General features: G+C 47.3%; 51 protein-coding genes, 1 tRNA gene and 1 pseudogene. 28 read left to right on the forward strand and 25 right to left on the reverse strand.

Features of this window, described 5'->3' with window-relative positions; all coding sequences use genetic code 11:
• Positions 1–179: 179 nt before the first annotated feature.
• The 4 genes from AC4IE7_RS01625 to AC4IE7_RS01640 are packed head-to-tail and all read right to left on the reverse strand — an operon-like array spanning position 180 to position 3,019.
• Positions 180–1,202, reverse strand: a complete 1,023-nt coding sequence (locus tag AC4IE7_RS01625) for a peptidylprolyl isomerase (RefSeq protein WP_490775055.1) — start codon at positions 1,200–1,202, stop codon at positions 180–182.
• Between the two features lie 47 nt (positions 1,203–1,249).
• Positions 1,250–1,549 (reverse strand): YciI family protein, encoded by a 300-nt coding sequence (locus AC4IE7_RS01630; RefSeq protein WP_490775056.1) that lies wholly within the window; start codon positions 1,547–1,549, stop codon positions 1,250–1,252.
• Positions 1,550–2,215 carry a septation protein A gene (locus AC4IE7_RS01635; protein ID WP_490775057.1) on the reverse strand — a complete coding sequence of 222 codons (666 nt, stop codon included), beginning with the start codon at positions 2,213–2,215 and terminating at the stop codon, positions 1,550–1,552.
• A gap of 60 nt (positions 2,216–2,275) precedes the next feature.
• A complete protein-coding gene (locus AC4IE7_RS01640; protein WP_490775058.1) occupies positions 2,276–3,019 on the reverse strand; it encodes a hypothetical protein in 744 nt (247 codons plus the stop codon).
• Positions 3,020–3,181: 162 nt separating this feature from the next.
• On the opposite strand from AC4IE7_RS01640, the gene AC4IE7_RS01645 reads away from it, so the two are divergent.
• From AC4IE7_RS01645 to AC4IE7_RS01680, 8 genes and pseudogenes are all read left to right on the forward strand, one after another.
• Positions 3,182–4,051: a PHP domain-containing protein gene (locus AC4IE7_RS01645; protein ID WP_490775059.1), complete on the forward strand. Its 870-nt coding sequence runs from the start codon at positions 3,182–3,184 to the stop codon at positions 4,049–4,051.
• A gap of 13 nt (positions 4,052–4,064) precedes the next feature.
• Positions 4,065–4,688 (forward strand): L-threonylcarbamoyladenylate synthase, encoded by a 624-nt coding sequence (locus AC4IE7_RS01650; protein WP_490775060.1) that lies wholly within the window; start codon positions 4,065–4,067, stop codon positions 4,686–4,688.
• A gap of 7 nt (positions 4,689–4,695) precedes the next feature.
• Entirely contained in the window at positions 4,696–5,388 is a 693-nt protein-coding gene (locus tag AC4IE7_RS01655) for a site-2 protease family protein (RefSeq protein WP_490775061.1), read from the forward strand.
• Positions 5,389–5,390: 2 nt separating this feature from the next.
• A complete protein-coding gene (locus AC4IE7_RS01660; protein ID WP_490775062.1) occupies positions 5,391–6,608 on the forward strand; it encodes a tryptophan--tRNA ligase in 1,218 nt (405 codons plus the stop codon).
• 43 nt (positions 6,609–6,651) lie between these two features.
• On the forward strand, positions 6,652–7,464 hold the full coding sequence (locus AC4IE7_RS01665) for a segregation and condensation protein A (RefSeq protein ID WP_490775063.1): 813 nt from the start codon (positions 6,652–6,654) through the stop codon (positions 7,462–7,464).
• A 274-nt stretch (positions 7,465–7,738) separates the two neighbouring features.
• Positions 7,739–8,692 carry an SMC-Scp complex subunit ScpB gene (gene scpB, locus AC4IE7_RS01670; RefSeq protein ID WP_490775064.1) on the forward strand — a complete coding sequence of 318 codons (954 nt, stop codon included), beginning with the start codon at positions 7,739–7,741 and terminating at the stop codon, positions 8,690–8,692.
• A complete protein-coding gene (gene rluB, locus AC4IE7_RS01675) occupies positions 8,685–9,629 on the forward strand; it encodes a 23S rRNA pseudouridine(2605) synthase RluB (protein WP_490775065.1) in 945 nt (314 codons plus the stop codon). The genes scpB and rluB overlap by 8 nt, the downstream gene beginning before the upstream one ends.
• A 23-nt stretch (positions 9,630–9,652) precedes the next feature.
• Positions 9,653–9,802: pseudogene (locus AC4IE7_RS01680) on the forward strand (endonuclease); the annotation flags it as partial.
• Positions 9,803–9,960: 158 nt separating this feature from the next.
• On the opposite strand, the gene AC4IE7_RS01685 reads toward AC4IE7_RS01680, so the two are convergent.
• On the reverse strand, positions 9,961–10,878 hold the full coding sequence (locus AC4IE7_RS01685) for a GGDEF domain-containing protein (RefSeq protein WP_490775066.1): 918 nt from the start codon (positions 10,876–10,878) through the stop codon (positions 9,961–9,963).
• 310 nt (positions 10,879–11,188) lie between these two features.
• Here AC4IE7_RS01685 and AC4IE7_RS01690 point away from each other — a divergent pair, with 310 nt between their 5' ends.
• A complete protein-coding gene (locus AC4IE7_RS01690; RefSeq protein ID WP_490775067.1) occupies positions 11,189–12,226 on the forward strand; it encodes a thioredoxin family protein in 1,038 nt (345 codons plus the stop codon).
• 86 nt (positions 12,227–12,312) lie between these two features.
• Positions 12,313–12,388, forward strand: a tRNA-Lys gene (locus AC4IE7_RS01695).
• A 122-nt stretch (positions 12,389–12,510) separates the two neighbouring features.
• Here the strand turns inward: AC4IE7_RS01695 and AC4IE7_RS01700 are convergent.
• The 3 genes from AC4IE7_RS01700 to AC4IE7_RS01710 all read right to left on the reverse strand — a co-directional run bounded on the left by AC4IE7_RS01700 (position 12,511) and on the right by AC4IE7_RS01710 (position 17,058).
• Entirely contained in the window at positions 12,511–12,918 is a 408-nt protein-coding gene (locus AC4IE7_RS01700; protein ID WP_490775068.1) for a response regulator, read from the reverse strand.
• A gap of 223 nt (positions 12,919–13,141) precedes the next feature.
• On the reverse strand, positions 13,142–15,202 hold the full coding sequence (locus tag AC4IE7_RS01705) for an ATP-binding protein (protein ID WP_490775069.1): 2,061 nt from the start codon (positions 15,200–15,202) through the stop codon (positions 13,142–13,144).
• Positions 15,203–15,399: 197 nt separating this feature from the next.
• Positions 15,400–17,058, reverse strand: coding sequence for a hypothetical protein (locus AC4IE7_RS01710; protein ID WP_490775070.1), 1,659 nt, complete (start codon positions 17,056–17,058; stop codon positions 15,400–15,402).
• Positions 17,059–17,499: 441 nt separating this feature from the next.
• Between AC4IE7_RS01710 and AC4IE7_RS01715 the strand changes: the two genes are divergently transcribed.
• The gene (locus AC4IE7_RS01715) at positions 17,500–17,760 is read left to right on the forward strand and encodes a hypothetical protein (RefSeq protein WP_490775071.1); all 261 of its coding nucleotides are present in this window, start codon (positions 17,500–17,502) and stop codon (positions 17,758–17,760) included.
• A gap of 190 nt (positions 17,761–17,950) precedes the next feature.
• A complete protein-coding gene (gene mtgA / locus AC4IE7_RS01720; RefSeq protein WP_490775072.1) occupies positions 17,951–18,679 on the forward strand; it encodes a monofunctional biosynthetic peptidoglycan transglycosylase in 729 nt (242 codons plus the stop codon).
• A gap of 6 nt (positions 18,680–18,685) precedes the next feature.
• On the opposite strand, the gene AC4IE7_RS01725 is transcribed toward mtgA, so the two are convergent.
• Positions 18,686–19,108 (reverse strand): DUF3617 domain-containing protein, encoded by a 423-nt coding sequence (locus AC4IE7_RS01725; RefSeq protein WP_490775073.1) that lies wholly within the window; start codon positions 19,106–19,108, stop codon positions 18,686–18,688.
• 348 nt (positions 19,109–19,456) lie between these two features.
• Between AC4IE7_RS01725 and AC4IE7_RS01730 the strand changes: the two genes are divergently transcribed.
• Together AC4IE7_RS01730 and AC4IE7_RS01735 are read left to right on the forward strand one after the other, a co-directional pair.
• Entirely contained in the window at positions 19,457–20,263 is an 807-nt protein-coding gene (locus AC4IE7_RS01730) for a motility protein A (RefSeq protein ID WP_490775074.1), read from the forward strand.
• A gap of 11 nt (positions 20,264–20,274) precedes the next feature.
• Positions 20,275–20,991 carry an OmpA/MotB family protein gene (locus AC4IE7_RS01735; RefSeq protein WP_490775075.1) on the forward strand — a complete coding sequence of 239 codons (717 nt, stop codon included), beginning with the start codon at positions 20,275–20,277 and terminating at the stop codon, positions 20,989–20,991.
• A 75-nt stretch (positions 20,992–21,066) separates the two neighbouring features.
• On the opposite strand, the gene AC4IE7_RS01740 is transcribed toward AC4IE7_RS01735, so the two are convergent.
• Entirely contained in the window at positions 21,067–22,842 is a 1,776-nt protein-coding gene (locus AC4IE7_RS01740; RefSeq protein ID WP_490775076.1) for a DEAD/DEAH box helicase, read from the reverse strand.
• Between the two features lie 155 nt (positions 22,843–22,997).
• Here AC4IE7_RS01740 and AC4IE7_RS01745 point away from each other — a divergent pair, with 155 nt between their 5' ends.
• Positions 22,998–23,453 carry a YaiI/YqxD family protein gene (locus tag AC4IE7_RS01745; RefSeq protein WP_490775077.1) on the forward strand — a complete coding sequence of 152 codons (456 nt, stop codon included), beginning with the start codon at positions 22,998–23,000 and terminating at the stop codon, positions 23,451–23,453.
• Here AC4IE7_RS01745 and AC4IE7_RS01750 read toward each other — a convergent pair.
• The 3 genes from AC4IE7_RS01750 to AC4IE7_RS01760 are packed head-to-tail and all read right to left on the reverse strand — an operon-like array spanning position 23,443 to position 25,422.
• Positions 23,443–23,742 carry a hypothetical protein gene (locus tag AC4IE7_RS01750; RefSeq protein WP_490775078.1) on the reverse strand — a complete coding sequence of 100 codons (300 nt, stop codon included), beginning with the start codon at positions 23,740–23,742 and terminating at the stop codon, positions 23,443–23,445. The genes AC4IE7_RS01745 and AC4IE7_RS01750 overlap by 11 nt on opposite strands.
• Positions 23,743–23,745: 3 nt before the next feature.
• Complete coding sequence (locus tag AC4IE7_RS01755; RefSeq protein ID WP_490775079.1) at positions 23,746–24,411, reverse strand: SCO family protein; 666 nt, start codon at positions 24,409–24,411, stop codon at positions 23,746–23,748.
• A 3-nt stretch (positions 24,412–24,414) separates the two neighbouring features.
• Positions 24,415–25,422, reverse strand: a complete 1,008-nt coding sequence (locus tag AC4IE7_RS01760; protein ID WP_490775080.1) for a COX15/CtaA family protein — start codon at positions 25,420–25,422, stop codon at positions 24,415–24,417.
• A gap of 228 nt (positions 25,423–25,650) precedes the next feature.
• Here AC4IE7_RS01760 and AC4IE7_RS01765 point away from each other — a divergent pair, with 228 nt between their 5' ends.
• Positions 25,651–27,054, forward strand: coding sequence for a cbb3-type cytochrome c oxidase subunit I (locus tag AC4IE7_RS01765; RefSeq protein ID WP_490775081.1), 1,404 nt, complete (start codon positions 25,651–25,653; stop codon positions 27,052–27,054).
• Positions 27,055–27,071: 17 nt separating this feature from the next.
• On the opposite strand, the gene AC4IE7_RS01770 is transcribed toward AC4IE7_RS01765, so the two are convergent.
• Positions 27,072–27,482, reverse strand: a complete 411-nt coding sequence (locus AC4IE7_RS01770) for a hypothetical protein (protein WP_490775082.1) — start codon at positions 27,480–27,482, stop codon at positions 27,072–27,074.
• 245 nt (positions 27,483–27,727) lie between these two features.
• On the opposite strand from AC4IE7_RS01770, the gene AC4IE7_RS01775 reads away from it, so the two are divergent.
• On the forward strand, positions 27,728–27,919 hold the full coding sequence (locus AC4IE7_RS01775) for a type II toxin-antitoxin system RelE/ParE family toxin (protein ID WP_490775105.1): 192 nt from the start codon (positions 27,728–27,730) through the stop codon (positions 27,917–27,919).
• Positions 27,919–28,221 (forward strand): HigA family addiction module antitoxin, encoded by a 303-nt coding sequence (locus tag AC4IE7_RS01780; RefSeq protein WP_490775083.1) that lies wholly within the window; start codon positions 27,919–27,921, stop codon positions 28,219–28,221. The genes AC4IE7_RS01775 and AC4IE7_RS01780 overlap by 1 nt, the downstream gene beginning before the upstream one ends.
• A 359-nt stretch (positions 28,222–28,580) precedes the next feature.
• On the opposite strand, the gene AC4IE7_RS01785 is transcribed toward AC4IE7_RS01780, so the two are convergent.
• The 9 genes from AC4IE7_RS01785 to AC4IE7_RS01825 form a co-directional block, all read right to left on the reverse strand.
• Positions 28,581–30,785 (reverse strand): hypothetical protein, encoded by a 2,205-nt coding sequence (locus AC4IE7_RS01785; protein ID WP_490775084.1) that lies wholly within the window; start codon positions 30,783–30,785, stop codon positions 28,581–28,583.
• Positions 30,786–31,086: 301 nt separating this feature from the next.
• On the reverse strand, positions 31,087–32,016 hold the full coding sequence (locus AC4IE7_RS01790) for a prenyltransferase (RefSeq protein WP_490775085.1): 930 nt from the start codon (positions 32,014–32,016) through the stop codon (positions 31,087–31,089).
• 103 nt (positions 32,017–32,119) lie between these two features.
• Positions 32,120–32,809 carry a TonB family protein gene (locus AC4IE7_RS01795; protein WP_490775086.1) on the reverse strand — a complete coding sequence of 230 codons (690 nt, stop codon included), beginning with the start codon at positions 32,807–32,809 and terminating at the stop codon, positions 32,120–32,122.
• Positions 32,806–33,207: an ExbD/TolR family protein gene (locus tag AC4IE7_RS01800; RefSeq protein ID WP_490775087.1), complete on the reverse strand. Its 402-nt coding sequence runs from the start codon at positions 33,205–33,207 to the stop codon at positions 32,806–32,808. The genes AC4IE7_RS01795 and AC4IE7_RS01800 overlap by 4 nt, the downstream gene beginning before the upstream one ends.
• Positions 33,197–33,856: a MotA/TolQ/ExbB proton channel family protein gene (locus tag AC4IE7_RS01805; RefSeq protein WP_490775088.1), complete on the reverse strand. Its 660-nt coding sequence runs from the start codon at positions 33,854–33,856 to the stop codon at positions 33,197–33,199. Before AC4IE7_RS01805 ends, AC4IE7_RS01800 begins: the two co-directional genes overlap by 11 nt.
• Positions 33,853–34,563 (reverse strand): sulfite exporter TauE/SafE family protein, encoded by a 711-nt coding sequence (locus tag AC4IE7_RS01810; protein ID WP_490775089.1) that lies wholly within the window; start codon positions 34,561–34,563, stop codon positions 33,853–33,855. The genes AC4IE7_RS01805 and AC4IE7_RS01810 overlap by 4 nt, the downstream gene beginning before the upstream one ends.
• Positions 34,560–35,612 (reverse strand): 4Fe-4S binding protein, encoded by a 1,053-nt coding sequence (locus AC4IE7_RS01815; RefSeq protein ID WP_490775090.1) that lies wholly within the window; start codon positions 35,610–35,612, stop codon positions 34,560–34,562. Before AC4IE7_RS01815 ends, AC4IE7_RS01810 begins: the two co-directional genes overlap by 4 nt.
• The gene (locus tag AC4IE7_RS01820; protein WP_490775091.1) at positions 35,609–36,403 is read right to left on the reverse strand and encodes a hypothetical protein; all 795 of its coding nucleotides are present in this window, start codon (positions 36,401–36,403) and stop codon (positions 35,609–35,611) included. Before AC4IE7_RS01820 ends, AC4IE7_RS01815 begins: the two co-directional genes overlap by 4 nt.
• A 12-nt stretch (positions 36,404–36,415) precedes the next feature.
• Positions 36,416–38,581, reverse strand: a complete 2,166-nt coding sequence (locus tag AC4IE7_RS01825) for a TonB-dependent receptor (protein ID WP_490775092.1) — start codon at positions 38,579–38,581, stop codon at positions 36,416–36,418.
• A gap of 591 nt (positions 38,582–39,172) precedes the next feature.
• Here AC4IE7_RS01825 and AC4IE7_RS01830 point away from each other — a divergent pair.
• The 10 genes from AC4IE7_RS01830 to AC4IE7_RS01875 all read left to right on the forward strand — a co-directional run bounded on the left by AC4IE7_RS01830 (position 39,173) and on the right by AC4IE7_RS01875 (position 52,228).
• Positions 39,173–41,992, forward strand: coding sequence for a hypothetical protein (locus tag AC4IE7_RS01830; protein WP_490775093.1), 2,820 nt, complete (start codon positions 39,173–39,175; stop codon positions 41,990–41,992).
• 18 nt (positions 41,993–42,010) lie between these two features.
• Complete coding sequence (locus AC4IE7_RS01835) at positions 42,011–42,229, forward strand: hypothetical protein (RefSeq protein WP_490775094.1); 219 nt, start codon at positions 42,011–42,013, stop codon at positions 42,227–42,229.
• Positions 42,222–43,478, forward strand: coding sequence for a hypothetical protein (locus AC4IE7_RS01840; RefSeq protein ID WP_490775095.1), 1,257 nt, complete (start codon positions 42,222–42,224; stop codon positions 43,476–43,478). Before AC4IE7_RS01835 ends, AC4IE7_RS01840 begins: the two co-directional genes overlap by 8 nt.
• Positions 43,475–44,077, forward strand: a complete 603-nt coding sequence (locus AC4IE7_RS01845) for a hypothetical protein (protein ID WP_490775096.1) — start codon at positions 43,475–43,477, stop codon at positions 44,075–44,077. The genes AC4IE7_RS01840 and AC4IE7_RS01845 overlap by 4 nt, the downstream gene beginning before the upstream one ends.
• A complete protein-coding gene (locus tag AC4IE7_RS01850; protein ID WP_490775097.1) occupies positions 44,074–45,057 on the forward strand; it encodes a hypothetical protein in 984 nt (327 codons plus the stop codon). Before AC4IE7_RS01845 ends, AC4IE7_RS01850 begins: the two co-directional genes overlap by 4 nt.
• Positions 45,054–45,941 (forward strand): hypothetical protein, encoded by an 888-nt coding sequence (locus AC4IE7_RS01855; RefSeq protein ID WP_490775098.1) that lies wholly within the window; start codon positions 45,054–45,056, stop codon positions 45,939–45,941. The genes AC4IE7_RS01850 and AC4IE7_RS01855 overlap by 4 nt, the downstream gene beginning before the upstream one ends.
• Before the next feature lie 2 nt (positions 45,942–45,943).
• A complete protein-coding gene (locus tag AC4IE7_RS01860; protein WP_490775099.1) occupies positions 45,944–48,214 on the forward strand; it encodes a 4Fe-4S binding protein in 2,271 nt (756 codons plus the stop codon).
• Positions 48,215–48,247: 33 nt separating this feature from the next.
• Complete coding sequence (locus tag AC4IE7_RS01865) at positions 48,248–48,982, forward strand: hypothetical protein (RefSeq protein ID WP_490775100.1); 735 nt, start codon at positions 48,248–48,250, stop codon at positions 48,980–48,982.
• Positions 48,979–51,363 (forward strand): NHL repeat-containing protein, encoded by a 2,385-nt coding sequence (locus AC4IE7_RS01870; RefSeq protein WP_490775101.1) that lies wholly within the window; start codon positions 48,979–48,981, stop codon positions 51,361–51,363. The genes AC4IE7_RS01865 and AC4IE7_RS01870 overlap by 4 nt, the downstream gene beginning before the upstream one ends.
• Before the next feature lie 259 nt (positions 51,364–51,622).
• Entirely contained in the window at positions 51,623–52,228 is a 606-nt protein-coding gene (locus AC4IE7_RS01875) for an NUDIX domain-containing protein (protein WP_490775102.1), read from the forward strand.
• Positions 52,229–52,427: 199 nt separating this feature from the next.
• On the opposite strand, the gene AC4IE7_RS01880 is transcribed toward AC4IE7_RS01875, so the two are convergent.
• Both AC4IE7_RS01880 and AC4IE7_RS01885 read right to left on the reverse strand, forming a co-directional pair.
• Positions 52,428–53,381, reverse strand: a complete 954-nt coding sequence (locus AC4IE7_RS01880; protein ID WP_490775103.1) for a GNAT family N-acetyltransferase — start codon at positions 53,379–53,381, stop codon at positions 52,428–52,430.
• Positions 53,374–54,546 carry a JmjC domain-containing protein gene (locus AC4IE7_RS01885; RefSeq protein WP_490775104.1) on the reverse strand — a complete coding sequence of 391 codons (1,173 nt, stop codon included), beginning with the start codon at positions 54,544–54,546 and terminating at the stop codon, positions 53,374–53,376. The genes AC4IE7_RS01880 and AC4IE7_RS01885 overlap by 8 nt, the downstream gene beginning before the upstream one ends.
• Positions 54,547–54,771 lie beyond the last annotated feature (225 nt).

Genomic DNA, 54,771 nt, shown 5'->3' on the forward strand with positions numbered 1-54,771 from the left:
TACAGAGTCATCCAAACCACTAAACCGGACTGCAGCAAAAACAGGATAACCTGCATCTTTCCCCGGATTCCGCTACGCTTCATCCAGGCTACAGTAATGCGCTCAAAACCTATCTGCGAATTTTCGCGACTTGCTTTTACAGCACCCTCTTTGAGCAGGAGTGAGACCTGACATCAAAATTACTCACCGCCTTCCTTTTTCTCTTCAGTATCAGCACTAGCAGGCTCAGCAGCTGGCGCATCTGCCGCTGACTCAGCAGCCTGTTCTTCTACTGCAGGCTCGCCCTTGCTGGCTTCAGGGGCAGGCTGCGCATTTTTCTCATTGAATACCAATTCACTGGAATCACGCAGTCCCTGCATATAGTCGGTGAGGGATTTTTGCTGTAGTGCAGTCGTAATTTTACCGCGTACACTCTCCAGGGTAGGTGCTTCACTCTGACGGCTATCCTCCAACAGAATTACATGCCAGCCAAAATCGGTCTTAACCGGGGCTTCTGAATATTTACCCTTCTCCATGGAGGCCAGCGCATCGCCAAATGGCTTAACCATCTGTCCCGCATCAAACCATCCCAGATCGCCACCGTTTTTACCAGTAGGGCCTGTGGAGTGCTCTTTGGCCAACTCGGCGAAATCACCGCCTCCATCCAACTTCTTAATCAGTGATTTTGCCTCATCTTCCTCTTTTACCAGGATGTGTCTGGCTTTGTATTCAGTATTGGATTGGTTGGCAAAGTCAGCATCATAGACTTTCTGAATCTCTTCATCGGATGGTTTTTTATTATTGGCATGCTCCTGTATGGCAACCTGTGTCAGCAGTTTCGCTTTCAGAAGTTCGAGAGAAGCGGCGACATCTTCACGCTCCAGCAAACCGGACTTTTCAGCCTCTTGTGACACGATCAGGATATTGGCTAACTCATTGAGTACGCCCATTTGCATCTCAGGTGAGGTCTTCGCATCGGGAACACCACGCATCCTGTCCTGGAAGTAGAGGCTGTACATGGCTCTGGTCACAGGCTTACCGTTCACCGTCAGCAGGGTGTTTAGATCCATATCGGCAGAACCGGCTTCTGTTTTCGCTGGCAGCGTGGCAGAACGTTGTGATTCCGCTGCAGCGACTGCAGTCGGCTCAGTCTCAGAAGGTTGGTTACAACCTACAACCAGTCCAGCGCTGCAGAGTGCAGCCAGAATTATCTGTTTTTTCATCTTTGATCTTACCTTGTGGTGATTATTAACTATTTATTCCGTAACGTTTACGGCAGTACTTTTTTGAAGGGTTTAACTATGACCCGTGCATAGACACCCGCTTTTATATAAGGATCCTCATCGGCCCACATTTTAGCGCTTTCGAGGGTGTCAAACTCCGCCACGATCAGGCTGCCTGAAAAACCTGCAGGACCGGGATCTTCTGCATCAATCGCCGGGTGGGGACCGGCCAGAAGGAGTCTCCCCTCGCTTTGTAGCAGCTGTAGCCGCTGCACATGATCCGGACGTATTTTCAGGCGTTGCTCAAGACTGTCTTCACGATCTTCAGCGATGATGGCGTACAGCACTCACTTCTCCTCAGCTTTTAGTTCAGGTTCGCGCAGATGGCGGGCAAGATAGAAGGCCTGCAGAATAACAAAGCCCAGCGTCAGCCCCATCATGCCAAACAGTTTGAAATTGACCCAGCTCTCTTCCAAGGCGTGGGCAGTATGACACATCTCCAGTTCATTCCCCTGAAACTGAGTGTGACAATTATCGAAGTCGATTTGTTGCAAGCCGGTGGTATCGATGAGTAACTGCTCAGCGGCGAAGAAGTCACTTGCCACGTAGAGATTCAGGAATCCCAAGATGATGAAAAAGAGTCCCCAGAATAGATTGAGCCGTTTCCAGATGGGTGTGGGTACATCGATAGCACTCTCCATCATGCGCTGAACTATAGGTTTTTTACCAATAAACAGACTGCCCAGGAAGACAAGTCCAAATAGCCAGTTGATCACTGACGGCTTCCACATGATAAAGGTGCGATCCTGCAATAGGATGGTTAATCCTCCGAACACCACCAATATAGCGAGGGTGATCAGATGCATTTTCTCAACATGGCCCTTACGAAACCAACCATAGCCGACCTGGATTACCGACGAGGCGATAGCGACCCCTGTGGCGATATAGATGCCATACAGCTTATAGGCAATAAAAAACAGGATGACGGGAAAGAAGTCTACGAGAAATTTCATATTGGAATCTGTGGTTAAACCTAATGTGTGAGCAGCTTTGATGCGATCTCAAATTGATTATTAATGCAATGTTCTGGGTAAGCGCCAGAGATTGTAATACTTTTCAACGACTTCTCGTACCTGTTGCGGGTAATTAAGGGCATCCATCTGGGTCATTCCTTCCTTAAAAAAATTGGGTGCCTCATCAGGTATGTATCTTGTGAGTGTTTCATAGGCGCTATCGATCAGTCCTGGTTGGTGGCTGCGGGTGGCAATAATTGCCTGGTTAATCAATAAAATACGCCATGGTTCTGATGAGGTACTTCCGCTTTTGCCGGTTTTAAGTTCAGGGGCTATGGCCTGCAGAAGTTCTTGCGCCACCTCATAGAGCTGCTCAAGTTCGGCTGTTTCGCTATAGGTGTTGGCAAGCCGTGCCAATGCATTGACTATTGGTTCGATTGTCCTGATCTGTCCCAGATGGCGTCCCAGCCAAAGTGCCAGGGGTAGGGAGAGATCCTCAAATTCATGACTCACTTCGGTTAGTTTGAGATCAGTTGCCAGGGCAGAAAAGTCCATCAGCAGATTGATGCCATAATCCCCTAGTTCATTCAATTCATCACTTGAGAGGGGGTCGTTATCACCACTTTTCGATTGTTTATCGACAAGTTGCAGGATTTCAACCAGGCGATGCATGGCATCCCGAAGTGCTGCAGGAGAACGTTCCGGATCGACAGGGATACTGGTTCGGCCACTGTTGATAACAGTGGCTGCAATCTCTTCGAAACGGCTGTTGATTGTATCAAGAGTAAGGTTGTGAAATAGCATGGCGCCAATTGTATCAGGCTGTTCTAAGAGCGTCTGTCAGTTGTTGTGATCAATATCTGCAATTTGAATTTTTTCTTACCCATAGCATCAGGAAATAAGAGAAGGTTACAGATTAATGATTTCTCTATCCGTGAGGCAGGACAATGGGTACAATCCGCCCCCATGTTCTGCTTATACGACCTACATAGCCACTCCACAGCTTCGGACGGGACACTTCCGCCCCGAGAGCTGGTGCTGCGTGCAGCGGAGGCTGGGGTCAAAGTATTGGCATTGACCGATCATGATACCACTGCAGGCATAGATGAGGCCCACCGGACTGCTCAGACCTGTGGCTTGATACTGATTCCAGGCGTGGAAGTCTCAGTCACCTGGAATCAACAAACTGTACATGTGGTAGGGCTGAATGTAGATCCAGAGAGTCCTCTGCTGAGTGAAGGGCTTGGCCGCCTGAGAGCATTTCGGGAGTGGCGGGCCAGAGAGATTGCAGAGAAGCTTGAAAAGGCGGGTATCCATGGGGCTTATGAAGGTGCCTCTGGATTTGCTGAAGGTAATTTAATTGGCCGTACACATTTTGCACGTTTTCTGGTTAAAAGTGGTGTGGTGGATGACGAGCGAAAGGTTTTTAAACGCTATCTGGTGAATGGAAAACCTGGTCATGTGAGCGGGGATTGGGCCTCTTTGGAAGAGGCTGTCAATTGGATACACTCGGCAGGTGGCGAGGCGGTGATCGCTCATCCCGCACGCTACAGAATGACCCGCTCTAAATTACGCAGACTATTCAGGGACTTCGTGGAGTTAAAAGGAGACGCTCTTGAAGTCGTGTCTGGCAGCCATAGCCGGGATGATTACTTCACCATGGCTAAACACGCCAAAGATTTTGGTTTGAAGGCTTCTGCCGGATCAGATTTCCACTCTCCGGAGACGCCCTGGCTGGAGCTGGGTCGTTTGCCAAAGCTGCCCGATAGTTGTCAGCCCATCTGGAGTCACTGGAATCTGCCTCAACAGACTGATCGTCAATGCGAGTTGGCTTAGGCTGGATCTTAGTATGGCGCAGTTTTTTCAGATACATCCGGATAATCCCCAGTCCCGTTTGATTAAACAATCGGTGGCTATCATTCGTGATGGCGGCCTGGTGATCTATCCTACCGATTCGAGTTATGCCCTCGGTTGCCATATCGGTGACAAAAGCGCTATGGAGCGTATTCGGCGTATTCGTAAAGTCGACGATTCACACAACTTTACCCTGGTATGCCGGGATCTGACCGAAATTTCCAACTATGCCAAGATCGATAACCAGGATTACCGACTGCTGAAGAACCTTACCCCTGGCCCTTATACCTTCATCCATAAGGCAACCAAACAGGTACCTAGACGTCTAATGCATCCTAAACGCAAGACGATCGGTATACGTGTTCCCGACAATGAGATCGTCAGTGCATTGCTGCAGGAGCTAGGGGAACCGATCATGAGTACTACCCTGATCATGCCGGGAGATGAGATGCCCCTCACCGATCCCTATGAGATGCGGGGCCTATTGGATCATCATGTGGATCTGATCATCGATGGGGGCTATTGTGGTTTAGAGCCTACCACGGTGGTGGTTATGACAGACCATCAGCCTGAGGTCGTCCGTGCAGGAAAAGGCGACACTTCTCTGTTCGAGGTATAATTTTCCGATGGAAGGTCTCAGTCTCATTCAAAAGCTGGCAATTTTTGTATTGCCGATGATATTCGCAATCACTGTGCATGAAGCAGCTCATGGGTGGATGGCCAAACGTCTGGGGGATAAAACCGCTGAGATGTTGGGAAGGGTGACCCTCAATCCAATAAAACACATCGATCTCGTGGGCACTATTTTGGTTCCTCTTGGCGCCTATCTGCTTACCGGTTTTATGTTCGGCTGGGCCAAGCCGGTTCCTGTCAACTGGAATAATCTCAATAATCCAAAGCGGGATATGGGGCTGGTGGCTCTGGCAGGACCAGCTGCGAATCTGTTGATGGCAGTGATCTGGGCAATATTGGTCTACGCCGGTGCCCTGTCTCTACAGCATTTCGAGTGGTTGGGCGTGCCTCTGGTATTGATGGCAGTGGCTGGGGTCTTGATCAATGCCGTATTGATGGTGCTGAATCTGATGCCAATTCCCCCTCTGGATGGAGGACGGGTACTATTCTCTCTACTACCGGCAAAACAGGCCCAGATCTTTTCTCGTCTCGAGTCTTATGGGCTTGTCATCGTATTGGTATTACTTGTCACCGGCATTCTTGGGTTTGTACTCTGGCCATTGGTCGGTTTGACGATCAAGATTCTGCCTGCAAGTGACATTGTTAATCAGCTTATTCCTGTCATTCTCAGTCCCGTAAGGAGCTAGTTTTGAATCAGCCACTAAGTGCAAACCGAGTGCTATCTGGTATGCGTCCAACCGGGCGCCTGCATCTTGGACATTATCATGGGGTTCTTAAGAACTGGCTGGCATTGCAAGATCAATATGAGTGCTATTTTTTCGTCGCTGACTGGCATGCATTGACAACCCACTACGATGACCCGAGTGTAATTCCGGGCAGTATTTGGGATATGGTGATCGACTGGCTGGCAGCCGGGGTGGACAGTGAGTCTGCAACCCTTTTTATTCAGTCCATGGTGCCAGAGCATGCGGAATTGCACCTGTTACTCTCAATGATCACCCCCCTGGGCTGGCTTGAGCGGGTACCCAGCTACAAAGATCAGCAGGAGAAGTTGAAAGAGAAGGATCTGGCCACCTACGGCTTTCTCGGCTACCCCTTGCTGCAATCTGCGGACATCCTTATCTATCGTGCTTCTCAGGTGCCGGTCGGAGAGGATCAGGTGGCCCATGTTGAGCTTACGCGAGAAGTTGCTCGACGCTTCAACCATATCTATGGTCGTGGCCCTGATTTCGAAGCCCAGGCTGAAGCTGCGCGCAAGAAGATGGGCAAGAAGGCGGCAAAACAGTTCGACCAGTTAAAGAGAGCCTATCAAGAGCAGGGGGATGGTGAGGCACTGCTGAAAGGGCAGGAACTGCTGGCTGCTCAGCAGAACATCAATGCAGAAGAACGAGAACGCCTGATGGGCTATCTTGAGGGGAGCGGACGGGTGATTCTGGCTGAACCTCAGCCTCTTTTGACCAAGGCCTCAAAGATGCCCGGGCTGGATGGACAGAAGATGTCGAAATCCTATGCCAACACCCTGGCGCTGCGTGATGATCCAGCTGAAGTTGAAAATAGACTGAAACGTATGCCTACAGATACCCAACGGGTACGCCGCACAGATCCTGGAGATCCGGAAAAGTGCCCGGTGTGGCAGTTTCATCTGGTCTATTCTGATGAGGGGACCCGTCAGTGGGTTCAGCAGGGTTGTACGACTGCAGGCATTGGTTGTCTTGAGTGTAAGGCACCTGTTATCGAATCGGTTTTGGATGAACTTAAACCAATTCAGGCACGGGCGGCAGAATTTGAGGCCCAACCTGAGCTGGTGAAGGGTATTATTGAACAAGGCTCCGAAAAGGCCAGGTCAGTGGCCCAGGAGACGATGCGGGAAGTTCGACAGGTCATGTCATTGCAGAGTCTGAGATAGCAGGCTCGGATTTAGAGGAATCAAAAACATATAATGCCCCGCCATGGAACCTACTGAAAACCATCCTCATCACCACCCTGAGCAGGAGGAGATGCCTTTTGCTGTGGTGATGGGTGAGCCTTTGGCGACACCGCCAACTGATCTCTATATCCCTCCCGATGCACTTGAGGTTTTTCTTGATGCTTTTGAGGGGCCTCTGGATCTGTTGCTCTATCTGATCAGACGTCAGAATCTCGATATTCTCGATATACCGATTCTGGAAATCACCCAACAATACGTCAGTTACATCGAAATGATGAATGAGCTACGGCTTGAATTGGCTGCGGAGTATCTGGTGATGGCCGCTATGTTGGCCGAGATCAAATCCCGCATGTTGTTGCCGCGAACGGTGAGTGAAGAGGAGGATGTTGAAGATCCCAGAGCAGAACTGATCCGGCGACTACAGGAGTATGAGCGCTATAAGCAGGCTGCAGAGGATCTGGATGGATTGGAACACATGACCAGGGACACCTTTCAAGCGCATGCTGAATTGGTTGATCGTCATGTTGAGGCCCAGGAGCCTGATGTCTCCTTGCGTGAGATAATGTCTGCACTGTCGGATGTTCTGCATCGCGCTGATATGTTCACCAGTCACCGGGTTGAGAAGGAGCCGCTTTCTGTTCGCGAGAAGATGTCTCATGTGTTAGAGCGGATCGATGGCGAGCAGTTTGTCAGCTTCACCGAATTGTTTGATATTGTGGAGGGCCGCTTGGGAGTAGTGGTTACCTTCCTGGCAGTTTTGGAATTGATTAAAGCATCGCTCATCGAATTGGTGCAGGCAGAGGCCTTTGCCGCCATTCATGTTAGGGCCTGTTAACACTAATTCAATCGACGCTGTTGCGTCTGAAAAAGCGCCAATCTAGGCGTGAGGAGCACAGTTTGGTTATTCCAAATAAGCGACGAACAACAACGAGTGGCGCTTTTTCAGGCGTAACCCGAAGGGCTGGGGCTATTTTTCCGCCCAGCGGCGTTATCATTCGCTCATGTAGAATGACTACACTGCGCTCATTCTGCCTTGCTGGACGAAAAAATAGCCCCAGCAGCGTCGATTGAATTAGTGTTAACAGGCCCTAAAGCGAAGGTTTCTTGAAATGACCGATAACAACAAATTGAAACAGATTGTTGAGGCAGCGCTTCTGGCCGCCGGCAAACCCTTGAGCCTGGATGAGATTATCTCCCTGTTTCCTGAGCATGAGCAACCGGAAAAGAAGCAGCTGCGCGAGATCATGGCTGAGTTGGAGGAGGAGTACCAAGGTCGGGGTATCGAAGTTACGGAGGTGGGAAGTGGCTTCCGAATACAGGTTCGTTCTGAATTTTCTTCCTGGGTATCCAAACTTTGGGTTGAACGGCCACCTAAATATTCCCGAGCCCTGTTGGAAACCCTGGCATTGATTGCCTATCGCCAACCAATAACACGGGGTGAGATTGAGGATATCAGAGGGGTTTCTGTCAGTACCAATATCATTAAGACACTCACAGAAAGAGAGTGGGTACGTGTGGTTGGTCACCGGGATGTGCCTGGAAAACCGGCGCTCTACGCCAGCACCAAAGAGTTTCTCGACTATTTCAATTTAAAAAGTCTCAATGAGTTACCGACTCTGGCTGAAATTCGTGATCTCGACTCAATCAACCGGGAACTGGAATTGCAGGATCCGGATAAGTTGGATGAAGCGCAGTCAGCTCAATCCCAACAGGACGCAGATAACAGTGAGATGGATGACGATTCTGAACAGTCAGAACAGAGCGTTCATCCTGTGGAAGATGGTCACTCCGAGGATTCTCCGCAGGATCAAGAGACGGAACGAGTGGCTGAAGCCGATATCGAGAGTGAGCTGAAAGAGAGTACAGATAGTGCCTTAGAAGACGAAGACCCAGAGGTTTCCCCTCTATTGGATGAAGAGACCATTCCTCAAGAGGAGGAACTGCAACAATCTACCACGATGTCTGAGGAAATGATTTCCGAAGAGATACCGGAGACAGAAGCCGAAATGGTGGAAGCATCCGATACCGGGGTATCCACATTGAAGTCTGAAATTGATGAATAAAGGTAGAGAGCCTGTAGGTGTACGACTGCAAAAAGTATTGGCTAATGCAGGTATGGGTTCCCGTCGGCAGATTGAGGGGTGGATCGTTGAGGGGCGTGTTGAGGTTAATGGTGAGATCGCCACACTCGGCGTCAGGGTACTACCTGAAGATAGCATCCGGGTTGATGGCAAACCGGTCGCCAAACGCAGACTTGAGACCCCCCAAAGAGAGGTGTTGGTCTATAACAAACCTGAAGGGGAACTGGTGACCCGGAATGATCCTGAGGGACGCCGCACAGTCTTCGAGCGACTGCCGAGACTGGAGCATGGTCGCTGGATTCCAGTTGGCCGGTTGGATATCAATACCTCAGGGTTGCTGCTGCTGACCACCGACGGGGAACTTGCCAATCAGTTGATGCATCCGAGCCGGCAGGTTGAGCGTGAGTATGCCGTCAGGGTGATGGGGGAAGTCACAGAAGAGCAACTCTATCAATTGACCCACGGTGTCGAGCTGGATGATGGTCCTGCCCGGTTTGAAGAGATCGTTGAATCCGGTGGGGAGGGGATCAATCGCTGGTTTCACGTTGTCATCATGGAGGGACGGCAGCGAGAGGTGAGGCGAATGTGGGAAGCGGTTGGCTGTCGTGTAAACCGTCTGAAGCGGGTTCGCTATGGCAGCGTAATACTTGAGAGCGCTTTGAGCATTGGGCGCTGGCGCAATCTGAATCCTTCTGAGATCAAAGAGTTAGTCCTTATTTCGGGGCTGACACCGAGCCGGAGAAAAGTTGCGGACAAAGGCGCACCTGCTAAGCATCGCTCATCCCGCCCGAAAACAGCACGGCAGAAGGCACCACGAGAAAAACTTTCAAGAGAGAAAAAGAGCCACTCTGGCCCAGCAGGTAAGTCTGATTCAAGTCCCTGGAAGGGTAAGCGTTCCAAACCCCGCGGTGGTCGTTAGAAGTGAACTCACTCAAGGCTTCTTTGGAGGCTTTGTTTCAACAACTGTTGGCTGAATATGGGCCTCAACACTGGTGGCCTGCAGATAGTGATTTTGAAGTGATGGTTGGAGCGGTTCTTACCCAGAATACGGCATGGAATAATGTCGAAAAGGCCATTCAAAACCTAAAATCAACCTGCGAGCTCAATTGTGATGAAGGGTTTTTTAACGAGTTCCATGCGTTGATTGTGATTCACGCAAAATCGATTTGTCAGACCAGGCCCAAGTGTGATGTATGTACACTTAGATCAATCTGTGACTATGGCGCAAATAGTGACTGAGTCATTAGTGTTCAGTTTGTCATAATCACTTGGTTACGGCCCTGATTTTTGGCTTGGTAGAGCGCACTATCTGCACGTTTGAACAGGGACTCAGTGGTATCACCACTACTCATCATGGTGACGCCCAAACTCAGGGTGACTTGTAGCTTTTTCAGAGATTCGATTCTTAAGTTCTCAATGTTTTCCCTGATCCTTTCCGCAAGAAGATTGGCGCCAAGCTGGTCAGTTCCATTGAGTACAACCACAAATTCTTCACCACCATAGCGATAGAGAGCGTCACTGCTTCTAATGCTCTCTTCGATAGTTTTTGCTACCTGTTTCAGAACCAGGTCGCCAACAGCATGACCATATTGGTCATTGATACGTTTGAAAAAGTCGATATCCATAACGATCACTGACAGACCTGAATCTTTACGTCGGTTGAGTTCGATTTCACGGCTGAAATTTGAATCAAAAGCGGTTCGATTCTTGACCCCGGTGAGGGAGTCTAGAAAGGCGCTTTCAATAGCTGCTTGATAAAGCAGAGCATTTCGCAATGGATAGAGTAGAGCGGCAAGTAGGTTCTCGACCTGGCTGATTTCGCCCTTCTCATATCTCTTTTTGCGACTGACATTGACCACACCAAGATCGGTATCCAGTACCTTAAGGTTATAACTGAGTTTATTGCGCTGTTCAGTTATGCCTGTTTGAAGTTCGAATTCACCTTTAGGGCTGCAGTAGTGCAGACTGTCGTAGAGTGACTGGTCACTCAGAACTTGTGCGAACAACTCAATAAGGGTGTCCACCTCGAGGGTGGTCTGCAGTTTACCGCTGAGCTCCATGATCAGACCAAGTGTGCCGTCATCATTGACGACATCGGCCAAGCGACCCAGGATCGGACCATTTACCGGAGTTAAGCTGTCTTGATGTATGCTGTAGATACCAGTCATTTTTATTGCTCACTTAAACTTCTGAAACTCACGGATACTAATGCGATTTGTGTGCCAATATATAAAAAGCAAGTAAAAACAAAAAGATAGGATGTCTGAGTTGCTATGGTGTCAAAATGGTGTCGCTATTTTAGCCGGGTGGTTTTTTCCAGGTCAGTCAAAGAGACAAAAAAATGTCACTGGTTAAGCTACTGAATATGAATAAAATTCCTCCTCAAGCCAGGAGATAGTGCAGCGAGTGATAGAGATGGTTTTGAAGTTTGCTACTATTTTAATATCCCAATCTTCAATATTTCTCTGAGTGTCAAACATGCCAAGAACAGTACTACTGATATCCCTGTTATTGATGGTATTGCCCTCGCATGGGGCCGATGAATCATCTGGACTGGATAAGGGGTTGGTCAACCCCGGTTTCCATGAAAAGCCAGCATGGTTCAAAAACTCTTTTCTCGATCTTGGTGAAGATATCGAAGAGGCGGCAGAGGTGGGTAAAAGGGTAATCCTCTATTTCCACCAGGATGGCTGCCCATATTGTGCCAAACTGCTGAATGAGAACTTCTCTATTAAAGAGATTGTAGATAAGACCAGGGAGGGCTTTCAACTGGTTGCCATCAACATGTGGGGTGACCGTGATGTCACTGGCATCAATGGAAATGAGACCACAGAAAAAGCCTTGGCTGAAAAACTGAAGGTGAGATACACCCCAACACTGATTTTTCTCGATGAGCAGGGTAGAAGTATATTGCGGCTAAACGGTTACTATCCTCCCCACAAATTCATGACAGCCCTCGACTACGTCTCCGGCAGGGAGGAGCGAAAGCAATCATACAGAGACTATGCAAAGGCTCATCAGCCAACTGTAGCCAGTGGCAAGCTGCATCGAGAACCCGATTATCTGAAGATGCCACTTGATCTGCGTCAGAGCGCCAGAGCAAATGAGAAGCCCTTACTGGTACTGATGGAGATGAAGCAGTGCCCCCCCTGTGATGAGCTCCATCAGGAGGTTCTCAGCAAACCGGAATTGAGCAGAACCATGCAAGGCTTTGATGTTGCAGTGGTGGACATCTGGTCCTCGGAACCGGTGGTTACGCCAGCTGGAGAGGAGCTTAAGTCAACAGATTGGGCAGCAAGCCTGGGTATTCAATATGCGCCCAGTCTACTGTTCTTCGATCAACAAGGGCAGGAGGTGTTTCGCTCCGAAGCCTATTTAAGGACCTTCCACACCCATGCAGCAATGACGTATGTGCTGAGCGGTAGCTATTTAGAGCAACCCAATTTTCAACGCTATGTACAGGCCAGAGCCGAGGAAATGAGGGCTAGAGGAGTGCTGGTCGATTTGATGGAATAGGAGGTTTATGAATAAAGTCGATTTTGTTATGCAATTGGGCTTCACTCGAAGGGGATTCTAGGGTAGTATTGCGCGTTCGAAATTTCGGGTTGTTAGCTCAGTCGGTAGAGCATCTGACTTTTAATCAGGTGGTCGCAGGTTCGATCCCTGCACAACCCACCATCTTATTGCTCCCGCGTTCCTGCGCGGGGAAAAAGCAACAATCTCTCTTCATCTCAATAGATCGTTATCTGGTAGCTTCCTGCGCGCTTTTATCTCGCCAATTATCCTATAAATTGCGGAAACTAATCCCAAAGTGAGAGCACAGTGGCAATTGCTCGGGCAAATTCACTGAAAGAGTGGGGCTTTACGATATAGTCATCAACATCATATTCAAATGCCGCGTCCCTATCTTTAGGCTCGTTGGAAGAGGTCAGGACGATTATCCGTTGTGTCTTAAGACCTGAGTCGTTACGTAGCTTATGTAAAAATTCGATGCCGCTCATTTTTGGCAGATTCAGGTCGAGGAGAATAAGTGCGGGTGCGATTTTTGTTTGGCCAGCTTCACCGCGGAGCATATCCAGTGCTTCTCGACCGGTACGAGCGATATGCAAAGGATTTGAGACTCTGTTTTTCTGTAGGACGCGTTGTACCGTCATGATATCAACCCGGTCATCTTCAACTAATAAAATTGAATCGTTGTTGTTCAACATAGCTTGCTACTCTAAGTAGTATTAACCCGGCGACCAGATAGTTTACGTTCAGCCACAGTGAGCCTGCCTTTATAATAATCAAATTGTTAGGGGCTTCAAGCATACCCTTGCCCGGTGTTGCGGCCGAGGGTTACCGAATTTACCGAGTGGCCCACCTGAAGGGCGTAACCATTCTCTATGAGCTACGCCTTGACCAAGATATGTTTCAAGCCCTGAATGTATACTATTCGCTTGACGCTTTAATAGATATGGCATCACCTGATTTACGACGGATATTGGGTTTGATTTCTGTTCCCTTGAAAGGCCAAGTGAATGTGAAACTGGCCCCTTCATTAATGGCGGACTCTACGCGTATGGAACCTCCATGCTCAACAACTATTTTTTTCACCAGTGCTAAGCCAATACCGGTGCTGGTACCAAAATCTCTAGACTCCAATGTCTGAAACATTTTGAAAATTTTATCGTGATACTCTGGGGCTATGCCTTGACCGTTGTCTCGCACAGTAAATTCATAGAAATCACCAATCTTTTCGCTGCTGATGTGAATTTTACCCTTTTTACCACCATGGTACTTCAGGCTGTTGCTGATCAAATTGGAGAAGACTTGCCCCAGCTGCAGACGGTCTGCAACAAGAACCGGCATATCGCCTTTGATTTTAATTGTGAATCCTTTTTCTGGTGAAAGTGAGTCTGTTATCTCCATGATCAGTTCACGGGTGTCAATCGGGGCCACATTATCTGAGGTTTTGCCTACTCTTGAATATTCCAATAAGCCCTCTATGAGATCATGCATTCTTCTGACTCGGTCACGAAGCAGGGCCAGTTGCTCTCTAGATGAAGAGTCCAGTTTATCCTCGAGATCCTCTTCGATCCATTCAGCAAGATTACTCACAGCTCTCAAAGGTGCCTTCAGATCATGAGAGGTTACATAGGCGAATTGTTCCAGATACTCGGCTCTGCGTTCAGCTTCAGCAGTGCGGGAGGCGATATGATATTCAAGGGTCTCGTTCAGGGTTTGTAACTCTGTCTCAGCATATTTTCTTTCCATCACTTCAAGGTTCAGCTCTTCGACGAGTGAACGTAACTGAGCAGTTCTCTCCGCTACTTTGAGGCTTATCTGGTTAGTACGACCTACCAGGTTGGCGGTGTAGATCGTGAGAAGGGCTGTAAAAGCCAAACCACCAAAGAAGATAACCCAACTGATCGGGTTCTCTATCTCAAAACGGTTCGATGCCGGTTCACAGAGGATGGTCCAAGTCATGTTTTCGACTTCTATTTTCTGTGAATAGGAGATTCCCGGATTTTCATAAGCACTCACATCAGACTGTTCCTGGTTTCTGATGCGAGAAAAATGGGTATAGAGATGAGTCCCCTCAGACCCTTTATTACCTCGGTATAGATGTATATCAACTGATCCGGGCCTTAAGCTATCCAATGCTCTTTCGACGATGTCACCAAGAAAAAAAATTCCCAGGGCAAAGCCTCGCGGGATTTTCATTTCACTGCTTATTTGTGTCGAATCACTATCTAAAAAAACCGGTACAACAATTGTAATACCCGTAGCTGATTTTTGAGGCTTGTAGATTTTTTTTGTGTCAATCTGTGTTTTATTCTCACTGATCGAGCGTTGAAAAAGGGATTGTACTTGTGTGTCAGAATCAATATTCAAACCCAGCATCTGTTTGTTTTCTTGATAAGGCTGCACATAGAGGATGGGATAATAGACTTCCCGTTGTGGATGATCAGCAGTTAAAAGGCCGACAGCATCATATTCTCTGATTTGAAAGGGGGGGAAGCTTTTCTGAGCAAAGCTGAGAAATTGGTTATAGTATTTGGCATCTATCCTGGGCGCCCATACCAGTGCCTTGATACCGGCATGGTTCGTTAGCGCTGGCCCAACGAACTTTCTGAACTCTCTGCGACCTACGGACTCCGATGCCTCGATAAAACTGGCAATATCCCGAACAATACCTAATGAAAACTTGATTTCCCGCTGTATCAGTAATATTCGGTCTTGAGCGGCCTCCTTGAAAGCAACCTCAACCTGCTGCTTTTCCCAATTTATTGACTGGATAAACAGGCCGTATGATATCAGGGCACCAATTACTGTCACCAAGGCAACAGGAATATACCCTGCAAGCAGTGAATTTGTGCCAGTGGTGGCATCCTCTGCTCGTCCAGAGACCCATCTGTTCTGAAATGGTTTAGAAAACCATTGCCATCGTTTTGAATCCAACTTAAGGATAGGCTTCGCTATATTTCTGATCAGTCTGCTTATAGACATATTAGAATGATGTCAGCTTTCCACTGAGAATTACCGAATTTACCTTACGGCCCACTAGGGCCTGTTGACACTAATCCCTTAATTGGTCGTAACGCTGCTGTCTCTATCAAAGGCATCGTGTCAGATGCCTAAGAGAAAAAGTCTAGCACTATTCGATGATTATGTGTCATTGAATAGGATAACATCAATCTTACTCATCAGTGGTCTGACTGTTCACCAAATATGGGAAAGCCCTTATTCTTTATCTGTCTCTTCATCGTCTGATCCAGAAATATCACCGGCACGTCAAGTACAACCTGCTTGCAATGTCTGGCCATAACTCTGATCGCTTCCTGTTGGGAGTATCTTGGGCGGGTAGAAAATTCGCCTCGAGTGTCTGTAACAAACCATTTATTCATCTCTCGGCTGATATGCAAACGGGGCTCTTTGGTCGATATTTGGCAGGTTTCAATAACTCCCCCCCAAGGCCTGCATAAACGCTCAAGGTAGCGGGGTATCTCATCATCGTAGAGGCGCATGATGGGCTTCATCTGCTTTGAGTAATGAGACTCCTGAATATCACTACTAGTCCATGCAATACCATCAACTTCGCTTGTGGCAGCCTCTTGCAGTAGTAGCTTCAGTGATAGACCAATCCACTCTTTTCTAAATGGAGCAGGTGGAATAGAACCGGGCCAGCGGTTTTGATATCCATGCATTGCACCTGACTGATGCCAGTCGCTTTGAATCTCCTCGATGAACAGGAGTTTTCTGCCCTGGGTATCGGTACGTTTTTTAGTTCGAAAATGTAGTAGCACATTACGTGCATTGTAGTGACTGGTGAAGTGTGAAATAGGGTAGTCGGGTAGGGTCACCAGCCACTCACGATAATCCTCTCCGCCGCAGAGCGTCTTGTGTTCATATCGCTGACAGGGTGAGTACTCAACGGGTACTCCGACATGCTGAAGGGCGTGTCGACTTGCGGCCTCAAAGGCTTCCAGTTTTGATTGGAAACGCGGTCTATTTGATACGCTATTGTTGACAGGATTTCCAATAGTATCGAGTACAAACCATTGATCCTTGATGCTCTCGTTTCGGTTAAGCTTGAGCTTTTTTATGAAACCAACTTTATAGTAGTGCATAAGCTCTACATAACGAATGACACAAATTTCATCTGCCTGTGCAATCTTTTGTTCAGAATGAAATGAATTATGAATGCGAGATTGAGGGACTTCGAAAAAGTCGAGTTTGTTACTCTTCTCAGTAGCTAATTCATTGGTTAGAGAGAGACGAATTGCTGAGAAATTGATTGCCGCCAGTAGTTCCCGCCTGGTAGCCGAAGTTCTTTGCTGTTCTTCACATTTAGATAAATAGGCAAGTAACCCAGACCATTTGATCTCCTCTTCACGAATGCCCTGCTTTTTCATATTCAGAAGCGTGTTACGCCATTGCGCAATTGAAGCTCGCCCCATGGGTAGGGCTTCTAGTCTTCTTTTGAGTAAACTGTAGAGGTTGTCAGGATGGTTGAAATGTTGCTCGATCAGAGGTAACTCTTCACTGAAAATACGATGTCTGGTCTGTTCAATGAGTTGCACCTGATTATCTTGAGATAGCCACTCCTTGAAGGTATGTCTGTCGTCAACAGACCAGGATCTTATATTGGATAACTCAGAAAGGGTGTGGCCGGTAAATCGAATTCTAGGATGATAGTGGTAGGGTAGATCCTCAGTCTCTACAGGGTTTGCCACAATATCAACCAGGTCATAAAGCTCATGATGTGCAGTGGAATTATCTATATATCGGTTGAGACGCAAGGCATGATAACGAGCCCTGATATTTGAAATACCAACAATTTGTCCGCTCGGTAGAGGAATCATTTTCTTTTTACCGCTGTTAACAAAAACCCAATATTTTCTTTATAGCAGTGTCACGGAAACTCTTTAACGGAAGGGGTGTAGGGAAATAGAATATTGTTCTTATTATCAATGAGATATTGAAAATCTCTGTAGAGGATATTATGTAGTTCCAGATTCTAATGGCACAATTTCCTCTCTATATTCTGGGTTATTTGTATGAATCACTAAATTGGCATCCTGCGAAGGCGTGTTTCAACAAGGGCAGTCGTATTGTGCGGATTAAAGGCGTGGCAAGCGTGGAATTGCACTAAAGCGAAATTTATAATGCAAAGTGGAATATTTAGGGAAGTGAGGAGCCGGTCTGTGGCTTGTTCATAGGTTTCCGCTGCAAGTAAGTAGTAGAATCAATTGTCTAAAAGTAACCTCTGTGACAGTTTTCAGAGTGCTTCACGGAATTGGATAATGAGATTAGAAAAAGATACCTCACTACTGGATCGCTTAGCATTAGGTTTTTTGAACGCTATACTTGGTTTTCTTACTGGCTTAATCCTCTGGTTGGGTATTAACGGATTGTTTTCTCAAGGTGATTATTGGCTACCTTTTGAATCTGTAATCTGGTTTACGCTGATCATGGCCTTGCTGGGTATGTTTGTGCACGATGCGCTTTTATCAACTTTTTATGCAAGAGTCTGGCATTTTCTGTTTACCTTGTTCAAAAACTAGTGATCAATTCACAGGGAGAATAGAATGACTGAGCACTACCAGGGTAGCTGCCATTGCGGTGCGGTTCGTTTCACCTATCAGGGCGAGAAAATCGAGCGGGGATTGCGCTGCAACTGCTCTATTTGATGGAAAGCACCTGCTTTGAAAAGCCTGACTCGCTGAATATTTATCTAAAAGCCAGAAAACGACATTGGTAGCCAGAAAAAAACAAAAACGTGGTGTTTTCAATACTGCCCTCTATTTGATGTTTCAACTCCTGTTTGGATTGGTGCTATTAATGGTGTGCGTAATTCTCTTATTACGCTTTTTTGATCCGCCTATCTGGTCGTGGAAATTACAAAGAGATTTAAACCCTCCCTCAGCATACCCAGCGCAAATTCACCATCGATGGTTGAACCTGAGTCAAATTGCTCCCACTGTTCAACTTGCGGTTATAGCTTCAGAAGATCAGCGCTTTCCATATCATCATGGGCTCGATATGGAAGCGATTGTCGATGCTTTGGAGGAGGCCGACAGGGGTAAGCGTCTGCGTGGTGCCAGCACGCTCACACAGCAGACAGTTAAAAATCTGTTTCTTTGGCCACAAAGAGATTGGATTAGGAAAGCCCTGGAGGTCGCTCTTGCTCTAATGTTGGAACTGTTATGGGACAAGCAGAGAATTCTAGAGGTCTATCTGAATATTGTGGAGTTTGGGCCTGGGGTGTTTGGTATTGGAGCGGCCAGTGAATATTGGTTTCAGACCACCGCAGATCGGCTGACTGCACAACAAGCAGCAAGACTGGCAGCAGTATTGCCTAATCCATGGCGCTACCAGGCTAACCCACCAACCCCATATGTTGCCGAGCGTTCCCACTGGGTTGAGAGTCAAATGAAGCAGTTGGGATACGCTTGGTTGACTCCAATAACGATAGAGGAGTGATAGCGGTTATTCCTGTTTCTTGCAAGGCCCAACTCTTTTTCCGGTGGTCTTTGATCTCATTTGCATGCCTTGGGAGTTGATATTGATGGTGCCCTCAGCCTGGTCACCAGAATAGGTGATTTGCCCTTGGCTGTTGGTATTCATTCCATCTTGAGAGCAGGTGATATTCCAGGAGACTGTGTCCCCCTCAGTCTTCAGATCAATGGTTTCACATTTTTGTCCCAGCTCACTGTCCTTGGGAACAAAATCTGCTTGAGAGATGCAAGTTGTATAGGTGGCGGGTGGCAGTTGCATCGGCATACCAGGCATATCCATGACAGCAGTCCATTGCCATAGACCTGGATTCATATTGACATCTGATGCTGAACAGAGCGTCGTTAAGCTACTGCTTAATATCGATGAGATAATTACGACTGTTTTTATCTTCATTAGGTTATCCCAAAAAAGTTATGTTCATAGATTCCATTTCTGATTCTGACACCCAGGTGATAGCCCTGGAAATAGATCGAAAGCAGCCACTCTATCCATGAAGTGTTTGGAGGATACTAACCTCAGTAAGGGTCAAAGTGAATTAACAGTTGATTCAGTCGCGTTGTGATTCACATCGGATAGTTGGATTCGATCACACTAATCTCTCTATGCTGGTGGCCTGAGGTGGCTCTGGATTGCTCATCAGTAGAGGGCTTGGCCTATATTTTGCAATGTTTAGGTCATGAATATCTGCCTATAAGTGGCAGATGTTTTCAGATGACCTAAACAATTACCGGGAGAGCTGCATTGGCTGCTTATATCTGGATCGTACTGCTTTCAATTTCTGTTGTTTTATCGGTGACTATTCAGCTGATGGCTCCTGGTTCAGGGATTATTGCCATTATATCCGGGCTGATTCTCGTAGTTGGAGGGACGTTGCTGACTACTGTCATGAGTCACTCGCTCAAGGCTGTTATCGCCATGTGGCAACTGGTCAGCGATTTTAAAAAGCCCAGTGTCGACCAGAATGATGAGGAAGATGAGGCCTTCAGGAGCTTTTTACGGGCGGCAAACTTTTTCCGCCGCGGAGAAATTCGGCCGGCTGAAGCGGTAACTCAAGAGATTTCAGCACCTTTGTTGCGTAGAGGAACTCAGCTGGTTCTGGATGGATTTCCAAGGGATCAAGTCAGTTTGGCTTTGCAGAGACAGATTGCAGAAGATCGGGATCATCTGCGCCGTCCAGCGGATATATTGCGTGCAATGAGTGGTTATGCCCCGGCATTCGGAATGCTTGGTACTTTGCTTGGATTGGTGCAGATGTTGTTCGGTCTCGGTTCAGGTGATCTGTCATCAATAGGTGCAGCGATGGGCTTTGCCATGTTGACCACCGTTTATGGTCTGGTGCTGGCGAATCTGGTGTTCAAACCGATGGCAAGTAAGTTTGAGCAACGTGGCCGGCAACTGATCAGTCGTCGTGTGGCACATCTCCAGGCCGTGATGATGCTGTGTGACAAACAACACTCTGAGCTGATCAGGGAGATGATGGATGAGGCCAGTGCCAATCAGGATATCGAGCAGGCAGCGGTTCAGTTGAAACTGGTTGCTTCGCAATAGGGAGGTGTCTCATGGTCTCCCAAAACAGTGATGGTCCTTTGAACAGTATTTCCTGGTACACCTGGGAGGATGATAATAATGATCCAAGCTGGTTATTGACCTATGTCGATGTGCTGAGTGTGATTCTGGCCATGCTGGTTGTTCTGCTTGGTCAAATGGCGGTAAGACAACTGCAACCCATTGAGGAAGAGAATCGAATTGCTGCACCATCTTCGCAAGTCATACCACAAGTAGTACCTCCGCAAACTCAGGTTATACCACCTGAGGATCTGACAGAGAGCATGGCCGACAACTCAGCGGTTTCAAGACTTACCGCTGCAGTAGAGAGTCGATTCGATGATGAAGTGAAGGTGGTACAGAGAGAGTTGGGTGTCTCTTTGGAAATTGCAGACGTTATTCTGTTCCATTCCGGAAAAGCGGAACTGCTCCCTGAGGCACAGCCTGTACTGGGCAAACTCGCCATGATATTGCAGGAGATTGGTGAAGCAGATATCGCCGTTGAGGGACACACGGATGATCGGCCAATCCTGGGCGGGCCATTTCAATCCAATTGGGAGTTGGCCGCTGCCAGAGCCAATGCAGTAACCCGGTTTTTACTGGAGCAGGGGTTCTCTCCAAAGCATCTGCGTTCTGTGAGCTATGCAGATTCTCAACCCGTCGCTGACAATGCAAATGCTGATGGTCGAGCAGAAAATCGACGGGTTAACCTACGTGTCGACTTTTTATAGCTCCTAGGGTCTGTTAACACTAATCCAGTGAATAAGTCTGGAGCTACCAACTTTGGTTGCTAGCTCCAGCTGACTTTACTCTTTCGCTTTAGGTTTGCCTGCTCTGGCAGTATGCTTTTTAGGCTTCCTTTTTTTAGGTTTATCTTTGGTCGCCTTTACATTCCTTTTTTCAGTTTGCTCAAGTCGGGAGATGTTGAGACGCTGGCCACAGACCCATGCCTTCTTAAGATCAGAGAAAATTTCTTCAGGCATGCCGGTAGGCAGATCAACCAGACTGAAACTATCTTGTATGTCGATATGGCCGATATGCTCAGCGTCCAGACCCGCTTCGTTTGCGATTGCACCAACGATATTTCCCGGTTTTACATCGTGGTCATGCCCCACCTCTATGCGAAACCGCTCCAGACCTTTGGGCGCACGGGGCTCTCGCGGGGATCTGGGATTCGCTTGCCTGCTTCTCTCCCGGGGCTTATCTGATCGTGACTGTTCTTCTCTTCTCTCGCGGCTGACAGGACGCTCCTTTTCAGGCTTCAGTAACAGGGGTTGGTTACCGAGTGACATCTTTGCAAGTGCTGCAGCAATATCCAGTGCAGGAACGTCGTGTTCCTGTTGAAACTGCTCCAAAATTCCCTGCATGAAGTCGAGTTCCTCCGCGGCCAGGGTGTCACTGATACGCTGTTTGAAGTCGGCAATGCGTTTATTGTTGACAGTCTCAGTACTGGGTAAGGTCAACTGGTCGATCTTCTGCCGGGTCGCCTTTTCTATCGCGCCAAGCATGCGTCTCTCTCTCGGGGCCACGAAAAGAATGGCATCACCGGTGCGACCTGCACGTCCTGTTCTGCCTATGCGATGTACATAGGATTCTGTGTCATATGGAATGTCGAAGTTGATGACATGACTGATACGTTCAACATCCAATCCCCGTGCTGCAACATCCGTGGCTACCAGAATGTCCAATGCACCACGTTTTAAACGCTCTACCATCTGCTCTCGCTGCTTTTGAACCATATCACCATTCAATGCGGCTGCACTGTAACCGCGGGCTTCCAGTCGTTGAGCCAGCTCTGCAGTGGCGGTCTTGGTTCGAACGAAGATGATTATGGCATCAAACGGCTCAACTTCGAGTATTCGGGTCAGTGCATCCAGTTTATGCAGTCCCTTGACCAGCCAATAGCGCTGTTTGATGGTATCAGCAGTAGCAGTACGGCTCTTAATTGCGATCTCTTTGGGGTTATTCAAATGCTGTCGGGCGATATGACGCACTTCTTTCGGCATGGTGGCCGAGAAGAGGGCGATTTGTCGTTCGGGAGGTGTTTGACCCAGTATCCACTCCACATCATCGATGAAGCCCATGCGTAACATCTCATCTGCTTCATCGAGTACCAGTGTCTGAATAGAGTCGAGCTTGAGCGTTCCCTTACGCATATGGTCCATGACCCGGCCAGGTGTGCCAACCACGACATGTACGCCTCGTTTCAGCTGACGGATCTGTCCAGAGTAGTCTTGTCCGCCATAAATAGGCAAAACGTGAAAACCTTTCATTTCAGAGGCGTAGCGCTGGAACGCCTCTGCAACCTGGATGGCAAGCTCCCTTGTGGGAGTAAGTACCATAACTTGTACACCTCGCTGTTTGAGGTCCAGACGCGCCAAAAGGGGGAGCGCGAAGGCAGCGGTTTTGCCTGTGCCTGTGGGTGCATGGCCCAGCAGATCATCTCCCTGCAGCAGATACGGAATGGTTTGAGCTTGAATCGGGGAGGGGGTTTCATAACCCACCTTATCCAGTGCAGTCAACAGCTGGTTGGGTAAATCAAAGTCTTTGAAGCTGCTTGCAGCGGGAAGGTCTTGTGGCATTAAAGGTTCCTGGTGGGAGGGAGCGAAACGGCCATAGGCATGTCCGGACGGTGCAGTATAATGGTCTCTCTATTGATTACAATAGCCGATAATGATAGCGAGCGGCCCACTAGGTGGGTTAATTTAGGGTGATCTGGTGCAATTTTGGAGTAAATATGACACTAAACAGAATATGGGTTGATGCGGATGCCTGTCCGAAGCCCATCAAGGAGATTCTGTTTCGCGCTGCGGATAGAGCTGGTGTATCCCTTGTTTTGGTCGCCAATCAGGCACTACCAGTGCCACCATCAGAGATGATCCGATCGGTACAGGTTTCTGCAGGGTTCGATGTGGCGGATGACTACATCGTGCAACAGGCAGATGCAGGTGACCTGGTGATAACCGCAGATATTCCACTGGCTGCAGAAGTGATTGAAAAAGATTGTCTGGTGCTGACTCCTCGCGGCGAACGCTATACGGTCGAGAATATTCGTCAGCGTCTAACAATGCGTGATTTTCTCGATACCATGCGCGGGAATGGTGTGGATACCGGGGGGCCGCCAGCGTTCAGTCACGCAGATAGACAAGCCTTCGCTAATCAATTGGATCGGTTGCTGGCAGCTAAATCTTGAATAGATCCTCAGCAGCCTGGCGCAAAGTGTCGTCAGACCTGTCTGTATCATCTGACAGCGGGGTAGGCGTGGGCTCGAACAGCTCACAGAAGTTTGGCTTCTCTTTCTCCAGAACTCTTTCTACTGCCGGTTCTTCGCATTGATTGGGCCTGCTGGGGGCATACCAGCGGCAGTTACGGCAGACTCGAGTCGGTTTTCCGCAACTGCTACAGTTGGTCTCCCGGCCAAAATCGGCACTCTGTAACGCCTGATCACAGTGCCAGCATTTTCCCATGATCAGATCGTTCATTGCTTACTCACCTCTGTTCGCATGATCACTGATGGCGAGGAAGTCAGTTGCCATCATCTCGGCATCATGAGGGGGTGTGAAATAGGCGTGAAGTCTTCCCTGGGGACCTACCAGAATAATCGAAGCAGAGTGATCCATAACATAGCCCATTGCACTATCTTCGGTCTCCACCCGCTCGTAAAGTATGCCGAGGGGTTTGGTTAACTTTTGTAGTGAGGGTTCCGGTCCGGTGGCGCCAAGAAACTCAGGGTTGAAGTAAGTTACATACTCCGATAGTCGCTCCAGGCTATCCCTTTCAGGGTCAACGGAAACAAATGTAATTTGGTGAGGGGCCGGGGCTTCATTGCTTTTTATCAGATCATTCATCTCACTGAAGAGTGACATGGTGGTTGGGCAGATATCTGGACAATAGGTGTAGCCAAAGCTCATAAATGTCCAGTGCCCCAACAGACTCTGATTATCGAATTTTTTGCCGTTATGATCTGTCAGGGAAAAAGGGTTCAGCGATTTCAATTCAGGAAGTAAAGTTGCCTGCTTGGTCTCTACCATGAGAGGCGAACTGATTGGTTCCGCTCTGTTTAGATATACCCACGCCATAACGCCACCGACCAGAGCGATTACAGCGATCAGGGCGGTAAACCCTAGACGGGGTGGTGATTGTTCAGGCATGTTCTATTCCCGTTGTCTTGATATCCAGATCAGAGTCACCAAAATCAATAACAGAATCGCGGCACCACCATTGTGGGCAACAGCAACGGATAGGGGGAGGTGTCCTAACACATTTGTGATCCCGAGAGCGATCTGTATGGTGAGGATTAATGTAAGCAGATATCCAACGCTTTGCAATCCACGTTCAGCCTTATTTCTTGATAACCAAAGCGCTAAAGTACCCAGGATAATTAAGGTTAATAGGGCGCCAAGACGATGAGTGACATGAATTGCCGTTCTTGCTTCGGATTCGAGAACGCCAAATTCATAGTTGATCCCCAGGCCCCGCCAGATGACAAAAGCCTCTTTAAAATCCATCTCAGGCCACCATTGATTAGCGTAGCAGGTTGGAAAGTCTATACAGCCCAAGGCGGCGTAATTGCTGCTCGTCCAACCACCCAGCATGATTTGAATCACCAGGATAACGAGTGAGAAGTGTATCCAGCGTCGGAGCGGGATTGATGTTGAAACAGTGTGCAGATAATCCACTGGCCTTAACCTGAGCGTCAATAACCATAACAGGGCCAAGGTAGCAAATCCGCCAAGCAGGTGGGCGGTAACTATGGCTGGCTTTACCATCATTGTGACAGTCCACATGCCGAGCAATGCCTGGAACACCACCAGTAATAACAGTATGCCCGGCAGTATTATTGGCTGTCTTGCCATCTGCCGGTTCGACCAGGCGAGCAGGGCGAGAAGTAGGATAAAGAGTCCTAAGCTGCCTGCCATGTAGCGGTGAATCATCTCTTTCCAGGCTTTTTCCTGATCTAAAGGTCTTATGGTTGAGTCCACTTCTGAGGCGTCACTGGGTACCACCATCTGTCCATAGCAACCTGGCCAGTCAGGACAGCCGAGTCCGGCGTCTGAGAGTCTGACAAAAGCTCCGAGCAGCACAACACAAAAAGCCAGCAGGCAAGTCAAAAAGGCGAGACGGTATTGAATTCTAAACAGGGAAGAGGGATCTTTAGGCATAGTTCTCTCAAGGCAATGGGTGATGCTGCCACTTCCGTCCCGAATTGTCTGAAAAACTGATGGATACCGGGTTAATAACAGCAGCGGTCAGCTCATTCCGCCAGTAGCTCGATGCATTAGGAATCAGCCTAATATGAGTTTCAATCAAGAGTCAAACAGTATCTGTTACTATTCAGGATGATGGCTTTCGGCGTAGCGAGCGTCCGGAACCGTATCTGATACTGTTCAATGTCAACAATGTTCGACGGGGGTAATACTGTTTTGATTCATGCTGAGAGTGAGTCCATTGTTATCAATGTCAGCGATGAGCGGCAACGCATACTGGCATTGCGATGGCTGCAGTTGGGGGTACTTGCCTTAGCTTTGGCTGGGCTTTTTGCACTGTTACTTGTTGCTTCCCGAGCGCCAGGCAGTGAACGCTTTTTTCCCTGGATCGATTTTTTTCGAACAGCACTGGTGGTGCATGTGGATCAGTCTGTGCTGATCTGGTTCTTGGCGATGAGCGGGGTTGCATGGTGTTTGACCTCAGTTGCTGAAACCTGGCGACTGGTTCTACAACGTATTGCCTTCTATACGGCCTTGGGAGGCGCTCTGGGTATTGCGCTGTCTGCATTTACTGGTGACGGTGCGCCATTGATGAATAACTACGTGCCAGTCTTACAACGTCCAGAATTCTTTATTGCGCTGGGCCTGTTTGGTTTTGGTATTGCTTTACAGGCTTTTACCCGTCTGACTGCAGTAGGATCGATTGCTATTCAGAGGGCAAATATACACCTTCCAAGCCTGGTGACCTGGACCCTCTCTCTTACCATCATAATATCGATCATAGCGCTACTATTGGCCTGGCTACAGATGCCTGCCGAAGTGGATGGTCAGGCTTACTATGAGTATCTCTTTTGGGGGGCAGGGCATACACTCCAGTTTGCCTATACCCAATTGGTCATTCTTGCCTGGTTGTTGCTGGCTGTTAACAGTGGTGCAACATTGCCTGGTAATGCCCGCTGGTATGCCGCTATTCTGATATTAGGGGTTGTTCCAGTATTGTCTACACCACTCATCTATCTGTTGTATGAGAGTGTCAGTCTCGCAGCAAAGGATGCATTCACAGCACAAATGAAATATGGCGGTGGCTTGGCTGTGATTCCTGCAGGTATTCTAGTTATCCTGGGACTGTTGCGCAGCAGAGAGGTTGCTACTGTATCAAAACCTTTGCGAGCCTCGCTTTGGATGTCACTCCTGCTATTTTTCTCTGGTGGTGCTATAGCGCTATTCATATCTGGGGTGAATACCATTATCCCAGCCCACTACCATGGTTCGATTGTGGGAGTGACAATCGGATTGATGGGAATGGCCTATCTTGTTCTAACCAAGCTCGGATATCCCGCACCTCAAGGTCGACTGGTGGAGATACAGCCCTGGATATACGGAATAGGGCAGTTGCTCCATATTCTTGGATTGGCAGCCTCTGGCGCCATGGGGATCCAGCGTAAGACAGCTGGTGCTGCTCAGGGGCTGGATAGCCTGTGGGCAAAGGTTGCGATGGGCGTAATGGGGATTGGTGGCCTGTTGGCTGTCATTGGCGGTATTATATTTGTATGGGTAATGATTCGAGCCTTTATGCGAGCCAAGTAAAGCACCCAACTGAATAGCTATCTATTTCTCATCTCCACTTTAACTATCGGGAACTTACTCTCTCCAAAATTTATGGTCATCGTTTTATGTTCTTTTCCATAGAACGTATATTCGGCATATTTCGGGTATCTTTTTTCACCATTGGCGAAAAGAGCGACTATATGTTCTCTGTCGAGGAGCCTTTGAGAAGAAGATCGATTTTGAATAGTTAAAACAGCCCAACGCTCACCGAGTTGGTTGCTCATGAGCAGGCTATTGGAAATCAGAAAATCTCCAAATTTTGGTTGTAAATCATCTGCATCAGTAAACTCAATATCCATTGATCCAGGTATCGGTTCATCAATGGTGAGCACCTCATTTTCAGGAATCTCATCCGCATGGGCTGTTAATGTAATAGAGAGTAAAAGTAATAGAGTAACGATAGTCATGTGTATCTCCATATAGGTTTGACAGATAATCTAATATAGAGATGAGACAAAAATAATAAACCAAACTCTCATATAATATTGAGCTATATGAAGTTGATCACATATCTCTATCGACTTTGAGAGTGAAGTGGTTTTAGAGTTTGTTGGAATTAAACAGTAAATGACTATAAGCGGATACCATCTCTTATCAGAAATTCTTTTCGACGGGCAGCACAGCAGGTATTCGACCTGCTCATGCAACCAAGATCAGGGATAGGTTGATGTTTCTGCACACCGCCACTTGTATCGAAGACATGGATATCCCTGGATTCCGTCTTCACCCCCTTACCGGGAGGCTTGAGGGTCATTGGGCAATAGACGTTAACCGGAACTGGCGCATTGTTTTCAGGTTCGAAGATGGTGACGCTTATGTAGTGAATTACGAGGATTACCACTGATGACAATTCGACCACACAATCCACCACATCCGGGTGAGCTGATTCTGCGAACCTACATTGAACCGTTCGAAGGTGTCTCTATCGCCAGCGTGGCCAGGGAGCTTGGCGTGGACAAGAGCACCTTTAATCGTTTGGTGAACTGCAAGGCAGACATTTCTCCTGAAATGGCAGTGCGCCTATCTGCTGTCCTGGGGCGTACTGCTGAAAGCTGGCTTGCCTTGCAGGATCACTATGATTTATGGGAAGCCCGTAAGACAGTAAATACGGAAGAATTGCACCGATTGGAATACGAAGTAGCCTAACTGAACCAAATTAAGGGAGTCGGCACATTAGTACAGGAAGCGACCACTATGAACAGAGTCAGCTTTCCTACCTAGAAGAGAAACAAGATGTCTGCTTGGAAGTTCTAGGTTTCTCATACCATATATATCAATCTTTCGCTATTAGCCGGTTTGGGGCATTGATAAAACTAACTCCAGATGTCTACTTTCATTAATCATCTATCTCTACGCTCGAGCATCGGTAATGTCCGCAAAGACCGCTCACTGGTAGTGAACTCATCAGCACACAAATGTTATTTTCTGTGGGATATATCTATACCCCCCTCCTATCAAAGGAGAGGGGGTGTACGCCTGGTTTCAGGCAGCAGTCAGATCTATCCTTACGCGGCTTGTTTAAGAATGTTAGTGATCACAACCTGCTCATCCATGCGCTCTTTGATTGCTTCAATGACCTCATCTGCGGCGCCGTTTTTAATCAGTTCTCCCAGTTGTTGCGCATCTTCAGCATAAGTCTGGATATCTGTTAGTAGTTTACGACTCTCATCATCAATTGGTGAGTTCAAAAGGTCACCTGCAGTCATGATGCTTTCAGCATAGCGTCCATCTTTAATTGCAGTTACAGCGTTATTCAATTGATCGACTTTTTGACTGGCCTCAATAAGTCGCTGTTTAGATTCAGGGGTGCTGCTATGATTTTCAGCTGTTTGCAGTAGCAACTGAGCTGCATCAGCATAGTCATGGGATTTTATAAGCTGATTTGCTTGATGTACATTTTGCAATGCTTGTGTGACCTGATTTATCTTCTTCCTCTCATCGCTACTGAGATTCAGGTTGTCACCATACTGCTCTGTTAACATTGATACAGCACCGCTGTAGTCTCCGTTGTTTACTGCGTGATCAATATTGCGTAAGACATCTGCGTTTTGACCAATTGTTTGCAGAATCTTATCACCACTTTCAGCTGTGAAATCCTGCAGCAGGGATGATCCTACACCGACAGCACCCAGGTAGTCGCCACTCTTAACGGCGTTGTAGGTCTGATTGACTCTCCCCACCTGCTCAATTGTGGAAGTTATATTTGCGTTGCCGTCAAAGTAGTTTGCGGCAAGATTCGCAGCAGCTAGAAAATCACCCTCAGCAATGGCTTTGTAAGTCATCGAGGCATTTCCTACATGCTTGGCAATATTTGCTGCTTTATCAATAAATCCAGCAGAGGCGCCAAATGCTTTACCAATATCGGATAGACCATTGGCAGCGCCAGCTACACCACCGAGCACCATACCCCAGCTTTTATGTTTTACGCCTTGATATACATTGTATGCTGACATGGCAAGATTGATACCTTTAGCGACCATCGAAACAACGGGGATGGGTACAAATTGCGCAATAGTTACCAAGCCTTGGAAAATTTTACTCTGGGCAATTTTCTGAAAGGTGTTTTTGATCCCTCGACCAATACTCTTGATTCCCTTCTTTACTGCCCGGCCGATACTCTTGAAGCCTTTCTTGATGCCACGACCAATGCCTTTGATACCCTTCTTGATACCACGGCCAATGCCTTTGATACCCTTCTTGATACCGCGGCCAATGCCTTTGATGCCCTTCTTGATGCCACGGCCAATACTTTTGAAACCCTTCTTGATACTACTAAAGAGTCCATATTCCACTTCGATCTTCTGGCCATCAATTTCAATTACACCACTATCATTTTCCTGCTTTAGCTCGTTCAAAGTTTCAGTGGAGATTGATTCGCCATGAATCTGTCTGGAGAAGATATCTCCCTCGTCACCCTGGGCATCTTTGACATTAACTCTTGTGTCAATCGCATGCCCAACCTCTTCGGTAAGTATCTTTTCAGCTTGGGCTGCATCTGTTTGTAGAAGTTCTCTACTCAGGTAGACGGTATCGTTACTTTCACTATATGCGCCAAACGCTTTTCCATCTGTTTGGGTGCCGGATAGATCCTGAAGTTGATTTTCGTTAACGAGTTTTATGTCAGGCATCCAGCTAAAGTCACCTTTTAATGTCTGCTGGCGAATTGTCTCGGCCTTATCTTGGTTGTATTGATCTCCAAAAGTCTTTTTCATGATGTCATGAAATAGAGTGCTCTCTTCGGCACTATTTTGGAAACGTTGTTGGAATTGCTGTGTGACTTGTGCCAGTGAGTCCTGTTCGCTGGGTTGAGAGGACGATCCAGATTGTGACTGATTAGCCTGACTGTTCTGTTCTGTTGAAGATCTATCTCTGGACTCAGTGCCAGGTTGGTTACTTGCTTGAGCGTATTTGCTGTAGTCAATTATTTTATATTGATTTAGTGTTAATCCAGAGGGGGGTTGCTGAACGTTGGTGTTACTGGCTGAGGCATTGAAAGGTTCGCTATTTCCCGCTTCCATACTGTTTGCGTTTTCCATTAACGTACGCCGCTCTTGAGGGTTTGAAAGATCCCATAGCAGGGGATTGACTTTCTTAGGTGCACCCATGTCCATGATCTGCTCATCACTGATAGCCGAAGAACTGCTATTCGCATTAGCACTGTTTTTCGAGTGAATAGAACTCTGATGGAATCTTGCACTGAAGTTAATCATGGTTACTCCTCACTCGAATTGAATTTCCTTTTAGTATCATTACAGGAAGTTTTGAATAATATAAGCTGGGGATTACCCTAGTGGGCTGCTCGGTAAATTCGGTAACCCTCAGCCGCACCAAAAACGCCTGCCGTCGCTATTTCAAGCATGGGGCTCTGAGCGTTACAAAATGAGCACATGGACTACTCGCCAAGCAGAGCTTCGCGGTATTCGGTCACACTTTTTTTGTTTTGTGGATGATCGAGAAAATCTTCAGGAGAAGCGTAAGATGGTTAGTAATTCTATGTAACTGGGTTTATCGCTACGCAATATCAATTAATATGCCGAGAAATACCAGAACAGGGGTGATGAGCGTCAGTAAAACATTTTTTCCCAGACTGGGTATCAGAAGATCTGTGGCACCTTCATGATCCCTGATCGCACTATAGATTTGATAAGCGAGCAGGGCTGTAATAAGACTGATCAGCGATGCTGATGGTATTAATCCGAGTAGAACACCGACAATGATTGAAACATAGGCAGCTGCGCAAAAGCTCAAAAACAGCAGAGCTCTCTTTTTAGATTTCAAGGCTATTGCATAGTTATCACGACCAACACTTTTGTCTGGCTCTATATCTGGTATCTGATTGAGCAGTAGTAGATTATTGACAAAGAAAAAAGGTACTAACGAGAGCAAAAGTGCTGTGCTACTGAATTGTCCAGTCAACGAAAAATGTGTTCCTACTACCATCAGTGGTCCAAAACAGAAACCTGACGCGATCAATACCAGAAAACGACTTCGGTTGATCCAGCTGGTATAGGTGATGATGATCAATATACCCAGCAGTCCGATGGGAATCAGCCCCCAGCCAATTACCTGGATCAGATAGAGGCCACAACCCAGGGTTATCAGTAGTGATACCACCCCGACTCTTAAGGCATAGGGGGCCAGGTTGGGTTGAAGCACTAATGTGCCACTGCCACCGCTGAAGGGTGTTCGTTCAGTTTTTGCGTCCAAACCAGAATGAAAATCTGTATATTCATTGAGGGCATTGACACTGATATGGGCCATCAGAGCACCCAAAATCACTATTGCAAGCAGATGCCATGAAACCGGGTGTCCAGACAATAGAACGCTTCCTACTCCCAAGGAGACACATACCGGAGTGAGTATCAGAAAGTTCGGTCGTGTAACGCCAATGACTGGAAAAGGTATCATCAGGAATTCTGCCAGATTGTTGTGGTTATTCACTACAGACTACTGCAAAAGCGACCTACAATAAAACACCAATGGCCTAAATATTCCAGTAGAGAAAATGGTGTCATTCCTGACTCGCTAAATCAATTACGCTTAATCATTGATCCAGTGTGTATGCCATGGCATAGGTTATAGGTAGAGGACAACTGAGTTCAGCTGGGATCTCCGGGAAGGGATGTGCGGCTTTGATCGCTTTGTTGGCAGCTTTGCGCAACAGACTGTGGGAACCGTTGATATCCAGGTCGGAGATTTGACCATCGCAGGTGAGCATGAAATGAACCTGGACTCTCCCCTCTATGTTTTTACGTCTGGCAAGGGCGGGGTAGCGCTTCTTTTTTTCGATGCTCGCTAGTAGCTCAGCCATATACTGCTCAAGTATATTCGCCTTTGGTTCTGCTTTGGGTGGAGAGGGTTGACTTACAACTACATGCTCAGGTTCCTCAACAACCTGAGGAGTTGTTTCAGCAGGGACAGTTTTTTTCTCCACTGGTTTGGTTTTAGTCGGGATTTTCTTCTCTACAATTTGCTTGGGCTTGGGCTTGGGCTTGGGCTTGGGCTTTGGTTTGGTGGGAGTTTCACTCTCCTTTTTAACAATTGGCGCTTGCTGCTGAACAACTTTGGGCCTGGTCTGGTTTAAGTTTAATTGAACAAATAGTGGGTCAGCTTTCGGCTGATCCAATTTTGCTTGATTGATCCTGGCGTCAGACCAGGAGGTAAAAATAACAAGATGCAGTATGAGGGAGATAGATATCGCCAGAATATGACGTCCCGAGAAATAGTGAATCATGGCTTCTCAGTTACTATATCCAGGGATTCTGCACCAGCACTGCGTGCCGCATCAATGATCTTGATGCCAGTGCCGAAATGAGCGGTCTGATCGCCTTTTAGTCGTACGAAGCGCTTGCTGGAAGCGTGTAACGCCCCGCGAAGCGCCTCTTCAAGTCGATCGACTCTTGTAGGTCGCCCATTTACCAGGATATCTCCACTAGGCAAAAGAGAGACCTCTACAGTGTCATCTTCACTGCTTGGAGTACTGCTGACTGCTTCAGGAAGCTGAATATCAATCGCTTCATCTTCAATAAAATGGGCAGTGAGCATAAAAAAGACCAGCAGTAGAAATATGATATCAATCAGAGGAGTAAGATTCAGCACATGGTTGGAACGTCTCCTGTACTCATACTCCATCTGTAATATTCTCCCAATGGTGGGTCTGATCACTATCCTCTCTTGCTGCGGGCTGTGAGCGGCGTTCAAGCAGCAGTGATATGCAGCGATTCATCGACAGTGCTCTTCTTTCAACACTGCCTTCAAGAAAGTGGAGCATTAACAGCAACGGAATGGCTACAGCAAGACCTACACCGGTCGTAATCATCGCTTCCCAGATACCACCTGCCAAGGCTTGGGCGTCCACCTTGCCTCCCGCGTTCTCTATCACCATAAAGGCTTTGATCATGCCGGTGATGGTTCCAAGCAGTCCGAGCAGGGGAGCTGTATTACCAAGAATGGAGAGTGTACGCAGGCCGAACTCCATACGTTGAATCTCTTCATTACGTACTCGACTTCCAACCCCCTGCAGATCTTTCACCCCCTCAGCATGGGCTTCAACCATGGCGCGGATGACCCTGGCTTCCGGCCCCTTCAGTTCACTGACTTGCTGCTGGCAATCTTTTTGGTCAAGCAACTGACTCAGTTCTGGTAACCAGGTTTTGGGTAATTTACGTAAGCGTGCAAAGAGTAGATGGCGTTCTAGCACGATGGCCAGACCGATTGAAGAGTAGGCGGCGAGTATCCAGATGACCGGTCCTCCCCGAGTGATCAGTTCAGCAAAATTCATGGTGTAATCCATCCCATAGCAGTTGCGCATCCTATCAAGATGAGTAGTCCGACACTGGTGTTTTCCAGAGCGGTACGATGACGGTTAAGGTGTATTCTGATCTGTTGGCCAAAATGGGCGAGGCCAGTGGCAAAGACCAGGGTCGGTAGTAAAACTGCGCCCATAGCAAAGCCTGCACCGAGGGAGGCTCCAGTGAGGATACTGGCACTGGTTGCAGCGGCGAGAATAAGTGTTGTGAGGGGTGCGCAGGGGTTAAGGGCCATGCCAAGCCCCATCATATAGAGACTTCCAGGGAGACTTTTTGTCGCCAGAGAGTTGGATGAGCCTGGTGATGTTGGCTCGAGCTTAACAGTTGTAGTGGTCTGGCAACTCGAACTACAGCTTTTATTGTGGCGCCGCCAGATGATTGAGAGTGCCACCAATACGGTTGCACTTCCCAGTAGCCAGCGTACCCAAGGGCCGGCAACCAGGTCCTCTACCCAGAGCCCTGCCCATCCCGCTGCCCCCGCCAGTAAGGTATAGCCGGAGGCACGACCCAGAGAAAAGGGGAGTAGTGTACGCCAGGCTCCCCAGGAGTTCTGCTCACTGCTGGTAAATACAGGCCCTAAATAGGGCAGGCAGGCAATGGTGCAGGGGCCGGAGCCAAAACTGAGCCCGAGTAGCAGGGCAGACCCAAAGCTGAGGCTGACAGGTTCTATCGGGATCATGAAGATTTAGCCTCTCCTTTTGGGCGATCCTTTTTAAACCAATTGATGAGATTCTGTTTTTCCCAGGTAGTCTGTGATTTTTTACGCTTCTTAAAGTATTGGGGATCGGCGCTGAAGATAGGGATAAATGCATATTTAAGTTGCAGTACATTTTTATCCGGACAAAACTCCACACAGCGTCCACAGAGTGTGCAATCCTCGAAAGTTACATTTCGATTTTCCATGTCAGTGTGGATTTCGTGAATATCCATCGGGCAGGCCTTGGCACAAAGACCACAGCGCTCACAGCGTGGCGTAGCATTTTTTATCAGCCGCAGAAGTCCTAACTTACGGAACACAGCATGCAGTGCCAGCATCGGACAGATTCGGCAAAAGGGCTGACGCAGTGTAAGTCCCAGGGCAATCATCAGACCGAACAGAAAATCTGCAACCAGAGATAGCACAATGGTGGTTGTGTTGGCTGTATCCACATAGAGCTGGCTGGTATCACCCGTGGCCAGGGTTGTGAGTATCCGGCTAGGGCAGATTTTACAGAAAGGATCGCCCAGATCATGGTTCAATAGTCCCATCCCTGTCAGTAGGGGAAAGCCAAAAACGAGGATGAGTAAAATGAACCACTTCACTGGGCGAATACGGGAAACCAGAGGTTTTGCAAGAGAGTGCTGACGCTGTAGACCTATTTTTTGGCCGATCATCTGCAACAGCTCCTGAAAAGTTCCAAGTGGGCAGATCCAGCCACAGAAAGCCTTATTGAGCAGTACAAACAGAACCAGAAAAGTGCCCAGTGTAATCACAGTTGGCATGATTCCCATCATCAGGTTGCCACCTTTGACGATCGTCTCACCAAGTCGATGATCCATCTGATGCTGGATTGGAATCAAGGTGCAGAGATCGGAACCCTGAAAGTCATAAGCACAACTCAGGGCCGGCAATGCACCACTGATTTTATCCTCCAGGTAGTAACCCGTAATGACGCCACCATAGACGAAAAAGAGAAAGGCGCTGATCTGTACCAGTTTACGCACAATTGAAAGATTGAATGCACTCATGTTTTCTCTCCACGGCTTTTTAGGCTATGTCCCAGATAGCCCCCGGCGAGAAATCCTATGCCCAACACCAGAAAGCCGAGTTGGGTCGATTGCCAGTGGTTAGGGTTAACCTGATAATCTGCAAACAGCTGAGTGGAGTAGGTAACCTTGTCTTGCTGATATTCACTGATGATAGTGAATTGAGCGTTCCGCTTATCCCGTACGCCATCCACCAGATCAGGAAAGTCATCGGGAATCGTAAATGTGACTCGTCCATTCTCATCAGTGGTCAGGGTTTGCTGCGAGCCGTTGGATGTGTTCAGGGTAAGCGGTTGTCCGCTGAGATACGCTCCGTTAAAGCGGAGCCGGAATTCCCACTCCTGCATACTGTGGTATCGGTAGTGCTCTCTAGGTAGCGGTTCAGGTATGATTTCAAACTCAGTCTTTTGCAAAGCAATCAACTTGTCAGGACTTTGATGACTGGGACGACCAAACATATACTGATAATGGATGATCGCCTCTTTATAATTCCCCCAATCCTTTTCTACAACCAGGGCATGATAGTTATCGACACCGGTTCGCGGCATTGTCACTTTGCCCATCTCTGCGGTTAAAGTCTCAGAGGAGAGATCCGGTTTAAAAAGTGTGATTGTTGCACTATCACCATTTTCAATGAGGAACGACTTGGGGTCCCGGTGGTTATGGGCGTTAGTTGGTTTTTTAGGGCTCATGGATTGAGGCTCAGTTGCTGTCACAACAAGAGGTGATAGCAGGGCGGAGCCAAGAATCATTGCTAAGATTTGACGTTTCATTGGTAAAGAGCCTTAGAATAGATAGGTATAGCTCAACATGGCGCTACGGGGCGAACCTGCAGAGTAGGTCTTATCACCACTGGTACTTTTCTTCACTTCAGTGGCGTAATACTTATCGAACAGATTCTCGACATTAAGTGACAGGTTGTGAGCGCCGGTCTGATAACTGAGCAGCAGGTTGGTTAAGAACTCATAGCCATTATATTTTTCAGTATTGGCGTTATCGAGGTAATAACTGCCCCAGCTATTACTGCGGAGCACGGCTTTGATACCCAGTGGATGGCTGTAACCTACTCCCAGTCCATACTGCTGACGAGGAACATAGGGCAGTTGATTACCGGAACGGTCAACAGGGGTTTGAGTTCGACCAGTGCGCACTAACTCTTCGAAATCGGAAAAGGTATAGTCGCTATAGGCAAAGCTGCCTTCAAGCCAGATGCGTGGGGTGATGTCATAGCGTCCACTCAGTTCTATACCTTTCTTTAAGGTTTCACCGGCATTCTGAAACTCAGTGGTGAGATCTTCATCGAGGACTGAGACAATCTCATCACTGACTGTGGTGCGATAGATTGAGAGATCGAATGACCAATCCTGTTCGCGACCCTTTAAACCAATCTCTACATTACGTGCGGTGGCAGCATCCAGTTTTGGATTGCTCTGTATCTCTGATTCAGAAGGAACCTGCCCTGACTGTGCAACTACGCCATAGATATTCATAAGTTTGTTAAGTTCGTAAGTCAGCCCCAACTTGGGTGAGAAGAGATTGAATGTTTTATCAGTCTTGGTGTATTCCGGTGAATCGAAGTAGGTATAGGTGCCAGCAGAGTAGCTGTATTCACCATAGGCGGTGTTATCGATATCAAAATTGTTTCGGTCGTAGCGAAAGCCGATATCCAATGTGGCTTTGTCTGTTGGACGTAACGTCTCCTGTATGAAGAAGCCATATAGGGTATTAGTTGCATCCTCCTCCTCAAGCAGCTCTCCGGCTTCATCAGAGTTGGTATGTAAAATAGTCTCAGGGCCCATCGGATTCCAGGCCGGGGGTGGCGATGTCTCCACATCGGCATAGGTATATTTTTTGGAATCCTCAGTGTTATCACGTCGAGCAGTTATGCCTGCGACCAGGGTGCTCTCCCCCCAGAGTTGATGCGCGTAGGCAAGTTCAAGGTCAGTGCCTACTACAGTCGTGCCTGGGTTGTCGTTGATTGCGCCGGTTACCGGGTGGTAGTGGTCCCATTGATTGGCATAGATACGGGGTTTGATGGTGAGATTCTCTAACTCCTGTTCATAGCGGGAGTTGAAGAACCAAATCGTTGAATAGCGACCACTATGTTGCCAGGGGCTACTGCTAGTGTCCTTCTGTTCGCCGGTGTCAAGATAGCGTTCAAACTCAACTTCATCCATGCTGCCTGGCAGCTGTACATCAGCTTCGTGATAACTGATTTCTGATTCGAGAGTGCCGCCGTTATCAAGCAGATAGCCGTGTTTGACAGCAAGTTGTTTGGACTCGAACTCATTCCAGTCACGCCAGTCGTTGTCTGACTTTCTATATGAAGCCGTTACTGAAACAGCATTGCTGTCGTTGATATCACCGGCAAGACGACCGTGCAGGTTTTGCTGTCCGAATTCACCTACACCCAGCTTGAAGCGGTTACTGTCTGTGTCAAACACAGATTTTGAGATGATTTGTATGGTACCGCCGGCGGAACCTGCACCGAAGAGCGAACCTGGGCCTTTGGTGATTTCGATTCGTTCGATGTCCTGAGTATCGATAAAGTCGAAGCGTGAGAAACTGTCAGGATCAGTCATCGGCACACCATCTCTGATGACCATGATTTCACGCACGCCGTAGTTGGCTTTTTGGCCGGCCCCTCTAATAATCAAACGCGTGTCATAGGCCGAGTTTTTGGAGTTAATAAGCACACCAGGGGTACCCTGGATGGCGTCTTTGATGTTGAACATCTTCTCGCTTTCAATGCGTTCAGAGTCGATAACTTCAATAGAGCCAGCTACCTCTTTGGTTTTACGCTCTACCCGTGAGGCGGTAACACTGATGACATCGAATTCTTCTTCAGAAACAGCTTTCTCTGCTTCTTCAGCAAATGTCGGAGAGAGGCAGTAGATTGAGAGAAAAGGGAGGAGGGGGAGATTTAATTTATAGTTTATCGAGGTCTTCATACGACTCTATCTGCTAATTAGGGTTTAAAAAAGTTGTCACACTAAATCCTGATGGACGAGCCAGCTCTCATTCCCTAAGAAGTAACAGGATCAAATCATTGCAGGAAGTGAGGCCAACGTAGTGCCGAGGCATCGATATCCAGAAGACAATCTGTGGCTCTCTAGTTTGCAATTAATCCATCCCTGGCTGTTTGATCCTGAATCAGTATTCAGCTTGCTGCGTATCCATTGGCAGACGCCCTGTTAATAAGCAAATATGAGGCCAATGGTTAACTTGTTGAATTATTAGAAGTAATCATGTGACTAATATAAATCAAAATGCGCCATATAACGCAAGGTGGGCGATATGACCTACTTTATTTTTTTCAGAAGTAGGTTATATCCCTGAGAGGTGGGTTATTTAACGCCAAAAACCAAGTTGCAAATGGATGAAAGAAATATGTAATTGATTGTAATAATTGATGATCCTGTATATGGCACGAATGATGCTGATGGTGAGTACTGATTAAATCTAGTGATCCGACTGAGTGTTGCCTAATTTACACCACGGCCTACTAGCTAATAAGAAAAACCAATGAAGGGAGATTATTGATGTTTCGATTTAAAAGCCGGATAGTGCAGACAGCTTTTGGGGTACTTTTACTCAGTTTGCATATGACTTGTACATCGGCAGGTGTATTGGATGAAACAGTTGCTCATCCTCAAATACCTCTATTAACAGAGGATGGCGAGCATGTACTAGGTAGTGGAATGCCTTATAGCCCAAAGGCGAGTTGTGCAGGTAGTGGTTGCCACGACTACGACAAGATCACCCATGCTTACCACATCGAGCAGGGCAGGGATGAAGCCAGAGACGATTTCGGTGAGGATCACGGACTGCCACACCTTGTTTCGCCAGGTTATTTTGGTGGATACAACTGCATGGGTAGCAATAATTCATACTATTTGGCTAAAAAAGAGAATGCTTCCATTGATGCATTTTCCGATAAGGGTGCACCTGATTTGGTTAAGAATTGCCAAGGGTGCCATTCAGGTGGCGGCTGGATGGAATTGGATCGCGATGGTAGAAGATATGATCATGTAGATCCTGCTACCGTTGATCATCTTGATGGAGATTACTACAGTCGCAGTGTCAATGAAGATGGGGAGCCTACTGTAGAATTATGGGATTGGCAATCGAGTGGTGTTGTGGAAAACGATTGCCTGATCTGTCATGTAAACTTTTCAGAGATGGTCTCTCATGATTCAAGACTTTCTACTGAAACCGCTGCATCATCACATGCTTCCACTCTGCGTAGGAGCCTGATCAGTTCAGGGGCGTTTCGCTATGGGGCCACTGCAATGCTTGAGTTTATGAATCTCAACATGAGTGGTGACAGTGAACAGGATCAGTCACTGGTCAGTTTTGTACGAAATGATGACGATAGTGATGGCGTTGTTGGGGTCTCTGATTTCGATTTGAACGATAGTGGGCTTCCGATTGTTGAATGGAACGCTGATGCATTTAACGAGCAGGGTCTTGTGACCCTGCCGATGGTTCGCTATCCCGGTAATGACAACTGTATGAAGTGTCATCGCACCTCTAATTCAAGACGTGGCTTTTACGGCTTTGGCGAGGGGGCTGATGCAATATTCGATGAAGATGGTCTTCAGGTTCGGGATTACCAGGATGACGTGCATAAGGGACAAGTCTGGACAGAAGCTAATGGCGAACAGCGAAATATCGAAAACTGTAATGCCTGTCATAGTAGAAATTACTTTAACAAGAGTTTTGGCTATCAAGCGGACCTGGATGCCGATCATAATTTCCTGAAGGGCAATTCTGATATGGATATTGCAAATGACAAAGACTACGAACCACCAGCGAAGTCCTGTGTCTACTGTCATGAACAAGCCGAAACGCCCGCGATCCCATCTGGTCATGAGGATATGTTGAGTGCGCACCGTGAGCGTTGGAAGCTGGCAGGTGATATGGCTGGTTACACGGAGGATTCTCTGAATCGTATCACTGAGACACATCTGGACGTTCTAGCCTGCGAAACCTGTCATATCACTGACAAAGCCTCTCGTGGAACACCGATGCAGATCATGTATCGCTATGCAGCCACCGAAGACGGCACTTTGAAGATTAAGCCCTACAACGCAAGATATCGTGCACTGTGGAGAGATAGAAACAATAACCACGTTCTCAATCAGACAGAACGCAACAGCGTTTTTAAAATGGAGACGGATAGTGAGGGCAACCGAGTTGGTTATTTGATCGATCCAGTATCCGGTGAGACTCTGGGCGACGTTGCAGTGAGAATGTCCCATGGAAGTTGGCGTTTTACCGATCCAGACGATTACGCGGGCATTGTGGCACAGAAGGGTGCCTACGACTCCCTGCTTAGATCCAAAGGCTTTGAGAATCCTAACGCTGTGTTGGTTTGGGGAGCATCAAACTTCTATATCCTTTCACACAATACACGTCCTGCAACTGAATCTGTTCAGTGTGAGGAGTGTCATGAAAAGACATCTCGTGGAGCCTTTAGTTCGTTGGTTTCGACGTCTGGTGTATTTGGCGCTTCTAACAGTAAAACGGTAGTGGAACTTCCAGATAAACGTCTCATCGACGAAGGTATTGTCGAAATGGCCTTTCCTTCAATGAAAGTTGATGATGAAGGAACTATTACTGAGAATGTTGAAGACCTGCTCTACTACACAGCCTTGAATCCCTCGTTATCTATCTTGGGATCGGCAAATGTACCTGTCTTTGCTGGTTACATGATTGAGTCGGAAGCGGAGTCAGGACTATCTAGCCTGGGTCTTGCAAATGATGAGGTTTCATTACTTAGAGGCATGATGTCATCGTCCAGTTCCATCTATGCATTCAAACCCCGTTATGGAGATCCGATGGTTCAGGATACTGCGATAATGACTGACAAGAATGGTCAGGCTGAAGCGGTGATGGTGAGTTATCGGTTTCAGATTCGGGTAGAAGATGGCGCATCTGTTGAGGCAGCAAGTCAGGCTGGACGCATGAATCTATCACAGGTTTATAAGATTGAAGCCAAGAATGCGGATGGTCAATCTGTAGAACAGTTTCCTGGTACACCACTGTTCATCAAACTTCCCTGGACCGGTAGTAATCGTGACGCCCTAACAGTGATCTCATCTGAAACTGGTGAGAGTTGGAGTGATCTACAGTCTGACCAGATTGTCATAGCACAACCGGCAACTTCAGATGAAGATGGATATGTGGTAATCAGAACAGACCACCTGAGCTTTTTTGCCGTAGCTGAAAAGAGTGAAAGTGATTCGGCTGGAGATAGTGGTAGTGATAGCAGCAGTAGTGGAGGTGGTGGTGGCGCTTTGCTACTCCTGCCATTTATATTGCTTGGGTTCCGGTTGTTGAGAAGAAAGGCTAGCTAACGACACTCAACCAATCTCATGGAAAGTAAACCTAAGCGCATCTCAGCGCTGTTGCCGTGGACTGCTGGTGCTGGGTTCGCAACCGGGCATATGATGCTGACGTCACAATGTACCATTGTGACGCTCGGCATCTGTACCGGTTGTGCCGGTTGTGCAGTCGCTTTGGTATCACTGGTTGGCTGGGGGGCATTCAAGGAAAAGTCCCCTAAAAAGATGATTCAAGGTAGAGATGAATAGATCGACAATCTATGCGATTGTCTGCAACCTCCTGCTTATACCGATCGTAACAGATACTAGGGCGGGGATATCTGGAGACACTGAACTCCGGTTGCAGGTGGATAACACTCACTTTGGCGAGACAGAGACCTCCCTTGAGCAATGGAGTGCAATCTACTACAAAGATCTCTCCACTGGTCTTGATATGGGGGTTCAGTTCGCTGTTGAAGCTAGAGAAGCTAATACATCGGGTCAACTTTATCAGTGCTATATCCGCAGTGATGGCAAGGGTGAACGACCGGATCTTACTCTTGGCCGCTTTGAAATAATCGAGAATGGCGGATTCAATACCCTTGATGGTATTTCAATCTCTCAACAGTTATCTGCTATCGACTGGAGAGTCTATGGAGGAAAGCCAAGACGCATCGAAGGCTATTGGGAGGAGGATGCTGACCTGCTTATTGGGCTGTCATCTAACTACGATCTGTTATCTCTGGTTCAGACCAAACAGTTTAAACAGCTGAACTTTAATTTTGGTTTGGAACGGCGTTGGGCTCATAGTCAACAGATGGATCTCCATTTGAGCCTTACGGGTGTACGACCTGAGCTGGATGAGGATTTACAGTTAAACGATTTCCATCTGGCAGCAGATATGAATCTGGATGATCAAAGCCTGCAACGAGTGGTGGTTGATAGCCACTATGACCTAAAAACTCAGGGCTATCTCAGGTTGGGCTATCGATACTACAGGCCGAACGAAGAGCCTGAAACTTTTCGTGATCGTTATCACGGCTTTTTCAGTATGGAACGGCAATCGATTCTGAAAGGGGTCTGGCACTTGCCGAAGCGCGCTGGTCTGGAAACCAATTTTGAGTTAAACGGCAGCAGGCAAGAGCAGGGGAATGGTGGGTTTGGTTTGGCAACAGAGCTGATCTATTTCACCCGTTTTGGTCCCGTAATTGATGGCAGAGTTGACTACATGGAATCAGATGACGATTACGCAACCTCAATCTATCTGCGATATCGACAGCCAATAACTTCCATGTCAACTGTTGAACTGGAGAGTGTCTATCAAAAAAAACAGACACGCCTTTCTGGAGATAACAATTTAAAAGGTCTCTCATTTTCACTGGCTCATAAGGTTTTATCCCAATTGAGACTTGATTTAAGTGGTGAGTGGCTGGATCACTCAACACGGGATGATGAGTATAGACTCGGACTATCGCTCCGGTATGACTTCTATCAAACCAATGTGGGAGAGTTGCCATGAGGTTGATTTTGGCACTGCTCATATTAGCGGCTTGTAGCCAGGTTTTTGCGGAAGATATGGTTGATAAAGCAGAAGAGAAAACCTGGTGGGAAAAACGCCACCAAAGATCTGATATCTATTTTCCTCATAATGCACATATGGAAGTCATGTCGCAAAGTAAGGATGTCTGCATGGCATGCCACCCATTTAACAATAACAAAATCACTGATCTGAAAGTGCTTGAAAATGTGCAGACGATCTATAACGAACCGCTCGAAGCCATCTGCCACTCGTGTCATATGAAAACACGCACTGCACCGTTGGCCTGTGATGTTTGCCATACTGACCCACAAACAATTCGTCCTCCTGATCACCGGGGGGATTACACCTGGTTTCATACTGAAGCCGCCAGGATTGATGAACAAGCCTGCCGAGAGTGTCACATAGACTTGAACTTTTGCACCGATTGTCATTTCCGGCGCAACGCTTCAAATCGCATGCTTCATCCACTGGGCTATCGGGATCGGCACGGCCTTGACGCCAGAATCAACCCCTCTGATTGTGCCGGTTGTCACCAATCTGGCTATTGCAGTGAATGCCATGCAGGGAGTGCACGATGAAAAGCTGGCTAATTATATTGTTCTCACTCTTTTTATTTGGCTGTGGAGGTGAAGATCAATCTGAGATGAATGCCTCTAAGCCCGGTGGTCTACTGCTGGATCAGAGTCATGGTGACAACGGTCTCGCCTGGGGATTGGAAGGTTGTGATGGCTGTCATGCCATGACCGTCATTCACCAGGAAACCTCTGACATCATCAAAGATATGGTGAGAGATAAAGGTTACGAGAGTTGCACTGGATGTCATGGGGACAATGGCTCGTCCCAACCCCGTGAATGCCTGATTTGTCATAATGGTGAAGACCTTCCAAGTGCACCCTATCTTGATGGGAACCATGCACATGTTTTCACTCCGCGACCAGAAGGCGGCATGGGCGATGAAGATTGCCTGGTGTGTCACGAACACTCAGATATGAATGGTGAGTTTGACCTCAATCTCGATCTGACCAAGTTTAATGATGTTACCGCTCAACCCTCAGACTATCGTGTAGAGGCCGACTTCTGTCTGCGTTGCCATAATCGCGATCATCAACAGATCGGGTTTGAGATCGAAGGTGAAAGTTTTACTGATCCATTGATTGCTCTAGAAGATGACTATCAGCATATCGATTACCACGGCTGGCGGGATGGGTCGGGGGAGCGGACCTACAACGGACTGCGTGGGGAGTATCACTATCCCCAGGTTGTCGATTGCAGCGATTGTCATGCTTTACATGGTACAAGTAATGAAAAACTGATCATCGATAACACCTTGAAGGGTGGCCGGCTGCTTTCGGAATCTCCTTTTCTGGAAGAGGTTTTTTTAATCGAAGTGAGTGAGCAGGGTGACTATTCACAGCTTTGTGTTATATGCCATGCAATGCAGTTTGAGGTTGATGAAGGTGGATTGAATACCGGTAATGGACTGAGTGGTGTTCATCTGGTTGGTGATGATTGCAGACCCTGCCATACCCATGGTGAGGCTTCGCAGGCAGGCTTATGAAGTATTTAGTTTATCTGTTCCTGTTTGTTTTCGTGAGTTGCTTTAGCAGTCTGGTCTTTGGTGATGAGCCATATGATTTACCTCCATTACACCATCCTGTGGAGATTCCAATCCCTGTTGATATGACATTACCTAGTGAGTTTGCATTAGGGGATCAAAAAGAGTTGGTTTGCGATACCTGTCATGGCATTGAAAACCTTGAGGAGATACCGCTGGATGAAGTCGACATTGATGAGCACAATTTTCTACATTTAGGGCCCTATCCGGATCTCACTGACTTTTGTTACCACTGCCATGAGAAACAAGAACACGAGCGCTACAATCTGCACCTGATGATAGATAAGCAAGGTGAGATTATTGATTCAGGCTGTATCTACTGTCACACCGAGACGCCTGATCCTACTATTACGGATCAAGCCAACGAAATGGAATTTCGTTTATCTAAAGAAAAACTCTGCTATGGGTGCCATTTGAAAACACCCCATCTGAATGCTCTTGTACATATGAGAGAGCCTGAAGAAGAACTTCTTGAGCTAAAACATCTCGCAGAAAAAAAACACGACGTTAATCTCCCGCTTGATGAAGAGGGTCAAATAGCTTGCATAACTTGTCATTCTCCTCATCAGGCTGGCGTTATCGATCCTGATACGCCCGCGGGTCGGGTGGTGGAAGAGAACCCTGTTGATGAAGGGATCTTATACAAACGCACTGCGTGGAGTAGGGTGTTTTCAGAAGATAAGGCAAAACGATTACAAGAGTGGAAGGCTGAACAGAAGAGTAAATTTACACTATCTGAGTATCAGCGTGTTGAGAAGGAGATACTGCTCAGGCTGCCTGCAAAGGATGGAACACTCTGCCTCTCCTGCCATGAATTCGAGGATTAGAAGTGTCATCGCCTGGTTATAAAGAACAATTAAAAACTTTTATTCGTAGTCGCTGGTTTCGATACGCAACCATTTCAGTGATGACGCTACTGCTTTTTTCACCCCTATTGCTTATTCCCCGGATTTTTGAGCAGAGTGATCTGTGTGGCGGTATGTGCATGAGACGCTTTTTTCTGTTGTTTCCAGGTATGGGATGGGATGATTTTTCCCGCCAACTTGAAACTGCTGCGATTGGGGTCGGTATCCTGCTCACTATTTTGACGGTGACTTTCTTTTTTGGACGGCTTTGGTGTGGCTATCTCTGCCCCATGGGTGGTTTTCCTGAAATGGTCAGTAAACTATTTCATGATCGCTGGAAAATCGACTATCGTTCACTGCCTCAGGTGCCGATCCGGTACGGTTACTTCATCACCTATCTTATTCTGCTGCCGGCACTAGGGTTCAGTGCCTGTACGCTTTGCAACTTCATTACTTTACCGAGACTCTTCGAAGCCTTTAGTGGCGATCTTCGGGGTATTGCCTATCTTATCTCCACCATTGGTGCTGTAAATCTGGGCCTACTGGTTTTGCTTGGTTTTTTTGCCAAGTTGGGAAGAGGGTATTGTCAGTTTCTCTGTCCGATTGGTGCAATTGATGGGCTGGTCAACCGGATAGGCGCCAAGTTGCCCTTTGTACGCCGTGTCAGAGTGGAACGCAGTCGCTGCACCGGCTGCAGGGAGTGTGCTGAGGTCTGTATTTGTGGTGCAGTGCGGATGGTCGACAGAGTTGCAGTGGTTGATCAGTTCTCCTGTATGTCCTGTCGTGAGTGTATTGTCACTTGTGAATGGGGGGCGATAGATTGGTTACCTATGCCTTCGCACAAGATGCCAAAAAGGCTCAAGAAAGGCGTTGAGGTTGCCCCCCCTCCGGTTTGGACTGCCGTAACCCCCGGTATCGAAAAAACGGTTAAACAGAACAAACGCAGGCGTTGGATATTTGCTGGACTACTCTCAGGTATTGCCCTGCTATGGTTCAATCTGGATGAAGCTAAGGCTGCTGAACGCCAATCGGATCCGGATGGTTGTCTGGTGTGTCATGCGGCAGAAGGGCTCGCCTATGTGGGTGAAAACGGGGTTATTCGCAACGCATCAATCAATTCTGATCACTATTTCTCCTCCATACATGGCAATGTGCCATGCAGGGATTGTCACAGAAAAATCCGTGAATATCCCCACAAACCTAAGAATGGTGAGGTTGATTGTGCAGCGTCCTGCCATCTTGAAGAGCCATCCCAGGGCGTCGCATACAGCCACGAACCCATTGCCAAGGAGTTTGTCGAGTCTATTCATGGAAAAGGTGCGGTCGATGGTCTGACTGCTGCCAACCGCTGGGATGAGAGTCGTAACGACCACCCCCCATCATGTCGTCGATGTCACACAAACACACTCTATATATCATTGGATAAGCGAGAGATGTTTAAGGAAATATTTGATCACGAAGAGGAGGTGTGTGGAAACTGTCATCAGGGAGAGGTCTGGAATGGACAGATGGGTGGGCATATTCTGCGTCGTCTGCTTGGTGTTCGTTGGACCAAGCAGGAAGAGGTGGGGATGTGTAATGATTGCCATCTTGATCGTGAAGCAATGGCTAAGACTGAGCGCGCAGATGATGCTTCAACACATGAAAAAAAACCAAGTGATAGCCATTTTGTTCATGCTTCAGAAAGCTATGACATGACCCTCCATGGACGGTTGGTAGAGGAGGGGAACAGTGATGGTGTCTCCTGTAATGAGTGTCATGCACCCTCAGGATTTCATCATGGCATACTGCCTACCGAGCACCCTGAATCTGCTGTTAATCCAGAGCAATTGCCAGAACTCTGTGGATCATCTGGATGTCACGGATATGTTGAGAATCCCCTTAATGATGATTTTCTGGTCAGTGATATGCATGATCTCGATTGGGTACCTGGGTACTTTATGAACTACTCCCTGGTTGAGTTATGGCAGGAATCACAGTGGCATAAGGCCTTGTTCTTTCTTGCTCCACTGACAATCTTATTCATTTCGGCTGGTGTTATCTGGTCAATATTTGCTGGTTCCAAATCAGATGCCTTGCCGATCCTTGGTGGTAAGAGATTTGAAAAAGTGTTTCTGGCTAGAAAAAAACGTCCGAAAAAAACTAATTCAAAAACAGATCAGGTTTCTAAATATCGAATATTCAAACGAAGTGAAAACCGACGCTGGGGTGAACAGCTGAAACGGCTCTATAGAAAAAAAGAGAATAACTCATGAAAGCAGTAATCAACTAGTTAACGAGAAGAAGAGATGAAATTATTTACCCGGCTTGTAGCATTGATAGCGCTGATGTTTATTACAGGCTATACACATGCAGAGTCACTCTATATTTCTCAGATGAAGCAGGCTCACTGGGATAGTCAGGCCTTCGATAAGCGTGTCGAGAAGTTAAAAAAGCATAAACAGATAGAGTTCGCTGAACCACTCAAGATATCACCCTTCCATTTTCAGAATACGCCGAATAATGATGTCCAAAGGGATTTTTGTGTTACTTGCCATACAAATCTTCCACACAGGGAGAGTGAAAGATACCGCAGCTATTTAAATATGCATGTAAACTTCCTCGCTTGCACCAGTTGCCATTTCAATCCAGAAAATATAGATCTTGAATATCGTTGGTATGAATGGTCATCAGACTCAACATCTAATCTGCAATCAAATACAAAACAAATTTTGCCATTTTATCAGCAGAGGGCCGAGACTTTTTCAAAAGATCATCCGGAAATATCAGCCCTTTTAAAAGAATGGGAAGCGGGTGATCTGGAAAAAAGAGCAGAGCTACACCTTAAAATTCATTTTCCTGTAGATTCGGAAGGATCGCTGTGTGGTACATGTCATACTGAGGATAATCCTACACTCGACTACGTCAAACTTGGGTTCAGTGAAGAGGAGATAGAGCTGATCACCAAGAACCGTATTTCCAGGTTTCTAAACGACGAAGCGTTCAAGGATAAGCCGATCAAGCTGATGGATCTGCTGCAATGAAGCTGGTTAGTCAATTTGTTGCTTTAGCCAATAGTTTGGGGATAGTGACGGTATTGCTGGGTTTGTTAGTTGTGTCGTGGGAGGTAGAAGCCACTGTAAACGCCCAATATTTATATGACCTGCAAGCTGAATTCAACTATCCTAGCGCTGTCAAAGTCTCTGATGATGGGGTGGTATATGTCCTTGATGGAGTAAATGGTCGTGTGGTTATGTTTAGTCCTGAGGGAGAGGCTCTAGGTTCTTTTTCCATTCCTGGTGAGGATTCATTAAGCCTGCCAATGGATCTAGCCCTCTATGGTAATGAGGTTGTTGTTGCCGACAGTGGAAATAATCGACTGGTGCTGTTTTCCAGAAAGGGTGATTTCAGTAGAACCATACCCTTACACAAAGGTGAGCAAAAGGTAGAACCCAGTCCGACAGGGCTGACAGTCATTGATGATCTTGTCTATTGGAGTGACCGTGCCAACTCAAGAGTCTGTTCAACTAATATATCGACTGGAGTGCAGGTCAAGTGTTGGGGTGGTTTTGGTACTCAAGAAGGGGAATTTCGCTATCCATTTATGATGGCAACAGATCGGGACAACTATCTCTATGTTGTCGATGTGCTCAATGGACGGATACAGATTTTTAATGAGCGGGGACGCTCATTCGGCGCCGTGGCACGATTTGGCGTAACCGATAAAAGTCTACTGAGACCAAACGGCCTATCTCTTGGTGAGAATGATCAGATGCTGGTAACTGACTCATACACGGGGCGAATTCTACATTTCCGTGGGCGTAGTTTTATTGATATTGTTAAGGATGAGAATGGCGCAGATCTTGTCTTGGACCAACCTGTAGGCATCGCTCAGTGGAATGAGCGGGTTTATATTGTTGAAATGGCAAAACATCGCGTTCGAGTCTTGCAACTATATGAATCAAATGACAACCCAAAACCGGATCAAACGGAAACACACTTTTCAAAACCTACCCGCCAGGATTGTGTAACCTGCCATCTCAGCTGGTCTGAGGATTATCAGGAAGATCTTCTGCAAAGAGGGCCAATGCCTCCTGTTGGTAGTAAAGCGATGTGCATGAGTTGTCACCACGGTGCAGTAATCGACTCTCGCATCACACTTGGTGAGGGGGAGCAGCATCCTGACTACTACCACTCAAAAAAGGATCAGCATTTCGAAAAAATAGATGATCGGGGTGATCCACTGCCTGAACTCTATCCATTTGTTGAAGACAAAATCCCATATTGCGGTACATGCCATACACCTCATCGATTTGATGATGAGGAGACAGGGTTAACCCAGCACAATGAAAATCTATGGATGAGAGACAGCAATAAAGATAGCGATTTTTGTCGGCAGTGTCATGAATCACTGTATGCCGAAGGAGAGGAAAAAGCCCGTGAGTTGGGAATTCACCCAGTTTCAATTGATCTCGATGAGCCGGTTGAGATCAATGGTAGAAAACTGAATCGTCTGAATTGCGAAAGCTGTCATAAGGTTCATGGCGGAGGGGAAAATAGTTCATTACTGGTTGTGTCCAAGGAAGAAGTAGACGCATTATGCGCCGCCTGTCATACCCGTCACCATGCTGAGAGTCTGGAAGAGGCACGAGATAAAGGTGTTCATCCGGTCAATATTGATCTGGATGAACCTGTAACCATTCAAGATCAAGAACTGACCAGAGTAGATTGTTTGAGTTGTCACTCAGTGCATGCCGGTCATAAACAGACCCCAAGTCTGATAGAAAGTATTTCTGATGGGCAGCTATGCGAGAGCTGTCATGAAAATGAAATGTCTGTAGTCAATACAGACCATGACTTACGTGATAGTGCACCCAAGAGTGAAAATTTACTTGAGGAGACACCAAAGCAGGCTGGGTTATGTGGTAGTTGCCACAGTATGCATCGAAACGAAACTGAAGAGCCTATGTTAAGCATCGCTGGTCAGTTACCTGAAGAGAGTGAAAGCTCACATCTTAAACGAGATCGACTCTGCCAGAACTGCCATCATGATGAGGGCATTGGCAAGAAGCGGGTTGTAACTGATTACACACACCCCTATAAGGATCTGGTGATGGTTTCAGATCCAGAGCATATGCCACTCCTTGATTCAGATGAGAATGTCGAAGATGCAGGTCAGATCGCCTGTATTACCTGCCATGATCCGCATGACTGGTCACCCTGGGAGGCTGATAAAGTTGAGTATCATGCTGTGTTAAAAGCAGGGAAAAATAAAGATGATGGCACAACATTGAATAGCTTCCTCAGGCAAAAGTATACCAAAGACGGGTTTTGTGTTGAGTGCCATGGATTGGAAACACGGATTAAATACAAGTATTACCATGATAGAAGAAGTCGCCCGAATCGAGCAGAGTATTTGAAGTAACCGTCCAAATTAACAGCCAGAAATAAGCAGATTCTCCCTCGTTCCCATGCTCCAGCGTAGGAAGGCATATCCAGATCATTTTGCCAATCCACTCAAGAGTCATCATAATCATAATCAGAGTGTCCCCCTATCTTTCTGGGAGAAGGTAAGGATGAGGATGAGGGGATCAAAATAAACAGAGTATTTCTTTTAAACTGCCTCACCCCAACACTCTACCGGAGGGAGAGGTAGCAAAGGGCAGTAATGAAACGACATGGTTATGAAATATCGCTATAAAATCCAGGAAACAACAGAAGTTTTTCGTGGGTTCTTAAAACTAAATCGGTACAAGATCATCCATGATCTCTTTTTAGGAGGTCAATGTGAGCCAATTGTCAGAGAGCGCCTTGAGGATATTGGTGCTGTATCTGTACTGCTCTATGATCCTCAACACGACAAGGTGGTTTTGGTCGAACAGTTCCGGATTGGCGCAGTAGGTTTTGAGAATCCCCCCTGGCTATTGGAAACCATTGGAGGCCTGCAGAGTGATGGGGAGTCGGATGAGTCAGTTGCCAGGCGCGAAGCAATTGAAGAGGCAAATTGTGAAATAGGTCGATTGAAACGAATATGTGAGTTTATGGTCAGTCCAGGCATTTCAGTAGACCGTATTAAACTCTATTGTGGTGAGGTGGACTCAACCTGTGCTGATGGTGTGCATGGATTGGATCATGAGGGAGAGGATATTAAAGTTGTGGTGATGGATGCGGATGAAGCGATTGCTGAGCTTTATCAGGGTAGGGCGAATTCGACCAGCATCATCATTGCACTGCAGTGGTTGGCAATGAACAAAGCGTCACTGAAGGAAGAGTGGGGCCACAAAAGTTGAGAATGAAGTTCTAATCTCTATTAGGGCCTGTTAACACTAATCGAATTGACCCTGTTACCCTTAAAAAAGCGCCAATCAAGGCGCACCCAAAGGGTACTTCCTTACGTGCGCGAAGAGAGAGGTTTGGTCACTTCAAATGAACGACGAGTGGCGCTTTTTTAGGGGCAAGATGCGAGTTCACGAATTGATCAGAGGTTCCCTACAGATGTAACCTCGACAACTCCCGGTCAGGTATGCCATATTCCCAGGCCTCATCGAATTGAGATTGAAGACGTTTGACAAAATAGCGGTTGTTGTAGCGGGCTGTTCCTTTAGCATTTGCTGCTTGTTGCTTATGCAGGTATCCGCAATCATCGACCAGTAGATAATTTTCCTCAATTTCAAGATAGACGTCGGTTGCTTTGCGTATCTCAATAACGGATGGAAGACGTTGTGCGAGTTCTACCAAACGGTGTCCCTGTTGCACTACCAGGGTGTTGTCCTGTAGTAAAATTCGAATACGACTGAATTTGGATCTCATTGCAAGTTGCTTTACAGCATCGTGAAATGGTTCGGTATCATAGATGATCGGGTCAAGATTATAACTGAGTAGACAAAGGGTTCGCTTGGCTTGTCTTACCATCGAGGTTGCATGTATCTGATGATCTTCAGGTTTGGTTAGATTAAACAGCTCATCATCTTTTCCCAGTGTTGCAAGTGCAAGATCTTCTTCATTGTGCTCTTCAGAAAAAGAGAAAATCATCTTACGGTGGGGAATGTCAGCTTCCTGGAATATTTCACCGATAGATACAAAACCAACATTTTTGTAGAAGGATTCTGCACTGGTTTGAGCATGTAAAAAGAGTTGCTCCTGTCCAACTTGACTGGCCCGTTGCAGCAGTTCCATCAAAAGGGCAGTACCAATCCCCTGATTGCGCCATTTTAGCAGTACCGCCATGCGACCGATCTGTCCACTACCCAGGAGACGAGCGGTTCCTATGGGATTTTGTTGGCTATCAAGTGCGATCAGATGATAGGCGATCAGGTCGTCATCATCCCACTCCATACTGACAGGTACACCCTGTTCATGGATGAATACCGGCTCTCTGACCTGACGCAACAGTTCTCGTTCTTCGGGCCATTTGGCCTGACGGATGGTATAGCTGTTATTCATGGCTGAAGACAAAGTGTCCTTCATTGTAGAGCTTGCAGAGCAGGCTCAGATATTCGGGTTGTTCCAACCACTCCTGTAGATAGCCAAAATGGAGCTCCCGGTAGTGGGTGATGACGGGCAGAAACTCACCTGATGTTGTGGGCAGTGTGTAGCTGTTTCCATTGATATAGAGTGTATCCATACCGTCCTGTTCAAAGCGACTGAATGCCATGCGGCTGTAGCTGTTTCTATAGATAATAGCCTGTTCACGGAAACGGTTGAGAAAGGCCTGCTCCTGCAATAACTCCAGGGGTGGATTGACTTGCAGGTGTTCTTTGGATTCCGTTACGAATCGTCCAAACCATCGCTCATCCTGATTGAGCTGATCAAGGCAGGCTTGTAGCTTCTCCTTGAATCCATCAAGTGAGGTGGGGAGGATCTCGGCTGGGGCAATCTGTGGCTTAAGTGGTGGATCACGATAGCGCTCTTTGGGCAGAAGGGGTTCAATCCGGGCTTCAAACCAGGCTGAGGCCATCTCCAGCCAGGTTGGTGCACGAAACCCCACAGAGCAGGTCATCGTCTCGCCCTCTGCTATGCCCCAATGGGCAACATTGGGTGGCAGATAGAGCATGTCTCCCGGTTCCAGTAACCACTCCTGTTCTGTTTTAAACTCTGGCAGGATTCTTAGATCGAGCCCAGGTATGTAGTCCTCTTCATCTACGGGTTGGGTGTGTATCTTCCAGCGCCGACGACCTTTCGCCTGAAACAGGAAAACATCGTAGTCATCTGTGTGTGGACCAACGGAACCCTGGTCTGCTGCATAGCTGATCATGACATCATCCAGACGCCAGTCTGGTAGAAAGCGGAAATAGTCGAGCAGGCTGGCTACTTCAGGCAGGTGTTTGTCCACATCCTGCACCAGCAGTGTCCAGTGACTCTCAGGCAGCTCGGCGAAGATGCTCTCATCAAAAGGGCCGTAACGGGCTTCCCAGGGGGTTGCACCATCTTTTTCGAGCACCATACGCGACTCGATGCCCTCTTCACAGGCCATACCGGCCAACTCATCGGGCTCTATCTGGCACTTGAAATCTGCTAGCGCCTGACGTATCAGCAGGGGCTTTCTTTGCCAATATTCGGCAAGGAATATTTCTCGATTTATTGCTTCGGGGAAGTTGATTGTATGCATAGCACTAGTGTTACTCCCTTTAGACGAGACTCTAAGCCTCCTTTTCTGATATTGGATATTATACTTGTGATTTAGCGTGAGAATCTATGACGAGGTACACTAGTGTGGTGCGTCATATAAACCCTATATTTAGACAAGGCCTATCTCAGTTTGCGTTTAAATCACCTGCCTCGCCCTGCGGGAAGCCACTCAAGCCGCGATTGCGGCGTTGCACCCCTTGGTAAG

The sequence above is a fragment of the Candidatus Thiodiazotropha sp. AKAK3 genome, from assembly GCF_058244645.1.

Excerpts from the sequence above, each read along its gene's own strand:
- AC4IE7_RS01625 (WP_490775055.1), bottom strand. The coding sequence starts at position 1,202 with ATGAAAAAACAGATAATTCTGGCTGCACTCTGCAGCGCTGGACTGGTT.
- AC4IE7_RS01635 (WP_490775057.1), bottom strand. The coding sequence starts at position 2,215 with ATGAAATTTCTCGTAGACTTCTTTCCCGTCATCCTGTTTTTTATTGCC.
- AC4IE7_RS01640 (WP_490775058.1), bottom strand. The coding sequence starts at position 3,019 with ATGCTATTTCACAACCTTACTCTTGATACAATCAACAGCCGTTTCGAA.
- AC4IE7_RS01645 (WP_490775059.1), top strand. The coding sequence starts at position 3,182 with ATGTTCTGCTTATACGACCTACATAGCCACTCCACAGCTTCGGACGGG.
- AC4IE7_RS01650 (WP_490775060.1), top strand. The coding sequence starts at position 4,065 with ATGGCGCAGTTTTTTCAGATACATCCGGATAATCCCCAGTCCCGTTTG.
- AC4IE7_RS01655 (WP_490775061.1), top strand. The coding sequence starts at position 4,696 with ATGGAAGGTCTCAGTCTCATTCAAAAGCTGGCAATTTTTGTATTGCCG.
- AC4IE7_RS01665 (WP_490775063.1), top strand. The coding sequence starts at position 6,652 with ATGGAACCTACTGAAAACCATCCTCATCACCACCCTGAGCAGGAGGAG.
- scpB (WP_490775064.1), top strand. The coding sequence starts at position 7,739 with ATGACCGATAACAACAAATTGAAACAGATTGTTGAGGCAGCGCTTCTG.
- rluB (WP_490775065.1), top strand. The coding sequence starts at position 8,685 with ATGAATAAAGGTAGAGAGCCTGTAGGTGTACGACTGCAAAAAGTATTG.
- AC4IE7_RS01685 (WP_490775066.1), bottom strand. The coding sequence starts at position 10,878 with ATGACTGGTATCTACAGCATACATCAAGACAGCTTAACTCCGGTAAAT.
- AC4IE7_RS01690 (WP_490775067.1), top strand. The coding sequence starts at position 11,189 with ATGCCAAGAACAGTACTACTGATATCCCTGTTATTGATGGTATTGCCC.
- AC4IE7_RS01700 (WP_490775068.1), bottom strand. The coding sequence starts at position 12,918 with ATGTTGAACAACAACGATTCAATTTTATTAGTTGAAGATGACCGGGTT.
- AC4IE7_RS01705 (WP_490775069.1), bottom strand. The coding sequence starts at position 15,202 with ATGTCTATAAGCAGACTGATCAGAAATATAGCGAAGCCTATCCTTAAG.
- AC4IE7_RS01710 (WP_490775070.1), bottom strand. The coding sequence starts at position 17,058 with ATGATTCCTCTACCGAGCGGACAAATTGTTGGTATTTCAAATATCAGG.
- AC4IE7_RS01715 (WP_490775071.1), top strand. The coding sequence starts at position 17,500 with ATGAGATTAGAAAAAGATACCTCACTACTGGATCGCTTAGCATTAGGT.
- AC4IE7_RS01725 (WP_490775073.1), bottom strand. The coding sequence starts at position 19,108 with ATGAAGATAAAAACAGTCGTAATTATCTCATCGATATTAAGCAGTAGC.
- AC4IE7_RS01735 (WP_490775075.1), top strand. The coding sequence starts at position 20,275 with ATGGTCTCCCAAAACAGTGATGGTCCTTTGAACAGTATTTCCTGGTAC.
- AC4IE7_RS01740 (WP_490775076.1), bottom strand. The coding sequence starts at position 22,842 with ATGCCACAAGACCTTCCCGCTGCAAGCAGCTTCAAAGACTTTGATTTA.
- AC4IE7_RS01745 (WP_490775077.1), top strand. The coding sequence starts at position 22,998 with ATGACACTAAACAGAATATGGGTTGATGCGGATGCCTGTCCGAAGCCC.
- AC4IE7_RS01750 (WP_490775078.1), bottom strand. The coding sequence starts at position 23,742 with ATGAACGATCTGATCATGGGAAAATGCTGGCACTGTGATCAGGCGTTA.
- AC4IE7_RS01755 (WP_490775079.1), bottom strand. The coding sequence starts at position 24,411 with ATGCCTGAACAATCACCACCCCGTCTAGGGTTTACCGCCCTGATCGCT.
- AC4IE7_RS01760 (WP_490775080.1), bottom strand. The coding sequence starts at position 25,422 with ATGCCTAAAGATCCCTCTTCCCTGTTTAGAATTCAATACCGTCTCGCC.
- AC4IE7_RS01765 (WP_490775081.1), top strand. The coding sequence starts at position 25,651 with ATGTCAACAATGTTCGACGGGGGTAATACTGTTTTGATTCATGCTGAG.
- AC4IE7_RS01770 (WP_490775082.1), bottom strand. The coding sequence starts at position 27,482 with ATGACTATCGTTACTCTATTACTTTTACTCTCTATTACATTAACAGCC.
- AC4IE7_RS01780 (WP_490775083.1), top strand. The coding sequence starts at position 27,919 with ATGACAATTCGACCACACAATCCACCACATCCGGGTGAGCTGATTCTG.
- AC4IE7_RS01785 (WP_490775084.1), bottom strand. The coding sequence starts at position 30,785 with ATGATTAACTTCAGTGCAAGATTCCATCAGAGTTCTATTCACTCGAAA.
- AC4IE7_RS01795 (WP_490775086.1), bottom strand. The coding sequence starts at position 32,809 with ATGATTCACTATTTCTCGGGACGTCATATTCTGGCGATATCTATCTCC.
- AC4IE7_RS01800 (WP_490775087.1), bottom strand. The coding sequence starts at position 33,207 with ATGGAGTATGAGTACAGGAGACGTTCCAACCATGTGCTGAATCTTACT.
- AC4IE7_RS01805 (WP_490775088.1), bottom strand. The coding sequence starts at position 33,856 with ATGAATTTTGCTGAACTGATCACTCGGGGAGGACCGGTCATCTGGATA.
- AC4IE7_RS01810 (WP_490775089.1), bottom strand. The coding sequence starts at position 34,563 with ATGATCCCGATAGAACCTGTCAGCCTCAGCTTTGGGTCTGCCCTGCTA.
- AC4IE7_RS01815 (WP_490775090.1), bottom strand. The coding sequence starts at position 35,612 with ATGAGTGCATTCAATCTTTCAATTGTGCGTAAACTGGTACAGATCAGC.
- AC4IE7_RS01820 (WP_490775091.1), bottom strand. The coding sequence starts at position 36,403 with ATGAAACGTCAAATCTTAGCAATGATTCTTGGCTCCGCCCTGCTATCA.
- AC4IE7_RS01825 (WP_490775092.1), bottom strand. The coding sequence starts at position 38,581 with ATGAAGACCTCGATAAACTATAAATTAAATCTCCCCCTCCTCCCTTTT.
- AC4IE7_RS01830 (WP_490775093.1), top strand. The coding sequence starts at position 39,173 with ATGTTTCGATTTAAAAGCCGGATAGTGCAGACAGCTTTTGGGGTACTT.
- AC4IE7_RS01835 (WP_490775094.1), top strand. The coding sequence starts at position 42,011 with ATGGAAAGTAAACCTAAGCGCATCTCAGCGCTGTTGCCGTGGACTGCT.
- AC4IE7_RS01840 (WP_490775095.1), top strand. The coding sequence starts at position 42,222 with ATGAATAGATCGACAATCTATGCGATTGTCTGCAACCTCCTGCTTATA.
- AC4IE7_RS01845 (WP_490775096.1), top strand. The coding sequence starts at position 43,475 with ATGAGGTTGATTTTGGCACTGCTCATATTAGCGGCTTGTAGCCAGGTT.
- AC4IE7_RS01850 (WP_490775097.1), top strand. The coding sequence starts at position 44,074 with ATGAAAAGCTGGCTAATTATATTGTTCTCACTCTTTTTATTTGGCTGT.
- AC4IE7_RS01855 (WP_490775098.1), top strand. The coding sequence starts at position 45,054 with ATGAAGTATTTAGTTTATCTGTTCCTGTTTGTTTTCGTGAGTTGCTTT.
- AC4IE7_RS01865 (WP_490775100.1), top strand. The coding sequence starts at position 48,248 with ATGAAATTATTTACCCGGCTTGTAGCATTGATAGCGCTGATGTTTATT.
- AC4IE7_RS01870 (WP_490775101.1), top strand. The coding sequence starts at position 48,979 with ATGAAGCTGGTTAGTCAATTTGTTGCTTTAGCCAATAGTTTGGGGATA.
- AC4IE7_RS01875 (WP_490775102.1), top strand. The coding sequence starts at position 51,623 with ATGAAATATCGCTATAAAATCCAGGAAACAACAGAAGTTTTTCGTGGG.
- AC4IE7_RS01880 (WP_490775103.1), bottom strand. The coding sequence starts at position 53,381 with ATGAATAACAGCTATACCATCCGTCAGGCCAAATGGCCCGAAGAACGA.
- AC4IE7_RS01885 (WP_490775104.1), bottom strand. The coding sequence starts at position 54,546 with ATGCATACAATCAACTTCCCCGAAGCAATAAATCGAGAAATATTCCTT.